The organism is Streptomyces sp. NPDC001204 (genome assembly GCF_053598035.1).
In genome coordinates, this window is sequence record NZ_JBSFJL010000017.1 from 110475 (window position 1) to 166314 (window position 55840).

General features: G+C 71.9%; 56 protein-coding genes and 1 riboswitch (2 of these 57 only partly in view). Of the genes, 21 read left to right on the forward strand and 35 right to left on the reverse strand.

What is annotated here, in order from left to right:
* A protein-coding gene (gene tuf, locus ACWC91_RS23300; RefSeq protein WP_225079116.1) for an elongation factor Tu crosses the window boundary here: on the reverse strand, positions 1 to 1023 show its 5' portion. Its footprint begins 147 nt before the window's first position; the window shows 1023 of its 1170 coding nt (coding positions 1-1023); its start codon is at positions 1021 to 1023; its stop codon lies beyond the left edge, outside the window.
* A gap of 373 nt (positions 1024 to 1396) precedes the next feature.
* On the opposite strand from tuf, the gene ACWC91_RS23305 reads away from it, so the two are divergent.
* Positions 1397 to 2197 carry a TVP38/TMEM64 family protein gene (locus ACWC91_RS23305; RefSeq protein WP_376504448.1) on the forward strand — a complete coding sequence of 267 codons (801 nt, stop codon included), beginning with the start codon at positions 1397 to 1399 and terminating at the stop codon, positions 2195 to 2197.
* A 133-nt stretch (positions 2198 to 2330) separates the two neighbouring features.
* Entirely contained in the window at positions 2331 to 2510 is a 180-nt protein-coding gene (locus ACWC91_RS23310; RefSeq protein ID WP_225079118.1) for a hypothetical protein, read from the forward strand.
* Between the two features lie 67 nt (positions 2511 to 2577).
* Here the strand turns inward: ACWC91_RS23310 and ACWC91_RS23315 are convergent, their stop codons facing one another.
* On the reverse strand, positions 2578 to 3318 hold the full coding sequence (locus ACWC91_RS23315; RefSeq protein WP_450643691.1) for a glucose 1-dehydrogenase: 741 nt from the start codon (positions 3316 to 3318) through the stop codon (positions 2578 to 2580).
* A gap of 162 nt (positions 3319 to 3480) precedes the next feature.
* Between ACWC91_RS23315 and lnt the strand changes: the two genes are divergently transcribed.
* Positions 3481 to 5055: an apolipoprotein N-acyltransferase gene (gene lnt, locus ACWC91_RS23320; RefSeq protein WP_450643690.1), complete on the forward strand. Its 1575-nt coding sequence runs from the start codon at positions 3481 to 3483 to the stop codon at positions 5053 to 5055.
* Here lnt and ACWC91_RS23325 read toward each other — a convergent pair.
* Both ACWC91_RS23325 and ACWC91_RS23330 read right to left on the reverse strand, forming a co-directional pair.
* Complete coding sequence (locus ACWC91_RS23325; protein ID WP_225079121.1) at positions 4973 to 5884, reverse strand: Gfo/Idh/MocA family protein; 912 nt, start codon at positions 5882 to 5884, stop codon at positions 4973 to 4975. The genes lnt and ACWC91_RS23325 overlap by 83 nt on opposite strands.
* Positions 5885 to 5894: 10 nt before the next feature.
* On the reverse strand, positions 5895 to 7079 hold the full coding sequence (locus ACWC91_RS23330; RefSeq protein WP_450643689.1) for an FAD-dependent monooxygenase: 1185 nt from the start codon (positions 7077 to 7079) through the stop codon (positions 5895 to 5897).
* 108 nt (positions 7080 to 7187) lie between these two features.
* Here ACWC91_RS23330 and ACWC91_RS23335 point away from each other — a divergent pair, with 108 nt between their 5' ends.
* From ACWC91_RS23335 to ACWC91_RS23345, 3 genes are all read left to right on the forward strand, one after another.
* Complete coding sequence (locus ACWC91_RS23335; RefSeq protein ID WP_225079123.1) at positions 7188 to 7796, forward strand: TetR/AcrR family transcriptional regulator; 609 nt, start codon at positions 7188 to 7190, stop codon at positions 7794 to 7796.
* Between the two features lie 28 nt (positions 7797 to 7824).
* Positions 7825 to 8340 (forward strand): DinB family protein, encoded by a 516-nt coding sequence (locus ACWC91_RS23340; RefSeq protein ID WP_225079124.1) that lies wholly within the window; start codon positions 7825 to 7827, stop codon positions 8338 to 8340.
* A gap of 132 nt (positions 8341 to 8472) precedes the next feature.
* Positions 8473 to 8955, forward strand: coding sequence for a hypothetical protein (locus ACWC91_RS23345; protein WP_225079125.1), 483 nt, complete (start codon positions 8473 to 8475; stop codon positions 8953 to 8955).
* Between the two features lie 372 nt (positions 8956 to 9327).
* Here the strand turns inward: ACWC91_RS23345 and ACWC91_RS23350 are convergent, their stop codons facing one another.
* The 7 genes from ACWC91_RS23350 to ACWC91_RS23380 form a co-directional block, all read right to left on the reverse strand.
* Positions 9328 to 9846 carry a hypothetical protein gene (locus ACWC91_RS23350; RefSeq protein WP_450643688.1) on the reverse strand — a complete coding sequence of 173 codons (519 nt, stop codon included), beginning with the start codon at positions 9844 to 9846 and terminating at the stop codon, positions 9328 to 9330.
* A gap of 80 nt (positions 9847 to 9926) precedes the next feature.
* On the reverse strand, positions 9927 to 10610 hold the full coding sequence (gene ung / locus ACWC91_RS23355) for a uracil-DNA glycosylase (protein ID WP_141363044.1): 684 nt from the start codon (positions 10608 to 10610) through the stop codon (positions 9927 to 9929).
* Positions 10611 to 10703: 93 nt separating this feature from the next.
* Positions 10704 to 12281, reverse strand: coding sequence for an ABC transporter substrate-binding protein (locus tag ACWC91_RS23360; RefSeq protein WP_450643687.1), 1578 nt, complete (start codon positions 12279 to 12281; stop codon positions 10704 to 10706).
* A 241-nt stretch (positions 12282 to 12522) separates the two neighbouring features.
* Positions 12523 to 13275 carry an SDR family oxidoreductase gene (locus ACWC91_RS23365; RefSeq protein WP_450643686.1) on the reverse strand — a complete coding sequence of 251 codons (753 nt, stop codon included), beginning with the start codon at positions 13273 to 13275 and terminating at the stop codon, positions 12523 to 12525.
* A gap of 11 nt (positions 13276 to 13286) precedes the next feature.
* Complete coding sequence (fabG, locus tag ACWC91_RS23370) at positions 13287 to 14048, reverse strand: 3-oxoacyl-ACP reductase FabG (RefSeq protein WP_225079129.1); 762 nt, start codon at positions 14046 to 14048, stop codon at positions 13287 to 13289.
* 125 nt (positions 14049 to 14173) lie between these two features.
* A complete protein-coding gene (locus ACWC91_RS23375) occupies positions 14174 to 14623 on the reverse strand; it encodes a DUF3037 domain-containing protein (protein WP_225079130.1) in 450 nt (149 codons plus the stop codon).
* Positions 14620 to 15384 (reverse strand): HipA family kinase, encoded by a 765-nt coding sequence (locus ACWC91_RS23380; RefSeq protein ID WP_225079131.1) that lies wholly within the window; start codon positions 15382 to 15384, stop codon positions 14620 to 14622. The genes ACWC91_RS23375 and ACWC91_RS23380 overlap by 4 nt, the downstream gene beginning before the upstream one ends.
* A gap of 181 nt (positions 15385 to 15565) precedes the next feature.
* On the opposite strand from ACWC91_RS23380, the gene ACWC91_RS23385 reads away from it, so the two are divergent.
* Together ACWC91_RS23385 and ACWC91_RS23390 are read left to right on the forward strand one after the other, a co-directional pair.
* Positions 15566 to 16051, forward strand: coding sequence for a Rieske (2Fe-2S) protein (locus ACWC91_RS23385; protein WP_225079132.1), 486 nt, complete (start codon positions 15566 to 15568; stop codon positions 16049 to 16051).
* An 83-nt stretch (positions 16052 to 16134) separates the two neighbouring features.
* A complete protein-coding gene (locus ACWC91_RS23390; RefSeq protein ID WP_225079170.1) occupies positions 16135 to 16602 on the forward strand; it encodes a pyridoxamine 5'-phosphate oxidase family protein in 468 nt (155 codons plus the stop codon).
* Positions 16603 to 16618: 16 nt separating this feature from the next.
* Here ACWC91_RS23390 and ACWC91_RS23395 read toward each other — a convergent pair whose 3' ends face one another.
* A complete protein-coding gene (locus ACWC91_RS23395; RefSeq protein WP_225079133.1) occupies positions 16619 to 17521 on the reverse strand; it encodes a LysR family transcriptional regulator in 903 nt (300 codons plus the stop codon).
* A gap of 74 nt (positions 17522 to 17595) precedes the next feature.
* Between ACWC91_RS23395 and ACWC91_RS23400 the strand changes: the two genes are divergently transcribed.
* Positions 17596 to 18636: a DMT family transporter gene (locus ACWC91_RS23400; protein ID WP_225079134.1), complete on the forward strand. Its 1041-nt coding sequence runs from the start codon at positions 17596 to 17598 to the stop codon at positions 18634 to 18636.
* A gap of 214 nt (positions 18637 to 18850) precedes the next feature.
* On the opposite strand, the gene ACWC91_RS23405 is transcribed toward ACWC91_RS23400, so the two are convergent.
* On the reverse strand, positions 18851 to 20182 hold the full coding sequence (locus tag ACWC91_RS23405) for an aminotransferase class I/II-fold pyridoxal phosphate-dependent enzyme (protein ID WP_225079135.1): 1332 nt from the start codon (positions 20180 to 20182) through the stop codon (positions 18851 to 18853).
* Positions 20183 to 20217: 35 nt separating this feature from the next.
* Between ACWC91_RS23405 and ACWC91_RS23410 the strand changes: the two genes are divergently transcribed.
* On the forward strand, positions 20218 to 20901 hold the full coding sequence (locus ACWC91_RS23410; RefSeq protein ID WP_376504434.1) for a pyridoxamine 5'-phosphate oxidase family protein: 684 nt from the start codon (positions 20218 to 20220) through the stop codon (positions 20899 to 20901).
* Between the two features lie 144 nt (positions 20902 to 21045).
* Here ACWC91_RS23410 and ACWC91_RS23415 read toward each other — a convergent pair whose 3' ends face one another.
* The 4 genes from ACWC91_RS23415 to ACWC91_RS23430 form a co-directional block, all read right to left on the reverse strand.
* Positions 21046 to 21996, reverse strand: coding sequence for a DMT family transporter (locus ACWC91_RS23415; protein ID WP_225079137.1), 951 nt, complete (start codon positions 21994 to 21996; stop codon positions 21046 to 21048).
* Between the two features lie 181 nt (positions 21997 to 22177).
* Positions 22178 to 23182: an EamA family transporter gene (locus ACWC91_RS23420; protein WP_225079138.1), complete on the reverse strand. Its 1005-nt coding sequence runs from the start codon at positions 23180 to 23182 to the stop codon at positions 22178 to 22180.
* Between the two features lie 139 nt (positions 23183 to 23321).
* Positions 23322 to 23885: a Clp protease N-terminal domain-containing protein gene (locus ACWC91_RS23425; RefSeq protein ID WP_450642589.1), complete on the reverse strand. Its 564-nt coding sequence runs from the start codon at positions 23883 to 23885 to the stop codon at positions 23322 to 23324.
* Positions 23886 to 24096: 211 nt separating this feature from the next.
* The gene (locus tag ACWC91_RS23430) at positions 24097 to 24711 is read right to left on the reverse strand and encodes a PadR family transcriptional regulator (protein WP_225079140.1); all 615 of its coding nucleotides are present in this window, start codon (positions 24709 to 24711) and stop codon (positions 24097 to 24099) included.
* Between the two features lie 162 nt (positions 24712 to 24873).
* Here ACWC91_RS23430 and ACWC91_RS23435 point away from each other — a divergent pair, with 162 nt between their 5' ends.
* The gene (locus tag ACWC91_RS23435; RefSeq protein ID WP_225079141.1) at positions 24874 to 25683 is read left to right on the forward strand and encodes a PhzF family phenazine biosynthesis protein; all 810 of its coding nucleotides are present in this window, start codon (positions 24874 to 24876) and stop codon (positions 25681 to 25683) included.
* Positions 25684 to 25741: 58 nt separating this feature from the next.
* Here ACWC91_RS23435 and ACWC91_RS23440 read toward each other — a convergent pair whose 3' ends face one another.
* On the reverse strand, positions 25742 to 26539 hold the full coding sequence (locus ACWC91_RS23440; protein ID WP_225079171.1) for a CPBP family intramembrane glutamic endopeptidase: 798 nt from the start codon (positions 26537 to 26539) through the stop codon (positions 25742 to 25744).
* Positions 26540 to 26970: 431 nt separating this feature from the next.
* Complete coding sequence (locus ACWC91_RS23445; protein ID WP_450642587.1) at positions 26971 to 28488, reverse strand: glutamate--cysteine ligase; 1518 nt, start codon at positions 28486 to 28488, stop codon at positions 26971 to 26973.
* Between the two features lie 556 nt (positions 28489 to 29044).
* On the opposite strand from ACWC91_RS23445, the gene ACWC91_RS23450 reads away from it, so the two are divergent.
* A complete protein-coding gene (locus tag ACWC91_RS23450) occupies positions 29045 to 29629 on the forward strand; it encodes a hypothetical protein (protein WP_376504428.1) in 585 nt (194 codons plus the stop codon).
* Positions 29630 to 30028: 399 nt separating this feature from the next.
* Positions 30029 to 30235, forward strand: a complete 207-nt coding sequence (locus tag ACWC91_RS23455) for a DUF5999 family protein (protein WP_281155090.1) — start codon at positions 30029 to 30031, stop codon at positions 30233 to 30235.
* Positions 30236 to 30523: 288 nt separating this feature from the next.
* Here the strand turns inward: ACWC91_RS23455 and ACWC91_RS23460 are convergent, their stop codons facing one another.
* The 5 genes from ACWC91_RS23460 to kdpF all read right to left on the reverse strand — a co-directional run bounded on the left by ACWC91_RS23460 (position 30524) and on the right by kdpF (position 36762).
* A complete protein-coding gene (locus ACWC91_RS23460) occupies positions 30524 to 32074 on the reverse strand; it encodes a glycoside hydrolase family 43 protein (RefSeq protein ID WP_450642593.1) in 1551 nt (516 codons plus the stop codon).
* A gap of 129 nt (positions 32075 to 32203) precedes the next feature.
* On the reverse strand, positions 32204 to 32836 hold the full coding sequence (gene kdpC, locus ACWC91_RS23465) for a potassium-transporting ATPase subunit KdpC (protein WP_450642585.1): 633 nt from the start codon (positions 32834 to 32836) through the stop codon (positions 32204 to 32206).
* Between the two features lie 4 nt (positions 32837 to 32840).
* A complete protein-coding gene (kdpB, locus tag ACWC91_RS23470; protein ID WP_225079146.1) occupies positions 32841 to 34964 on the reverse strand; it encodes a potassium-transporting ATPase subunit KdpB in 2124 nt (707 codons plus the stop codon).
* The gene (gene kdpA, locus ACWC91_RS23475) at positions 34964 to 36664 is read right to left on the reverse strand and encodes a potassium-transporting ATPase subunit KdpA (protein ID WP_450642584.1); all 1701 of its coding nucleotides are present in this window, start codon (positions 36662 to 36664) and stop codon (positions 34964 to 34966) included. The genes kdpB and kdpA overlap by 1 nt, the downstream gene beginning before the upstream one ends.
* Positions 36665 to 36672: 8 nt before the next feature.
* Positions 36673 to 36762, reverse strand: a complete 90-nt coding sequence (kdpF, locus tag ACWC91_RS23480; protein WP_099939674.1) for a K(+)-transporting ATPase subunit F — start codon at positions 36760 to 36762, stop codon at positions 36673 to 36675.
* Positions 36763 to 37079: 317 nt separating this feature from the next.
* On the opposite strand from kdpF, the gene ACWC91_RS23485 reads away from it, so the two are divergent.
* The 3 genes from ACWC91_RS23485 to ACWC91_RS23495 all read left to right on the forward strand — a co-directional run bounded on the left by ACWC91_RS23485 (position 37080) and on the right by ACWC91_RS23495 (position 40289).
* Positions 37080 to 37637: a hypothetical protein gene (locus ACWC91_RS23485; RefSeq protein WP_225079148.1), complete on the forward strand. Its 558-nt coding sequence runs from the start codon at positions 37080 to 37082 to the stop codon at positions 37635 to 37637.
* Between the two features lie 240 nt (positions 37638 to 37877).
* Complete coding sequence (locus ACWC91_RS23490; RefSeq protein WP_281155091.1) at positions 37878 to 39827, forward strand: APC family permease; 1950 nt, start codon at positions 37878 to 37880, stop codon at positions 39825 to 39827.
* A 66-nt stretch (positions 39828 to 39893) separates the two neighbouring features.
* Positions 39894 to 40289 carry a TOBE domain-containing protein gene (locus ACWC91_RS23495; protein ID WP_141362976.1) on the forward strand — a complete coding sequence of 132 codons (396 nt, stop codon included), beginning with the start codon at positions 39894 to 39896 and terminating at the stop codon, positions 40287 to 40289.
* 10 nt (positions 40290 to 40299) lie between these two features.
* On the opposite strand, the gene ACWC91_RS23500 is transcribed toward ACWC91_RS23495, so the two are convergent.
* Positions 40300 to 40761, reverse strand: a complete 462-nt coding sequence (locus ACWC91_RS23500; RefSeq protein ID WP_450642583.1) for a molybdopterin-dependent oxidoreductase — start codon at positions 40759 to 40761, stop codon at positions 40300 to 40302.
* Between the two features lie 198 nt (positions 40762 to 40959).
* On the opposite strand from ACWC91_RS23500, the gene modA reads away from it, so the two are divergent.
* Genes modA through ACWC91_RS23520 form a run of 4 tightly spaced genes read left to right on the forward strand, consistent with a single transcriptional unit; the run spans position 40960 to position 44244 of the window.
* Positions 40960 to 41784: a molybdate ABC transporter substrate-binding protein gene (modA, locus tag ACWC91_RS23505; protein ID WP_225079151.1), complete on the forward strand. Its 825-nt coding sequence runs from the start codon at positions 40960 to 40962 to the stop codon at positions 41782 to 41784.
* A complete protein-coding gene (modB, locus tag ACWC91_RS23510; RefSeq protein WP_374114053.1) occupies positions 41781 to 42623 on the forward strand; it encodes a molybdate ABC transporter permease subunit in 843 nt (280 codons plus the stop codon). The genes modA and modB overlap by 4 nt, the downstream gene beginning before the upstream one ends.
* 49 nt (positions 42624 to 42672) lie before the next feature.
* The gene (locus ACWC91_RS23515) at positions 42673 to 43764 is read left to right on the forward strand and encodes an ABC transporter ATP-binding protein (protein WP_450642581.1); all 1092 of its coding nucleotides are present in this window, start codon (positions 42673 to 42675) and stop codon (positions 43762 to 43764) included.
* A 60-nt stretch (positions 43765 to 43824) separates the two neighbouring features.
* Entirely contained in the window at positions 43825 to 44244 is a 420-nt protein-coding gene (locus tag ACWC91_RS23520) for a TOBE domain-containing protein (protein ID WP_401781125.1), read from the forward strand.
* Positions 44245 to 44345: 101 nt separating this feature from the next.
* On the opposite strand, the gene gcvP is transcribed toward ACWC91_RS23520, so the two are convergent.
* Positions 44346 to 47231 carry an aminomethyl-transferring glycine dehydrogenase gene (gene gcvP, locus ACWC91_RS23525; protein ID WP_225079154.1) on the reverse strand — a complete coding sequence of 962 codons (2886 nt, stop codon included), beginning with the start codon at positions 47229 to 47231 and terminating at the stop codon, positions 44346 to 44348.
* 177 nt (positions 47232 to 47408) lie between these two features.
* Positions 47409 to 47503, reverse strand: a riboswitch (glycine riboswitch).
* Positions 47504 to 47617: 114 nt separating this feature from the next.
* Here gcvP and ACWC91_RS23530 point away from each other — a divergent pair.
* Positions 47618 to 48001, forward strand: a complete 384-nt coding sequence (locus ACWC91_RS23530; RefSeq protein WP_225079155.1) for a PRC-barrel domain-containing protein — start codon at positions 47618 to 47620, stop codon at positions 47999 to 48001.
* Here the strand turns inward: ACWC91_RS23530 and ACWC91_RS23535 are convergent.
* The 9 genes from ACWC91_RS23535 to ACWC91_RS23575 all read right to left on the reverse strand — a co-directional run.
* Positions 47911 to 49359, reverse strand: a complete 1449-nt coding sequence (locus ACWC91_RS23535) for a DNA polymerase IV (RefSeq protein ID WP_450642579.1) — start codon at positions 49357 to 49359, stop codon at positions 47911 to 47913. The genes ACWC91_RS23530 and ACWC91_RS23535 overlap by 91 nt on opposite strands.
* Positions 49360 to 49510: 151 nt before the next feature.
* The gene (locus ACWC91_RS23540; RefSeq protein WP_225079157.1) at positions 49511 to 50194 is read right to left on the reverse strand and encodes a MerR family transcriptional regulator; all 684 of its coding nucleotides are present in this window, start codon (positions 50192 to 50194) and stop codon (positions 49511 to 49513) included.
* A 191-nt stretch (positions 50195 to 50385) separates the two neighbouring features.
* The gene (locus ACWC91_RS23545; RefSeq protein ID WP_037684412.1) at positions 50386 to 50859 is read right to left on the reverse strand and encodes a bifunctional nuclease family protein; all 474 of its coding nucleotides are present in this window, start codon (positions 50857 to 50859) and stop codon (positions 50386 to 50388) included.
* Positions 50860 to 50941: 82 nt separating this feature from the next.
* Positions 50942 to 51679: a transcriptional regulator FtsR gene (ftsR, locus tag ACWC91_RS23550; RefSeq protein WP_281155093.1), complete on the reverse strand. Its 738-nt coding sequence runs from the start codon at positions 51677 to 51679 to the stop codon at positions 50942 to 50944.
* A gap of 17 nt (positions 51680 to 51696) precedes the next feature.
* Complete coding sequence (locus ACWC91_RS23555) at positions 51697 to 52557, reverse strand: FHA domain-containing protein (protein ID WP_225079159.1); 861 nt, start codon at positions 52555 to 52557, stop codon at positions 51697 to 51699.
* A gap of 130 nt (positions 52558 to 52687) precedes the next feature.
* Complete coding sequence (locus tag ACWC91_RS23560) at positions 52688 to 53557, reverse strand: DUF881 domain-containing protein (protein ID WP_225079160.1); 870 nt, start codon at positions 53555 to 53557, stop codon at positions 52688 to 52690.
* Positions 53558 to 53562: 5 nt separating this feature from the next.
* Positions 53563 to 53895, reverse strand: a complete 333-nt coding sequence (locus tag ACWC91_RS23565; RefSeq protein ID WP_003988855.1) for a small basic family protein — start codon at positions 53893 to 53895, stop codon at positions 53563 to 53565.
* Positions 53892 to 54788: a DUF881 domain-containing protein gene (locus ACWC91_RS23570; RefSeq protein ID WP_225079161.1), complete on the reverse strand. Its 897-nt coding sequence runs from the start codon at positions 54786 to 54788 to the stop codon at positions 53892 to 53894. Before ACWC91_RS23570 ends, ACWC91_RS23565 begins: the two co-directional genes overlap by 4 nt.
* A gap of 144 nt (positions 54789 to 54932) precedes the next feature.
* Positions 54933 to 55840 carry the 3' end of a sugar phosphate nucleotidyltransferase gene (locus ACWC91_RS23575; protein ID WP_450642577.1) on the reverse strand. The gene runs 1588 nt beyond the window's last position, so only the last 908 of its 2496 coding nucleotides appear in the window; the start codon falls outside the window, past its right edge; the stop codon is at positions 54933 to 54935.

Here is a 55840-nt window from a genome sequence, read left to right on the forward strand (position 1 = left end):
CAGGTCGACGTCGCCCACCACGTCCGCCGTGCGGATGTAGAACTGCGGCCGGTAGCCGGTGGACACCGGTGTCGTACGGCCGCCCTCGCGCGCGGACAGCACGTACACCCGCGCGGTGAAGCGCCGGCGCGGGACCACGCTGCCCGGCGCCGCGACGACGTGGCCGCGGCGGACCCCGTCACGCGGCACCCCGCGCAGCAGCAGCGCCACGTTGTCCCCGGCCTGTGCCTCCTCCATGGGCTTGCCGAAGGTCTCCAGGCCGGTGACCACCGTTTCCAGGCCGGCACCCGGTACCTCGACCCGGTCGCCGACGCGGACCGTGCCGCGCTCGACCGCGCCCGTCACCACGGTTCCGCGGCCGGTGATGGTGAGCACGTTCTCCACCGGCAGCAGGAACGGCGCGTCCAGGTACCGCTCGGGCATCGGCACGTAGGTGTCCACCGCGTCGAGCAGCGCCTCGATCGACGCCGTCCAGCGCGGGTCGCCCTCCAGGGCGCGGAGCCCGGAGACCCGTACGACGGGTACCGCGTCGCCGCCGAAGCCGTGCTCGGTGAGCAGGTCGCGGACCTCCAGTTCGACGAGGTCGATGAGCTCCTCGTCGCCGGCGTCGGCCTTGTTGAGGGCGACGACGATGTGGTTCACGCCCACCTGCCGGGCGAGCAGCACGTGTTCGGCGGTCTGCGGCATGATCCCGTCGAGCGCGGAGACGACGAGGATCGCGCCGTCGAGCTGCGCGGCCCCGGTGACCATGTTCTTGACGTAGTCGGCGTGGCCCGGCATGTCCACGTGCGCGTAGTGCCGGGTGTCGGTCTCGTACTCGACGTGCGCGATGTTGATGGTGATGCCGCGCGCGGCCTCCTCCGGGGCCCGGTCGATGCGGTCGAACGGGACGAAGGTGCCGGAGCCGCGCTCGGCCAGCACCTTCGTGATGGCGGCGGTCAACGTGGTCTTGCCGTGGTCGACATGGCCCATCGTGCCGATGTTCAGGTGCGGTTTGGTGCGTACGTACGCCGTCTTGGGCATGGCTGTACCTCGAAGCCTGGTAGATGCTGCGGGACCCCACGGGATGGCCGACCCTCCCCCTGAGGGGTCCGCCGGACGATCCGGGGAGGGTCAGCTTCGGGCGCCGTCGACTGCGGCGACGAGGATCAGGACGGCAGCCTCCGGGGCATCCGCTACCGCGGATGCTGCGAGGACGAAGGCGTGCCGGAACATGGGACCGATCATTCACGACACCCGGCCGCCCGTCGAACGGTTTTAGTGCGGCGAACGGTTCCCGGGACAGGAGGGCCTGGGGCTCGGGGACTTGGCCGGGACGCCGAGGGCGTGCGCACTCGGCGCACTCGTGAACCGGGCCAGAGGGCGATCACTCGCATCCGTCCGCTAATGTCACCGAATGCTCGATGCCACCACCCGCTCTGGGGGCACCGCCACGGCCTCTCCCCGGGCCGCCGCCACCGAGCCGGCCGCCGCCGTCCCCACGGCCCCGCCGGCCCCGGTCGTTCCGTCCGCCCCGCCGGCCGGTCTCACCGCCCGCTGGGCGCGTGTGCTGCTGTCGCCCTGGGCGCGGCTCTCCCTCCTGCTCGCCCTGCTCGCGGCGGCCGGAGTGTCCGTGCTGCTCTTCGAGCCGCAGAGACTGCTGGCACACGGCTGGCCGCCGCAACTCGGCGGAGCCGTCGCGACGGTGGTGTTCGCCGCGGCGTACGGCCTGTGCACGGTGGCGTTCGTGCCGCGGCCGCTGCTGAACCTGGCCGCGGGCGCGCTGTTCGGCTCGCAACTGGGACTGGCGGCGGCGCTGGCCGGCACGGTGCTGGGCGCCGGGGCGGCCTTCGGCCTCGGCCGCGTGCTGGGCCAGGACGCGCTGCGCCCGCTGCTGCGCGGCCGGCTGCTGAAGGCGGCGGACGGACAGCTCAGCCGGCACGGCTTCCGTTCGATGATGGCGGCCCGGCTCTTCCCTGGAGTCCCGTTCTGGGCCGCCAACTACTGCGCCGCCGTCTCCCGCATGGGCTGGACGGCGTTCCTCCTCGCCACGGCCCTCGGCTCGATCCCCAACACCGCCGCCTACGCCGTCGCCGGCGCCCGCGCCTCCGCACCGACCTCTCCGGCCTTTCTCCTGGCGATGGCCTGCATCGCGGTACCGGCCGTGCTCGGCACGGCGGTCGCCTGGCGCAAGCGCCACCACCTGCGGAAGCACTGACGGCACCGCACGCGTACGCGTACTCGACGATCCGGTCGGTACGGCGGCCAGGACGGTCGCGGGTGACCGAGTCCATACGGCCGCTGTAGCCGTCCGGTAGCGCAGTGTCAGTCCTTGCCCCTAGGCTGTGGCCATGTTCCGCGATTCAGTGGCCCCTGGTTCCGTGCGGTCCGCCGCCGAGCTGAACGAGCAGATCCGGTCGCTGTGGCTGCGCTCAGGCGGGTCCCTGTCGGCCCAGGAGCGCGAGGAGTACGAACTGCTGGTGGTCGAGTGGGCCGCCGCGATGAGGGACGAGCTCATCGCGGCCGCCTGACGTCCCCGGTCCACGGGCGGTCGCCGCTCCGGCCCGGGCCTGCCCCTTCCGGCGACCCGGTTCACGCTCAGCGGCCGCCCGACACCCGCAGCACCGCTCCCGTCGTGTAGGAGGCGTCCGGTGACATCAGCCATGCGACGGCCGCGGCGACCTCCTCCGCCCGGCCGGCCCGGCCCAGCGGGATGTTTCCGGCCGCCCGCCGTGCGCGGTCCGGGTCGCCCATCGCCGCGTGCATCCCGGTGTCGATCATGCCGGGTGCGACCGCGTTGACGCGGATGCCGTCCGGGCCGAGTTCCTTGGCCAGGCCCAGGGTGAGGGCGTCCACGGCGGCCTTCGTCGCGGCGTAGTGGACGAACTCCCCGGGGCTGCCGAGTGTGGAGGCCGCGGACGACACGTTCACGATCACGCCGTTCTTCCGGGGCGCCATCAGCTGGGCCGCGCGGCGCGAACACAGCAGGGTGCCCAGGAGGTTGACGTCCACGACGCGGCGCAGATCGGCGGTGTCGGTGTCGGCGAGCCGGCCCAGCGGTCCGCTCACCCCGGCGTTGTTCACCAGTCCGGTGACGGGCCCGAGCCGTTCCTCCGCCACGGCGAAGAGCCGTTCGACGTCCGCCTCCACGGAGGTGTCCATCCGCACGGTCACCCCGCGCGCTCCGGCCTCGAGCACCTCGTCGGCCACCGCCTCGGCGGCCGCGGTGTCGTCGACGTACCCCACGACCACGTCGTGCCCGTCGGCCGCCAGCCGCCGGCAGATCGCGGCCCCGATGCCCCGGCCACCGCCGGTGACGACTGTCACGAGACGTTTCATTCGGACCTCCGCAGCACCGAGCGACCACACCCCATGTGATCATCCTAGGACCCCGGCCGCCCGCGCGCGGCGACAGGAGTTCCGGGTCCCTGCAAGGCCCTCTGGGCGGGATCTTCCGGGGCGCGCACACTGGAGCCATCCGCGGGGGTAGGAGGTCACCGTATGAAGACGTTCGGCCGGTGGCTCACCTCCCCGTGGCGGCGTTCGGTGCTCGCCGCGCTCGCGGGTGCCCTGTTCGTGTTCGCTTTTCCCGCCCCGTCGCTGTGGTGGTTCGCCTACGTCGCCCTGGTCCCGTGGATCCTGCTGGTCCGCTGCGCTCCGACCCGGAGGCGGGCGGCGTACGACGGCTGGTCCGGCGGGCTGGGGTTCATGCTGGCCGTCTTCCACTGGCTGCTGCCGAACCTGCACGTGTTCACCGTCGTGCTCGCCGCGCTCATGGGCCTGCTGTGGGCGCCCTGGGGCCTGCTGGTACGGCGGTTCCTGGCGGGGACGCCCTCGCCGGGGCGGGCGGCGGCCGCGCTGGTCGTGCTGCCGTCGGCGTGGCTGGCGATCGAGCTCGTCCGGTCCTGGCAGGGGCTGGGCGGACCGTGGGGCATGCTGGGCTCCAGCCAGTGGCAGGTGGCCCCGGCGCTGCGGCTGGCCTCCGTGGGCGGGGTGTGGCTGCTGAGCTTCCTGGTGGTGGCCGTCAATGTCGCCGTCGCGCTGCTCGTCGCGGTCCGCGCGTCCCGGGTGCCCGCGGTGGCCGGGCTGGTGGCCACGGCCGCGGCGACCTCCGCGGTGTGGATGTGGGCGCCGCGCCCGGACGTCGACGGCCACGTCCGGATCGCCGTCGTGCAGCCGGGTGTCGTGGCCGGCACCGAGAGCGGGCAGCGGCGGTTCGACCTGGAGGAACAGCTGACCCGTCACCTGGTGGGGCAGCACCCCGACCTCGTCGTCTGGGGCGAGAGCAGCGTCGGCTTCGACCTGAGCCACCGGCCGGACCTGGCGCGGCGGATCGCGGCGCTGTCCCGCGCGACCGGCGCCGACGTGCTGGTCAACGTGGACGCCCGGCGCTCCGACCAGCCCGGCATATACAAGAGCTCGGTCCTCGTCGGCCCGAACGGCCCGAACGGCGAGCGCTACGACAAGATGCGGCTCGTCCCGTTCGGCGAGTACGTCCCGGCCCGCTCTGTGCTCGGCTGGGCGACCTCCGTCGGCCGGGCCGCGGGTGAGGACCGCAGGCGGGGCACCGAGCAGGTGGTGATGGACGCCGGCCACGGCCTGCGCGTCGGCCCGATGATCTGCTTCGAGACCGCGTTCCCCGACATGAGCCGGCATCTCGCGCAGGACGGGGCGCGGGTACTGCTCGCGCAGTCCTCGACGTCGACCTTCCAGCAGAGCTGGGCCCCCGAGCAGCACGCCTCGCTGGCCGCGCTGCGTGCCGCCGAGACCGGGCGGCCGATGGTGCACGCCACGCTGACGGGCGTGTCCGCCGTGTACGGCCCGGGCGGGCAGCGCGTCGGCTCCTGGCTGGGCACGGACACGAGCACCGCGCGCGTGTACGACGTACCGACCGCGCACGGCGTCACCCTGTACGTCCGCCTCGGCGACTGGCCCGCGCACGGCGCGCTGCTGGTGCTGGCCGTGCTGGGCGCGGCGGAGGGACTGCGGGCGTTCAGGCGGCGCCGGAGCGCTCCAGAACCGTCCGTACCACCCGTTCGCACAGTTCGTGGGTCTCCAGCGCGTCACGGGCGCTGAGCACCTTCCCGGCGCGTACGGCGTCGAGGAAGGACAGCACGGCCTGCTCGATGCCTCGCTGCCGGGCGACGGGCACCCAGTCGCCGCGCCGGCGCACGGACGGCTGGCCCTTGTGGTCGACGGTCTCGGCGAGGTTGACCACCTGCCGCTTGGTGTCCTGCCCGGAGACCTCGAGGACCTCCTCCGTCGAACCGCTGAGCCGGTTCATCACGCCGAGCGCGGTGAATCCGTCCCCGGCGAGCTGCAGCACGACGTGGTGCAGCAGGCCGTCACGCACGCGCGCGCGTACGGTGACGTCGTCGACCTCGCCCGGCACCAGGAACCGCAGGGTGTCCACGACGTGGATGAAGTCGTCGAGGATCATCGTGCGCGGCACCTCGGGCAGTCCGATGCGGTTCTTCTGCATCAGGATCAGCTCGCGGGGGTGGTCGGCGCACTGCACGTAGCCGGGTGCGTGGCGCCGGTTGAAGCCGACCATGAGCGAGACGTTCCGCTCCTCGGCGAGCCCGACCAGGCGCGCGGAGTCGGCGAGTTCGTAGGCGAGCGGCTTGTCGACGTACGTCGGCACGCCCGCCTCCAGGAGCCGGGTGACGATCTGCGGGTGGACGTCGGTGGGAGCGTGCACGAAGGCGGCGTCGAGGTCCTGGGAGAGCAGGGAGTCCAGGTCGGCGTGGCGCCGCTCCGCGGGCAGGTGCAGGCTGTCGGCGACCCGCTGGAGCGTCTCGGGCGTCCGGGTCTGCAGGTGCAGGTCGACTCCGGGTTGGGTGCCGAGCACCGGCAGGTATGCCTTCTGCGCGATGTCGCCTAGTCCGATGCAGCCGACCTTCACGTGGGCTCCTTCACCGCTCTGCCGTGCCTGACTGCACGGCAGCATACGGGGGCTGCGGGGGACGCCAGTCGGCGATGCCGTCGAATCCGCGCAGGAGCAGGTCCGGGCCGACCCTGGACAGCGCGGCGATCACGTTGTCGCGCAGGACGATCCCGGCACGGTTGCGCATCATGTCGAGCCGCGCGGCCCTGACGGCCTGGCGGGCGATCATGGTCGTGCGGGGCAGCCGGGCGGCGGTGTGGGCGGCGAGGTCGTCGGCGTGGTGGGCGAGGACGACGGCGTCCTCGATCGCCTGGTTGCCGCCCTGCCCGAGGTTCGGCGGCATGGCGTGGGCGGCGTCGCCGATGAGCACGGTCCGGCCGCGGTGGTGGGCGGGCAGCGGCTGGGCGATGTGGTGGACGTCGTGGCGCAGCACGTCCTCGGGACGGGCGGCGGCGATGACGGCGGGGATCGGGTCGTGCCAGTGGCCGAAGCGGCGCAGGAGTTCGGCCTTCTCGTCCTCGGCCGCGCGCTGTCCGGGAGGCGTGACGGCGGCGGCGTACGCGTAGACCCTGCCGTCCTTGAGCGGGTGCGTGCCCCACAGGCGTCCCCTGCCCCAGGTCTCGTGGGAAGCGAACTCGGCGCCGGGTACGGGGATCACGAGCCGCCAGGTGGTGAATCCGGCGTAGACGGCCCCGGGATGGGCCGGGAACAGCGTGCGGCGCACGGCGGAGTGCACACCGTCGGCGGCCACCACCAGGTCGGCCTCCAGTTCACCGTCGGGGGTGCTTACGCGGGCCGGGCGGTGGTCGTCCCCGGGGTCGGCGAGGCGCGCGTCGGCGGCCGTGCGGACGGTGCCGGGCGGGAGGAGGGTGGCCAGGCTCTCGATCAGGGTGGCGCGGTGCAGCAGGACGAGGGGGCCGCCGAACCGCTCGGCCGCCGCGGCGGCGTCCGTCCTGGTGATCCAGCGGCCGGACGGGCCGCGCAGTCCGCCCTCGCCCTGCCAGGCGGCGAGATCGCGGATCCGGTCGCCGATGCCGAGGACGTCCAGGGCGCGCACGGCGTTCGGGGCGAGCGAGATGGCGGCGCCGACGGGCTCCAGGGAGGGGGCCCGCTCCAGCACCGTGACCTGCCGGCCGCCGAGGTGCAGTGCCGCGGCCGCGGTGAGTCCTGCGATGCCGCCGCCGATGACGACGGCGCGTGGCTGCTGGGGCATGGCTCCTCCTGCACAGTGAGACTACATCTGTAGTGAATCGGCGGCTCGACAATACTACGGATGTAGTGCGCTGCACTACGGGTGTAGTCGCCGGGTAGGTTGATCTCCATGTCCGCACGTCCCGAGAGCGCTCAGCGCGCCGATCTCGTCGCCGACACCGCGCTCGCCCTGCTCGCCGAGCGCGGGATGCGCGGTCTGACGCACCGGGCGGTCGACGAGAGGGCCGGATTGCCTCAGGGCTCGACGTCGAACCTCGCCCGCACCCGGCAGGCCCTGCTGGAACTGGCGGTGCGGCGGCTGGCCGAGCGGGAGGCGCGGGTGCTGGCGCTGCACGAGATGCCGGACCCGCGGACCGGGGGGCTCGACTCGCTGGTGGAGGGACTGGCGCTGGCCACCCACCGCGCGCTGACCCGCAACCGGGCCCTGACGCTCGCCCGCTACGAGCTGGCCCTGGAGGCCACCCGCCGCCCGGAACTGCGGTCCTACTTCGACGCGGCGGGAGCGCGCTTCCGTGACCAACTCGGCGCGCTGGTCACGGCGATGGGCTCGACCGCCCCGGAGCGGCACGTGCTGTCGCTGGTCGCCTGGGCGGACGGGCTCATGTACTCCTGCGTGGCGGGATCGTTCCATGCCCGGGTTCCGGAACTGGACGAGTTGCGGGCGGGGTTGCGGGAGCTGCTGGAGGGGATGTTCGGCGCCGGAAAACCCTTGGTGTGACGGGCCGTGTGTGGGCCAGGATCGGGGCATGACGACCGAGCGACGACAAGAGCCCGCCCAGAACGCCTCCGAACGCGCCATGCTGGAAGGCTGGTTGGAGTACCACCGGCAGACGCTGGCGCAGAAGTGCGAGGGCCTGACCGACGAGCAGTTGCGGACCGCGTCCGTGGAGCCGTCCGAGCTGACCCTGATGGGTCTGGTGCGGCACATGGCCGAGGTGGAGAGGCACTGGTTCCGCAACGTGCTCCTGATGGACGACCCCGGACCGATCTACTTCGACGAGCAGGACCCGGACGGCGACTTCCACGTCACCGAGGCGGACACCTGGGCGGAGGCGTACGCCACCTGGCAGTCCGAGATCGAGACCGCCCGCCGCAACGCCGCGGGCCTCGGTCTGGACGAGCTGTCGCAGCGCAAGAGCAACCGCACCGACGAGCCGTTCAACCTGCGGTGGATCTACACCCACATGATCGAGGAGTACGCCCGGCACAACGGGCACGCCGACCTGCTCCGCGAGCGGATCGACGGAACGACCGGAGACTGAAGCCCGCACCCGTCACCGGCGTCAGCGGCGGGCGCGGTGAGACACCCCTTACGGGGCCCAGGATCACCCGTCCGTGGCATCCTCCGCCCGGCCGCGGTCCGATCACGGCCCGGACCCAGCAGAGTTGCACGCGTGCATCGTACGACGACCACCGCAACGCTCCTGGTCTCCGCGGCCGTCTCGGCCCTCTCCGGCTGTGTCACGGTCGAGCGGCCGCCCGCGCCCGGCCCGGCGGCGGCCACCACCCCGCTATCGGTCCCGCGCCCGGACGGCAGCGCCGGGCACCCGGCCGTGCAGGCCCCCGCCCGCGAGGCCCTGGAGCACATCGGCGACCCGCGCCACTCCGCCGCCCCTGCCGAACCGGCCCGGGCGCCGTCCGCGGAAGCCCCGCCCGGCAAGCGGCAGCCGCCGGCACCGGCGCACTCCCCCAGCCCGGCCCCGGCACAAGCGGCCCCCCGGCACCCACGGCCCGCGTCCCCGCCGCGCGCACAGCTCCCCGGCCCCAAGCACGCCCTGCCACCGAACGCGGACCTCTGCGCCCTCGGCAGGCAGTACGGCGGCTGGAAACCGGACAGCCCGGAGACCAGGATCTGCCGCCAGACGTACAACCACTGAGACACAACGGACCTGCACCATGGACACGGGGCAGGCCCGGCAGCAACCACGCGCGGGCGGACGTACGCCCGGTAAGACGCCCGTCCCCCGTCGATCGACGGCGAATGCAACCCCGCAGCACCACACACGGGCCCCCCGGCACAGCACCACGCGGACAGTGAGCCACCGGCCTCACGGCGGGCACGGCGCAGGCCCCACAACAGCCCGGAAAAACCCCCGCACCGGAGGACGTACACCCGGTAAGACGCCCGTCCCCCGTCGATCGACGGCGAGCGCAGCCCCGCAGCACCACACACAGCGTCCCCGGCGCGGCGGCGTCCCGGCGGATGCGCCGCGCTCGTCTCCCCGGCCGCGGCGGTCCCGTGGCCCGTCCTACGACCGCTGACGCGGCGGGCCGCCCGGCTCCGAGCCGGGCCCGCCCTCCCCCAGTCGCAGTGCGAGGCGCTGGATGGCCGACCGGACGCCGTCGCCGTAGTGGTCGGGACCAAGGGCGTCCGCCGCGGTGCGAGCGTGGTGGAGGTGGTCCCGGGCGGCCGCGCGGTGGTCGAGTTTCGCGTAGTCGGCGGCCAGGTTGAGATGCAGGGACGGGTACAGGGCACGGGCCGCGGGCGCGCCCTCGCGCCCGGCGAGCCGGTCCCCCGTCAGCTCCTCGGCCGCCGAGAGCGCCCTGAGGTCCCAGGCCAGCTCGTCCGCGGGGTCGTCCTGGGTGTCGGCCATGTAGTGGGCCAGCGTGCAGCGGTGCAAGGGATCGCCGTCCTCGCCGATCTCCGCCCACAGGGCCAGTAAGCGGCCCCGGGCCTCCTCGCGGTCCCCGGCGTGATGCAGCAGGACGCTCTGCCCGATCCGCGTCAGCACGGCGTCCGACGACGCCTGCTCCTGTCGCTCCACCACCGCACGCCTCCAGGCCTGTCCCGACCGACGCCTACGACGCTAACCGCGACAACCGCCGATCGGGCGCCCCCGCGCCCACGTCACCCCAGGTTCGGGATCCGCCAGTCGATCGGCTCGTGCCCCTGCCGCGCCACCGCCTCGTTGATCTGCGTGAACGGACGGGAGCCGAAGAACTTCTTCGCCGACAGCGGCGACGGGTGCGCGCCCTTGATCACCACGTGCCGGGTCTCGTCGATCAGCGGGAGCTTCTTCTGCGCGTAGTTGCCCCACAGGACGAAGACCGCGGGGTCGGGCCGGCCGGCGACCGAGCGGATCACCGCGTCGGTGAACCGCTCCCAGCCGCGTCCCTTGTGGGAGTTGGCCTCGCCACCGCGCACCGTGAGCACCGCGTTCAGCAGGAGCACGCCCTGCCGGGCCCACGGCATCAGGTAGCCGTTGTCCGGCACCGGCGTGCCCAGCTCCTCGTGCATCTCCTTGTAGATGTTGCGCAGCGACGGCGGGACCTTCACCCCGGGGCGGACCGAGAAGCACAGGCCGTGGCCCTGGCCCTCGCCGTGGTAGGGGTCCTGACCGAGGATCAGGACCTTCACCTTGTCGTACGGCGTGGCGTCCAGCGCGGCGAAGACCTCCTCACGCGGCGGATGGACGGGGCCCTTCGCCCGCTCCTCCTCGACGAACTCGGTCAGCTCCTTGAAGTAGGGCTGCTGCAGTTCGTCGCCCAGAACCCCGCGCCAGGACTCGGGCAGCATGGCGGTGTCGGTCACGTCAACGTCCTCACGATGTGCGGTCACTTCCAGGTCTCAGAACCTACAGGCGACCACTGACAACGGGCTCACGCCCCGAGGAACGCCCCCTGCCTACCAGCTGGTCTTCCGGGACAGCTCCCACATCATCATGATCGTCGACGGGTCGAGCGCCCGCTCACCGCCGGAGATGTCGTCGCTGGCGCCCACGTACACCTTGCCCTGCCACAGCGGCAGCAGCCGCGCGTCGTCCACCAGGATCTGCTGCGCCCGCTCGAACTGCTTGACCACGTTCGCGCGGTCGGCCTCGCGGCGCGACAAGGGCAGCAGCTCCCCGGTGATCTGCGGCTCCGGATAGGGCGTGCCGAGGGCGTTCTGCTCGCCCACGAACGGGGCGATGAAGTTGTCGGCGTCGGGGAAGTCCGGGAACCAGCCACGCCCGAAGACCGGGTACTCGCCCTTCTGGTAGCCGACGACGTACGTCTTCCAGGGCCGGCTCTTCAGGGTGATCGTGAACAGGCCGGAGTCGTCGAGCTGCTGCTTGAGCTCCTCGAACTCCTTGGCCGTCTCCGAGCCGTAGCGGTCGGTGGTGTACCAGAAGGTGAGCGGCACCTTCTCGGTGATGCCCGCGTCGGTGAGGATCTTGCGGGCCTTGGCGACGCTGGGGTCGCCGAACTCGTCGAAGAACCCTGTGGTGTGGCCGGTGAGGCCCTTGGGGACCATGGAGTACAGCGGGTCGACCGTGTCCTCGTAGACGTGGTGCGCGATGGCGGCGCGGTCGACGATCTGCGCGACGGCCTTGCGCACGGCAGGCTTGGCGGACCACGGGTCCTTCGGGTTGAACACCAGGTAGCTGATGTCGGTGCCGGCGCCCTCGACGAGCTGGAGGCCCTTGGCGTCCCGGCGCTGGAGGGAGATGATGTCGTCGGCGCCCAGGCCTCGGTAGGTGACGTCGATCTGCTTGTCCCGCAGCGCCTTGACCATGGCGGCCGAGTCCTGGAAGTAGCGTATGGTCACCGCGTCGTTCTTCCGGTCGGCGAACCCCTTGTAGTGGTCGTTCCCGACCAGCTCCGCCTTCTCCCCCTCCTCGTACGCCTTCAGGGAGTACGGTCCGGACCCGACGACCTTGTTGTCCTTGCGCAGCGAGCGCTCGGGGTAGTCGTCGGGATCCACGATCGACATGGCCGGCGTGGCGAGCACGAACGGGAAGGTGGTGTCGGGCTTGTTCAGTTTGAAGACCACGCCCCGGTCACCGGCCACCTGCACCTGGTCCAGGCTGCCGAGCAGCCCGGCCGGGCCACCGGCCACGTTGATGGTCCTGATCCGGTCGATCGAGTACTTGACGGCACGCGCGTCCAGCACGTCCCCGTCGGCGAACTTCATGTCCGGGCGCAGCTCGCAGCGGTAGGTCTGGTAGCTGTTGTCGGTGAACTTGCAGCTCTCCGCGGCGTCCGGCTGGGGCGTGGTCGCGCCGTTCGGGTAGGCCAGCAGGGTCTGGTAGATGTTCCGGAAGAGCTCCCAGGAACCGTCCCAGGAAGCAGCCGGGTCCAGGGTGCTGGGGGCGCTCGTGGTCCCGACGAAGATCGGTCCCTTGCCATCCGAGCCGCCGTTGGAAAAGACGCCGCAGCCGGCCACCAGGGATAGGGCCGCGGTCGCCACCGCCGGCCGCAGGCATCGGTTCCGGTTGAACACGCGCACGCTCCTCGATCTGCCATACCAAGGGGTCGGCAGACCATACCGCAGAGCCCCGCCCGTTGAACCTGCTTCGGGAGGGGCTCTTGATCAGTTCGGAACATGACGACGTTGTCATCCCGCCGAGCGCGCGGCGGGGGCCTTCGGCACGGGCGCCGATTCCGCTCACGGAACGTCGACGAAGCCGTATGTCGACGAAGGGACGAAGAGACGGTATCGGCGCCCGGGACCCGTCGGCGCGTCAGCCCACCCCGGCGTTGAGGAATATGCCGCCGTCGACGACGAGCGTCTGTCCGGTGACCCAGTCGGACTGCGCGGAGGTGAGGAACTCCGCCGCGCCGCCGATGTCGGAGGGCACGCCGAGCCGGCCCAGCGGGTAGGAGGCGGCCGCCTCCTCCTCCCGGCCCTCGTACAGCGCCTTGGCGAACTTGGTCTTCACCACGGCGGGCGCGATCGCGTTGACCCGCACCCGCGGCGCGAACTCGTGCGCCAGCTGCTGGGTCAGGTTGATCATCGCCGCCTTGCTGACGCCGTAGGCGCCGACGAACGGCGAGGCCGACAGGCCCGCGACCGAGGCGATGTTCACGATCGCGCCGCCGTTGTCCTTCTGCCAGGCGTGCCAGGTGCGCTGGGCGAAGCCGAGCGCGGAGACGACGTTGGTCTCGAAGACCTTGCGCGCCACGTTCAGGTCGAGGTCGGCGATCGGTCCGAACACCGGGTTGGTGCCCGCGTTGTTGACCAGGAAGTCCACGCGGCCGAACGCCTCCATGACGCGCTCGACGGCCTCGGCCCGGTGGGCCTCGTCGTGGGCCTTGCCCGCGACCGCGACGACCCGGTCGGAGCCGAGCTTCTCCACGGCCTCCTTCAGGGCCTCCTCGTTGCGGCCGGTGATGCACACCCGGTCGCCCCGGGCGACCAGCGCCTCGGCGATGCCGTATCCGATGCCGCGGCTCGCTCCGGTGACGAGGGCGACCTTGCTGGAAAGTTCAGTCATGTCCGTGATCCCTAGTCGAGCGGCCCGCCGGCGACGTACAGCACCTGGCCGGAGACGAAGCCGGCCGCGTCACCGGTGAAGAAGGCGATGGCATTGGCGATGTCCTCGGGTTCGCCGACACGCTGCACCGGGATCTGGGTGGCGGCCACGGCCTTGAAGTCCTCGAAGCCCATGCCGACGCGTTCCGCGGTGGCCTTGGTCATCTCGGTGGCGATGAAGCCCGGGGCGACGGAGTTGGCGGTGATGCCGAACTTGCCGAGTTCCTTGGCGAGGGTCTTGGTGAAGCCCTGCAGACCGGCCTTGGCGGCCGAGTAGTTGGCCTGGCCGCGGTTGCCGAGCGCCGAGGACGAGGAGAGGTTGACGATCCGGCCGAAGCCGGCGTCCACCATGTGCTTCTGGCAGGCACGGCTCATCAGGAAGGAGCCGCGCAGGTGGACGTTCATGACGGTGTCCCAGTCCGAGACGCTCATCTTGAACAGCAGGTTGTCGCGGAGCACCCCCGCGTTGTTGACCAGGATGGTGGGCGCGCCGAGTTCCTCGACGACACGCGCGACCGCCGCCTCGACCTGTGCCTCGTCCGAGACGTCGGCGCCGACCGCGATGGCCTTGCCGCCGGCCGCGGTGATCTTCTCCACGGTGTCCTTGCAGGCGGACTCGTCGAGGTCGATCACGGCGACCGCGCGCCCCTCGGCGGCCAGTCGTACGGCGGTGGCGGCGCCGATGCCGCGCGCGGCACCGGTGACGACGGCGACCCGCTGCTCAGTGGTGGACATTGCTGCTTCTCCTCGCCCTTGAGAGAACCTGATCTACGGTGAGCGACCGCTTAGTACCTTTGGTGGATGCGACGCTAGAAGCCATGGCACCCGGTGTCAACGGCGCACCGGGCGCATGTGATCCATTACCTCACCAGGAGGTCCAGCAACCGCTCCGCCTCCGCGGCCGGGTCGGTGGTCAGTCCGGTGTGCACCGGACCGGGCTGGACGACGGTGGAGCGGGGCGCGACCAGCCAGCGGAAGCGCCGCCCGGCGTCGTCGCCCGCGGCCTGCCCGGCGGCCGCTCCCCCGGCGCACACGCTCTCCATCGCGGCGAGCGCGGCGCGGACGCCCGCGACGTCCGCGTCCGGGTCCAGGGCGAGCAGCCTGGACTCGTCCAGGTGGGTGCGCGCACCGACGTACGCCCGCGCGCGGCTGTACACGAGCACGCCCGCGTTGATGCACTCGCCGCGCTCGACGCGCGGGACGACGCGCAGCAGGGCGTACTCGAAGACGTCGCGGTCGTCCGTCCGGCCGGCCCGGACGATGTGGCGGTCGCCCGCCCGTCCGCCTCCGGCGAGGTGACGCTCGCTCACTGGGCCTCCTCGATGCCGTGGATGCGCTCGTGGATCACGGCGGCCCGTGCGAGCAGCGGTCGTGCGTAGGCCCGTCGCAGTTCGTCGGGTGTGTCGAAACCGGGCTCGCCGGTCAGCCAGGCGTCGGGGATCTCGGCGGTCACCTCGGCGAGCAGGTCCTCGGTGACCAGGGGCGCCAGCCGCCGCGCGGCGGCGGCGACGTCCGGACCGAACGGCGCGAGGGCGTGGTCCGAGGCGTCGTACGGCCGCCCTGCCGAGGCCTGCGCGCCGGGCCAGTTGTGGTGCCAGATCATCGTGGCGCCGTGGTCGATGAGCCACAGATCGCCGCGCCATCTGAGCAGGTTGGGGTTGCGCCAGGAGCGGTCGACGTTGTTCACCAGCGCGTCGAACCAGACGATCCGGCCCGCCTCCTCGGCGTCCACCGGGAAGGCGAGCGGATCGAAGCCGAGCGCTCCGGAGAGGAAGTCCATGCCGAGGTTGGTGCCACCGCTGGACCTGAGCAGTTCCTGCACCTGCTCGTCGGGTTCGCCGAGTCCCAGCACCGGATCGAGGTCGACCGTGACCAGCCCGGGCACCCGCAGTCCCAGCCGGCGGGCGAGTTCCCCGCAGACCACCTCGGCGACGAGCGTCTTGCGGCCCTGCCCGGCGCCGGTGAACTTCAGGACGTACGTCCCGAAGTCGTCGGCCTCGACGAGCCCCGGCAGTGAGCCGCCCTCGCGCAGCGGAGTGATGTAGCGAGTCGCGATGACTTCCTTGAGCACCGCCCCACTTTACCGGTGCGGTACCGGGCGTCCCACGGCCGGCCGGTTCGCCCGCCGGCCGGGGTCCGGGCCCGATCTGAACACCGTATGCCCGCCGCCCGTACCCCTGGACGGACCAGGAAGCCCTGCGTGGAACCCGCGCGGAACCAGCGTGAAACCTGTACCGGAAGGGGACGTCGGCATGACCAGCGAATCGCTTCACCCCCAGGGGGCACCGGCCCGCCGCACGGTGGTGGCGGCGGTGGGCGCGGCGGGGCTCGCCGCCGCGCTGACCGCGTGCGGATCGGAGGACAACTCCGGCTCCGGTGCGTCCGCCACCCGGAACGGGTCCGGGACGACCGGCGGTTCGGGCGGTGACGGCGCCGCGGCGGGCTCCGGCGGCACCGTGCTCGCAAAGACCTCCGACATCCCCGAGGGCGGCGGCAAGGTCTTCGGCACCCAGGGCGTGGTCGTCACGCAGCCGGCGAAGGGCGAGTTCAAGGCCTTCTCCTCCACCTGCACCCACCAGGGCTGCGCGGTGAACCGGATAGCCGACGGCGTGATCGTCTGCCCGTGCCACCAGAGCGAGTTCTCCGCCGCCGACGGCAGCGTCAAGAAGGGCCCGGCCCTGAAGCCGCTGCCCGCCAAGGACATCTCGGTCGCGGACGGGGAGATCAGGCTCGCCTGACACCCGCGGAGGGTGGGGCGGGTCGTGGCGGGGGCCGTCGGAAGGTGCCCCCGCGCATGGGAGAAGAGAAGAGAGAGGGCCGCATGACCGTCACCCAGCGCCGGGGCCGGAAGATCATGATGACTCCGGGCGAGCTGGACGAGTTCCTGACCACTCAGCGCACCTGCCGGGTCGCCACCGTGTCGCCCGGCGGCGCTCCGCACGTGAGCGCCCTGTGGTTCGTCTGGGACGGCACCTCGCTGTGGCTCTACTCCGTGGTACGCAGCAGGCGCTGGGCCGATCTGCGCCGCGACCCGCGGGTGGCCGTGGTCGTCGACACGGGCGAGGAGTACGAACAACTGCGGGGCGCGGAGCTGTCCGGAACGGCGGAGTTCGTGGGCGAGGCACCGCGCACCGGCGAGCTGTGCGCCGAACTCGACCTGCCCGAGACGCTGTTCGCCCGCAAGAACTTCGGCCTGGAGGAGATGCCGCACGACGGCCGGCACGCGTGGCTGCGGCTGACCCCGGAGAAGATCGTCTCCTGGGACTTCCGCAAGCTGGGCTCGGTGTAGGCCCGCCTGCGGCGGCTCAGACGATCCGCGCGCCCGCCGTCCGCAGGGCGTCGACGGCCGCGCGGATGGAGGGCCGGCGGTCGGCGTCGGCGCGCCAGACGGCGTAGACGTGCCGCCGGACCACCTGCCGCACCGGGACGGTCCGCACCCCGGCGGGCAGCGGCCCGCGCCCGAGCCGTGGAGCCACGCACACGCCGAGGCCCGCGGCGACCAGGGCGAGCTGGGTGGCGTGCTCCTCGGCACGGTGGGCGATGCGCGGTTCGACGCCCTTGGAGCGCAGGGTGTCCAGCAGCCACTCGTCGCAGAACTGGGCCTCGCCCCAGGTGACCCAGTCGTCGTCCGCGAAGTCCTCCAGGTCGGCCTCGGTGCGGTCGGCGTGGGGGTGCGCGGCGGGCACTGCCACGTCGGCGGGGTCGTCGAGGATCGCGGCCCGGCTGAGCCCGTCCGGCACGGGCAGCGGCTTGTTGTACCAGTCGAGGACGACGGACAGGTCCACGTCGCCGCGCAGCACGGCGCGCACGGCCGCGGCCGGCTCCATCTCCGCGGTGTGGACCCGAAGGCTCGGATGCCGGTCACGCAGATGACACAGGGCGGCCGGGAACAGCCCGCGCGCGGCGGTGGGGAACGCGCCGAGCCGCAGCTCGCCGACCACCTGTCCGCGCTGCGCCTCCAGATCGGCCTGGGCGAGCTCGACCTGGGACAGGATGCGCGTCGCGTGCTCGGCGAGCAGCCGTCCGGCGTCCGTGAGCCGCACTCCCCGGCCGTTCTTGGCGAGGAGCTGCTGGCCCACCTCCCGCTCCAGCTTGGCCATCTGCTGGGAGACGGCGGACGTCGTCACGTGCAGACCCTCCGCGGCGCCGCTGACCGAGCCGTGCCGGGCGAGGGCGTCCAGCGTGCGCAGGCGCTCCAGATTCAACATGTAAGCGATGCTACGAGATACCGCACGCGAATTCTCGATTGTGCTACGAGGTCGTGGGCGTGCATCGTACGACCATGAGCAGCACCTCGCCCACCTCCCCGCAGTCCCCGTCCGGCCCGGCCAGACCGGCCCGCCGTCCCGTGCACTGGCGGATCCGTTTCGCCTTCCTGTCGCTGGTCTGGGGCTTCAGCTTCCTGTTCATGAAGGTGGGCACGGACGGCTTCGCCCCGTTCCAGGTGACGCTCGGGCGGCTGGTGTTCGGCACGGCGGTGCTCGCGGTGGCGATGGCGGTGAAGCGGGAGCGGCTGCCGCGCGGTGCGCGGACCTGGGGGCACCTGGCGGTCGCGGCATTCTTCCTCAACGCGCTGCCTTTCTCGCTCTTCGCCTACTCGGAGCTGACGATCCCCTCCACCCTCGCGGGGATCTGCAACGCGACCTCGCCGCTGTGGGGCATGGTCCTGTCCCTCGTCGCCCTCTCCGAGGACCGCCCGACCCGGCTCCGGGTCGCGGGCCTCGGGCTGGGCTTCCTCGGTGTGCTGACAGTGCTCGGCGCCTGGCAGGGCTTCCACGGGCTGGACGCCGGCGGCACGGCGATGGCGCTGCTGGCCTCGCTGAGCTACCCGGTCGGCTGGATCTACGTACGGCGCACCCTCGCGGGTTCCAGCGAGTCCCACCTGTCGCTGACCGGCGGTCAGTTGCTGCTGGCCACGGTTCAGCTTGCCGTCGTCACACCACTGTTCACCAGCGCTCCGGACCATCTGCCCGTCATGCCGCTGCTCGCGATCGCCGCCCTGGGCGCGCTGGGCACGGGCTTCGCGATGCTCGTCCAGTACGGCCTGGTCGCGGAGGTCGGCCCGACCACGGCCCAGATGGTCACGTACTTCGTCCCGGTGATCGCCACCGCGGCCGGTGTCGCCGTGCTGGGCGAGACCCTCACCTGGTCGACCCCGGTCGGCGCGGTGATCGTCCTGGCGGGCGCGGCGCTGACCCAGGCCCGTCCGAAGAGCCGCGTCACGTCCGCCGGACCCGGCACGCCCCGGCCGGACCAGGAGCCCGCCTCCGCTTCGAAGACGCCCGAGCCGCCGTCCCGCCCGGAGCCGGCCACGACGGCGTAGGCCCCCTCGGGTCCGCCCTGGTGCTGTGACCGGAAAGGTTCGCCGGGAAGCTCGCGGCGTCCGGTGGTGGGGGTACCTCTCACGCCGTTCAGGCCGTGGGGGAGCATCGCAAGGCGGAGCATCGCCCGCGTACCGGATGTACTCGGGTGACGCGACAACGCGGCGAGGTGCCGTGCCGGGCGTCGCGAGCCGGTGAACCTCTCCGGTCACAGCATTAGACGTAACTCCGCGCGGGCGCCGGACGCAGGGCCGTCGCCACCGCCTCCGCGAGCCGCTCGGCCTCCTCGTCCCGCAGAGTGGAGACGGTGATCCGGATGCCGGGCGGAGCGGCGAGCCGGAAGCGGGCGCCGGGGGCGACGGCCCAGCCGGCGTGCAGCAGGCCCGCGACGACGCCGGTCTCGTCCGGCACGGGCACCCATACGTTCATCCCGCTGCGCCCGTGGGCCGCGATGCCGCGGTCGGCCAGCGCACCGGTCAGCAGGTCGCGCCGCCGCCGGTAGGACGCGGCCACCGCACTCGGGTCGAGGGCCCCGTCCGACCACAGCCGTACCACGGCGCGCTGGAGCAGGCGGCTCACCCACCCGGGCCCGAGGCGCTGCCGGCCGTGCACCCGGTCGACCGTGGTCTCGTCCCCGGTGAGCACGGCGAGCCGCAGGTCGGGGCCGTACGCCTTGGCGACCGAACGCAGAAAGGCCCAGTGCCGGGTGGCGCCGGCGAGCGGGTGCGGGGGCAGGTCCACGATGCCGTGGCCGTGGTCGTCCTCGATCAGCAGCGTCTCCGGATGTTCCCGGAGGACCGCCCGCAGGGCACGCGCACGCGTGGCGCTGACCGCGGCGCCGGTCGGGTTCTGCGCGCGGGCCGTGACGATCAGTGCGCGGGCGCCGTCCGTGAGGGCGCGGCGCACGTCGTCGGCGCGCGGTCCCTCGTCGTCGACCCCCACCGGCGCCGTGCGCAGTCCGAGGGCGGGGACGAGGTCCAGGGTGCGGCCCCACCCGGGGTCTTCGACGGCGACGGTGTCGCCGGGCCTGAGGTGGGCGGCGAGGACGCGCTCCACCCCGTCGAGCGAACCGGAGAGGACGGCGAGCGGACCGTCCGGGACCCCGTCGGCGTCCAGCGCGGAGCGGGCGATCCGGGCCAGCTCCGGCTCCACGGCCACGTCCCCGTAGAGCACCGGCTCACGGTCGGACAGCGCGGCGGCCGCCGCGAACGCGGGTGCCAGCGGCGGCAGCAGCGCCGGATCCGGGTTGCCGCTCGACACGTCGCGCACCCCCTCGGGCACGTCCACGCGGACAAGGTCCCGCCCGGTCGTGGCGGGCGCTGACCGCACCCGGCTGCCGCGGCGCCCGGCGGTCTCGATGACCCCACGCTCGCGCAGGGTCCGGTACGCGGCCGCGACGGTATTGGGGTTCACCCCGAGTTCGGCCGCCAACTCCCGCATGGGCGGCAGGGGTTGACCCGGTTCCAGGTCTCCGGAGCCCACCGCGCGCTCGATGCTCGCGGCGATCTCGGCTGCGCGCCGGCCTTCGATCCGATACTCTCCTAGCACAAAGCAGATTATGCACTAATACAATGGAGGACGCAATGCAGGAGACCCAGCCGCCGGCGTCGCCACCCGCCGCCTACACCTCGACCGAGCGCACCGTTCCCACCCGCTCCGCCGACCGGGCGTCGTACGACAGGGAACTGGTGCACGCGATACTCGACGAGGGCTACGTCTGCCACCTCGGCTTCGTCCGCGACGGCGCGCCCGTGGTGCTGCCGACGCTGTACGCCCGGGTCGGCGAGCGGCTCTATGTGCACGGTTCGACGGGTTCGCGCCCGCTGCGGATGGCCGGCAAGGCCGACCCCGGGCTGCCGGTCTGCCTGACGGTCACCCATGTCGACGGCCTGGTCCTGGCCCGCTCCGCCTTCCACCACTCGATCAACTACCGCTCGGTGGTGGTGCACGGCACCGCCCACCAGATCACCGACCGCGAGGAGAAGCGCCTGGCGCTGGACGCGCTGGTCGACCACGTGGTGCCGGGCCGGTCGGCCGACTCCCGCCCCGCCAACACCAAGGAACTGGCCGCGACCGCCGTGCTCCGCCTGGAGCTGGACGAGGTCTCCGCCAAGCTGCGCGTCGGCGGCGTGAACGACGAGCCCGAGGACCTCTCCCTGCCGCACTGGGCCGGCGTGGTCCCGGTCCGCAGGGAGTACGGCACCCCGCTCGCCGACCCCGACCTGGCCCCCGGCACCGACCTTCCCGGCTATCTCACGGTGCTGTGATCCGATCCAGCCGTGTGGCGCGACCCGCGGGGACTCCGAGTGGCAACGGTGGCTGTCCGTCCAGGACTTCGGCCGGCCGTCACCCCCGGCGTCGCCCCGGCGGGCCGCCCCGGTGACGGGCCCCCGGTCCGGGCCCGTCCGGTGTCACGCCGGCGCCGGTTCCTTCGCCGTCGTTCGCGCTCCGCGCGCCTCCGTCAGGGCGAGGCCGGCGACTGAGCCGAGCATCAGCGCGGTGCCGGCGAGGGTCGCCGCCGTCAGGCGTTCGCCGAGCAGGGCGATGGCCAGCACGGCCGCGCTGACCGGCTCCAGCAGCATGATCACCGAGACCGTGGCCGACCGGACGACGGCCGCGCCCGCGAAGTAGAGCGCGTAGGCCAGGGCCGTCGGGACCGAGGCGATGTACACCAGCAGCCACAGCACCCGTACGGGGTCGTCGGTGTGCGGCACCAGCCCTTCCCGCAGCGCGAACGGCAGCAGGCAGAGGCTGGTGACCGCGAACGCCCCGAGGGTCGACCCGGAGTGGTCGGCTCCGCCGTCGCGGCCCCACCAGCGGGTGAGCAGCGTCATCACGCAGTAGCCCGCCGCCGAGAGCAGGGCGAGCAGCACGCCCCACGGCCGTACGGCGGCGCCGCCGCTGCCCAGCACCAGCACCCCGAGACCGGCCAGCGCCCCGGCGACGGCGGTCAGGCCGGCCCGGCCGAGCCGTTCGCCCATCGTGAGGCGGGCGCCGAGCGCGATGAGCACGGGCCCGGCGCCGAGGGTCACGACGGTCGCCACGGCCAGCCCGGTGGCCGCGACCGCGGCGAAGTAGGCCGTCTGGAACACGGCGAGGCCGACACCGGTGGCAACGGCCCGCAGCAGCCCGCGGCCGAGCGGCGCGGGCACGGCCGGCCGCACGCGCGGGCGCAGCAGGCGGGCGGCGAGCAGCAGGACGAAGCCGATGGCACAGCGCCAGAAGGACAGGGCGACCGGCCCGATGTCGCTGGTCCGGTAGACCAGCGAGGCGGCCGCGCCGGCGGTCCCCCAGGCGGCACCGGCGATGATCAGGTAGAGCAGGCCACGCCCGACGGGCAAGCCGGAAGAAGCATGGGACATGAGTCGTCTCCGCAGAGGTGCAGAAGTTCGGGAGGCAGGACCCCGTCGGTCGGGATCGTGCGGACTTCCTCTGCGGGCAGCACCGTTCGGCCCGGCTCATCGCCGGGCGCGCTCACCGGAGGGCCCGCCTCAGGCGGCCGGAGGCGGAAGAACGAGTGCGTCCGAATGCATGATCGACACTCTAGGCCGCCGTTCCCCGGGCCGACAACTCCCTTTCCGCCCCGCCGCTCGCCACCGGCTCCGCCGAGCCCTTCGACGGCGTGGAGGACTGCGCGATGAACGCGCCGAGCAGGACGACCGCGCCACCGACGACCTGCGGCGCCGAGAGCCGCTCGCCGAGCAGCACCCAGGCCAGCACGGTCGCGATGACCGCCTCCAGGCAGGCCACCACCCCGGCGACCTGCGGCGAGAGCCGCCGCACGGAGAGCACCCCGGTGACGTACGCGAGGACCGTGGCGACCAGCACGACCCACAGCAGCAGGGCGACGGCCGGGACCGACGTGCCGTTCATGTCCGCGCTGTGCGCGAGCACCGACCAGTCCATGCTCCAGGGGCGTGCGACGACGGTCAGGACGGCGGAGCCGATCAGCAGTCCGTAGGCGATGACGCCGAGCGGGTTCGGAGCCGCGTCGCCCGCGTCGCCGCCCTGGTCGGACAGCACGAAGTAGCCGACCTGGCAGCAGGCGGCGCCGAGGGCGAGCAGCAGTCCGAGGACGTCGAAGGTCAGGCCGGACCACACCTCGACGACACAGGCGAGTCCGCCCGCCGCGAGAACCACGCCGAAGGCGGCGGCCCTGGTGACCGGCCGCCGCTGCACGAACCGGACCCAGCCGAGCACCAAGGCGGGCGCCAGGTACTCGATGAGCAGGGCGACCCCGACGGGGATCCTGGAGAGCGCGGCGAAGTAGCAGGCCTGGACACCGGCGACGGCGAGCAGTCCGAACCCGGCGAGCAGGGCGGGGCGGCTGCGCAGCAGCGCGCGGTGGCGTACGGCGAGCGGCAGCATGACCAGGGCCGCGCCGGTGGCGCGCAGCCACACCACGTGCAGCGGGTCGAGACCCGCCTCGATCAGCGGCTTGGCCGCGACACCGGAACCACCGAAGGCGACCGCGGACAGGAGCGCGAGACCGAGCCCGACACCTTTGCCGGGACGGCCCTGACTGATCTGAGACGTACGCACCGGCACATGATGACAGGCGATGACATGAGCGTCACCTTCGATGGCACCTGTCTCATCGCCTGGACGGGGCCATCACCGGGCACACCGAACAAAAGCCCCGGAACGCCCCGCCGGCACGCCCACCCCGGGCGACCCTCCCGCCCTCTCAGTGGGTGGGCCCGCCGTCCGCGGCGTACTCCCCCGGAGAGTCCTTGGCATCGTTGTCGAGCCGCGCGGCAAGCTCTCCCGCGTCGATCCCGGCGCCGCTGAGCACCTCCACGGCGCGCGCCTGCGGGTCCACGACGATCGCCGCGAGCAGGTCGAGGCCGCGCGCCAGGTCGTCGCCGCGCCGGGCGGCGCGCTCGCAGGCGTACTCCAGGGCGGCGAAGGCCACGGGCGAGAGGCCGTCGGCCTCCGTCACCACGGGCAGGGCGCCGGAGTCCTCGACGGTGCTCTGCCAGCGCAGGCCGTATCCGATGCTGCGCTGCACGAGGTAGCCGAGCAGCCGGGCGATCTGCGGCCCGCCGTCGAACACGGCACGCACCTCGGGGTCGGACTCCAGAAGCGTGTGCAGCAGGTGGGCGGTGTCGATCTGCCGGTCCCTGTCCCGGACGGCCCTTCTCCGGGCACCGGCGACCGCCGCCGCCAGCTCGGCACTGAGCCGGGCGTCGTCGTCCGGACGGAGGGCGTCCTGCCCGGAGGGCGGCTGCCGGGGAACACGGGATCGCACATCGTCCAGCTCACCAGCCTCTCCGGCTCCGGTCATCCCCGGCGGGAAGCATTTCGGCGTCCCACGGGAAGTGGACCCGGGCGGACGGAATCTCCTCCTTACGGATGAGATCGGGACGCATCCGCACAGCGCCTCCCCGGGGAGCGCACAGGCGCGCGAGTCGCCTGCGGCTCCCCGGGCACGACGGGCTTCCGGGTCCCGGGGCCGTCCGTCAGTCCTCGTCGGCGAGGATCAGGTACAGCTTCTTGCGGGCCTCGTTGATGACGCCGAGCGCCTTCTCGCGCTGCTCCTTGCTGCCGGTCTTCCACACCTGGCCGAAGGCCTCCATCAGGCCGAAGCCGGCCTGCCGGATCTCGCCGAGGGCCTCCCAGTCGACTCCGCGCGAGGCCTCTTCCCAGGGCGCGTCCGGCCCCTCGTCGGCGGCGGTGCGGCCCGCCTCGGTGAGCGAGAACAGCTTCTTGCCGCCTTCGCTCTCGCTGACGATCAGGCCCTCGTCCTCCAGCAGCTGGAGGGTGGGATAGACCGAGCCGGGGCTGGGCTTCCACGCGCCGCCGCTGCGCTCGGCGATCTCCTGGATCATCTCGTAGCCGTGCATGGGACGGTCCTTCAGCAGGGCCAGGATCGAGGCTCGTACATCACCGCGCCGGGCCCGGCCGCGCGGTCCCCCGCGCCCTCGCCCACCCCAGTGCCCCGGGCCGAAGCCGGGGCCGAAACCCGGTCCGCCCGGACCGAAGGGCCCGAAGGCCGCCCGGCGCTCCTCGAAACCGCCGCGGCCGCGCCGGGGACCGTCCTGCCGGTGCCCGCGCTCGAATCCATGGGTACGCATCGCAACCACTCCATTCCATCGTCGACCTGTCACGATGCTTCAACGATATATCGGAATAGCTCGCTTGGCCATCCCCTCCGAACTGCGACTTCTTGTGTCCCAAGGCCGCCGGCCCCGGATTGGCCTTGGTTCGCCGCTCGCCGGAACCCGTACCGTCTGGGCATGCGGATTCGAATCGTCGACGCCTTCACCGACCGCCCGTTCGCCGGCAACCCCGCGGGGGTGCTGCTGCTGGACGCCTTCCCCGAGGACGACTGGCTCCAGAAGGTGGCGCTGGAGGTCAACCACGCCGAGACGGCGTTCGCCCACCGGCTGCCCGAGGGCGGCGAGGCCGACTGGGCACTGCGCTGGTTCACGCCCGCCACCGAGGTCGCGATGTGCGGTCACGCCACCCTCGCCACCGCCCACGTCCTGCGCACGACGGGCGCCCACGACGGACCGGTGCGCTTCGCCACCCGCAGCGGTGTGCTCATCGCGAGCCCGGCCGGCGACGGCACGATCACCCTGGACTTCCCGACCGCCCCGCTCACCGCGGTGGACGTCCCCGACGGAGTCGCCCGGGCCCTCGGTGCCGAGCCCCGCACCGCCTACGACACCGGGGCGAACGTCGGCGACCTGGTCGTGGAGCTCGCCGACGAGAAGACCGTCCGCGGCCTCGCCCCCGACCACAAGGCCCTCGCCGCCTACTCCACGCGCGGCATCATCGCCACCGCCCGCGCCGAGGATCCCTCCCGCGGCTACGACTTCGTCTCCCGGTGCTTCTTCCCCAACGTCGGCATCGACGAGGACCCGGTCACCGGCAGCGCCCACACGGCCCTGGCCCCCTACTGGTCCGAACGCCTCGGCCGCCCCGACCTCACCGGGCTCCAGGCCTCAGCCCGCTCGGGCCTCGTGCGCACCGGCCTGCGCGGCGACCGCACCCTGCTCACCGGTCACGCGGTCACCGTCATCGAGGGCGACCTGCTCGTCTAGGAACACCGAGGGGGCGTACGACAGTGTCGTACGCCCCCTCGCGAGTTCCCCGTGCCACTCACGCCGTCGGCAGCCAGCCCACCTTCCCGGCCAGCAGGGCGTAGCCCACGAACGCGCCGATGTCGAGCAGGGAGTGCGCCACGACGAGCGGGCCGACCCGGCCCCACCGCCGGTACAGCCAGACGAAGACCACGCCCATCACCATGTTGCCGACGAAGCCGCCGACGCCCTGATAGAGGTGGTACGAGCCGCGCAGTACGGAACTGGCCACCAGGGCGGACCCCGGGGTCCAGCCCAACTGCCCGAGCCGGCGCAGCAGATAGCCGACGACGATGACCTCTTCGAGGACGGCGTTCTGCAGCGCGGACAGGATCAGCACCGGGAACTTCCACCACACGGCGGGCAGCGCCTCGGGCACCACGGTGAGGTTGAAGCCGAACGCGCGGGCGGCCAGGTAGAAGGCGATGCCGGTGCTGCCGATCACCGCCGCGATCAGCGCCCCGCGGCCGAGGTCCGGCCAGGGGCGGGTGCGGTCGAAGCCGAGCGTGCGCAGGCTCCGCCCCTCGCGCAGCAGGAAGTGGGCGACGAGGGCCACGGGGATCAGGGCCGTGGCGATCCCGAACAACTGCCAGGCGAGGTCGAGCCAGGGGCGGCCCGGAGCGGCGGAGGCGTTGAGCGTGGTGGCCTGGTCCTTGAGCCCACCGGGTTTGGTGACCGACCCGACAAAGCTGATCAGCGCGGACACCCCGCTCGCCCCGAGCGAGAGCCCGAGGACGAGCAGTGTCTCGTCGCGGAGGATCCGCCGCGACAGCCGCTCCTGCGGTTGTGAGTCGCCCACCGGCTGTGACTCCGCCAGCACACCTGCCTCCAGTTCGGTCGTCCCGCCACGGGGGCGTGCCGGGCCGCCGCACAGGTACGGCCGGATCCCGGCACGGGTGCGCACGCGCGGCGCCACCGTCGTGGGACGTCACAGCTTGCCCGATCCCTCTCCCGCGGGCACGAGTGCCCCCCGTCCACGGCGAGGCGGCACGGCCGGCCGGGCGCGTCCGCGGGTCGGGCGCCGGGAATCGCAGTCGTCGCCGGGCAGGTCCCAGTGCTGCGGCCGGAAAGGTGTGCCGGGAAGCTCGCGGCGTCCGGTGCTGGGGGTACCTCCCACGCCGTTCAGGCCGTGGGGGAGCACCGCAAGGCGGAGCATTACCCGCGTACCGGATGTACTCGGGTGACGCGACGACGCGGCGAGGTGCCGTGCCGGGCGTCGCGAGCCGGTGAACTTCTCCGGTCGCAGCACTAGCCGGCCGGGACCGGTTCCGGCAGGCCGATCGGCCAGGTGTGGACCGGCTCGCCGAACTTCGTCAGCTCACGGTAGCGCCGGGTCGTTGCGGCCAGGGCGGCTTCCCGGCCCATCCCCTGCTCCAGTGCCCGGTGGAAGGTGGAGGCCTGCCACTCCGCGCCGTTGGTCCGGCGCCGGCACCGTTCCTCGATGACGCCCAGGTACAGGTCACGGTCGGCGCGCTCCACGCCCCAGGCGCTCAGTCCGGCCTCCGCGAGCGGCAGCAGTTCGTCACGGACAAGAGTGACGGCGTCGACCTCGGCCGTGCCCGAGTGGCGTCCGCGCCGGGGCCAGGTGAACCGGGCGTCGATGCCGTGCCGGCAGGCGGCGTCGAAGTTGGCGGCCGCGGCCTCGAAGGGAAGCCGGGTCCACACCGGCCGGGGCTCCTCGGCCAGGGCGCGCACGAGGCCGTAGTAGAAGGCCGCGTTGGCGATCACGTCGGTGACAGTGGGTCCGGCGGGCAGCACCCGGTTCTCCACGCGCAGGTGCGGCACGCCGTCCGCGACGTCGTAGACCGGGCGGTTCCAGCGGTAGACGGTGCCGTTGTGCAGGACCAGTTCGGCCAGTTTGGGCACGCCGCCCGCCTCCAGCACGTCGAGGGGGTCCTCGCCGTCGCAGATCGGCAGCAGGGCCGGGAAGTAGCGCAGGTTCTCCTCGAAGAGGTCGTACGCCGAGAAGATCCACCGTTCGCCGAACCAGGTGCGCGGCCGCACTCCCTGGGCCTGGAGTTCGGGTGGGCGGGTGTCGGTGGACTGCTGGAACAGCGGCGGCCGCGACTCCCGCCACAGCTCGCGCCCGAAGAGGAAGGGCGAGTTGGCGCCGACGGCTATCTGCGCGGCACAGGCGGCCTCCGCCGCGTTCCACACGTCCGCGAAACGGCCCGGGGTGACCTGGAGGTGCAGTTGCACGGAGGTGCAGGCGGCCTCGGGCGCGATGGACTTCGAGGTGCAGGTGAGATGCTCCACGCCGTCGATGTCGAGGGTGAAGTCCTCTCCGCGGGCCGCCACGATCTGATCGTTCAGCAGCACGTAGCGGTCGACGTCGGAGAGATTGGAGGACACCAGGTCGTCGCGGCCCAGGGTGGGCAGAATGCCGATCATCGCTATTCCGGCGTCCACCTCACCGGCTTTTCGGTCGGCATATGCCAGTGACGTCCGCAGCTCCTCGGCGAGCTGGTCGAATACCCGGCCGCCCAAGCGGTGTGGGGCAATGTTGACTTCCAGATTGAACATGGCGAGTTCTGTTTGGAAGTCACGGCTCGCGATGCGCTCGAGAACTTGCGCATTCAGCATTTTCGGCATGCCGTCGGGGCCGACCAGATTCAATTCGATCTCCAGCCCCATGAGGTTCTTCGGCCGGTCGAACCGTTTCTCGTCCAGCAACCGCTCCAGCCCCGTCAGGCACCGCCGCAGCTTGTCGCGGTAGCGGTTGCGGTCCGACAGGTCCAACTGGCCGGCGACGACCTTCTCCCCCATCGCAGCGTCCCTCCTCGCAAGGCGGACCGAAGATCCGGCCGCCGGGGTCCCGGTCAGGTGGGATGATGCCCCGCCAACGCGATCGATAACGTCCCGCTCCCGCCCCGCACCGACTACTCTGGTCATGTGTGACCGGAGGCACATTCACGGGGCATGCGGCAGCCAGCAGTTTCGGGTACCCCACGAAACTCGTGAAAAACGCCGACAAGATCAGGCCGACCGCCGTGCGGGCACAACCCGAGGTCATCGCGATACGGCCGACACGGAGCAGGGATGATTCCCGATTGACTCCGGCCGAATAGTCTCTTGCCGTTCACATCGAGAACAGTTAGGCGAAACACCACCTGAACATTTGTCGTATAAACTCTGCTCCACAGCAGAAGTTGGCGCCCACAGCCCTGAACCCTGTCAGGAGCCCGTGAGGCAGGCCGCGCCCCCGCACCCCTCGCTCACCAGAGCCCGGCCCCTGCCTCCTCCTGCCCTGAGAGCTGACAACGCCGTCCGCACCCAGCCCGCCCTCGCGCCACCGTGCCTGTCGAATGAGAGGCGACCCACCATGCCGCTGCATGTACCCCCGGCTCCCGCGCCCGCACTGCGCTCCGTCCTCACGGCACTCGGTTCCCCCACCGCGGTCCGCGAGGCCGGGTCCCCCGCACTGCGCTCCGCCCAGGAGCCCGCGACCCCCGAGCTTCCACTGCCGGTGCACGTCCTGGACCGGATCACCCCCGAGGGGATCTCCGCGACCAGGCTGGCCGGATGGCGCTTCCTGATCCGCTCCGGCGACCACGCGGTAGCAGCGGCCGAGACCATACTGACCCCCGACGGCTGGACCTTCTCGCACTTCTTCGAGGGCCCCTACGTCGCCTCCACCGAGCGCGCGTTGCGCCAGGCCGAGGCCCTGAGCCAGCCGTACCAGCCGCGTCTGCTGTCCATACCCAGCCTGTACATGCTCACGCTGTGGCTGCACGGCGACCTCTCCGACGACGGCGCCACCGGGCACCCCGCCGCCACCGACCTGCTCGTGCCGCTCGCGCCGGCCCCGCCCGGTATCGCGGCCCATCTTTCGCACCAGGTCGCCGACCTGCTCCCCGTCCTCACCCACCGCGTGACCCCGATCCGGCTCATGGGCTCCCCCGCCTGACCGCCCGCCCGCCGACCGGCGCCGTACCCTGCTGCTGGAACCCCCGGCGGCGGGGTACGACGCCGTTCGGCCGCCGAAGACGCTCGTACGTGGCGAAATCCGCTCGCGAAATCCGCTCGCACGGCCCGCGTTCGAGACGGGGGTCCCATCGGACTAGCCCCATCCGGCCAGTGCGAACCATCCGAAGAGGCGGTGCTCTCGGGATGAACCGCTCGTGCGTGTGACGCGTCTCCAACCGGTGAGAAGCGGTGCTGCGAAATCCCTGCGGAATCAGGCCCGTGGGGGAACACTGGCTTTGGACCGACTCGACAACGGGGGGCGGCCATGGAGAACACCATCAGCCGCGGGACACGTACGACAGCCGACAGCGACCACACGACTGAGCGAAAGATCCCATCAATGTGCCAGCACCAGCCACCGTGCCCGTCAGCCGACTCCGCCGACCGGGAATCCGCCCGTCTCGTGGCGCACCACCCGGAGCAGGGCTGGAGCCTGCTGTGCAACGGCGTCCTGTTCTTCGAGGACACCGGTGAGCTCCTGCCGGACGGCCAGATCATCGCCCCGCACCGCCCGCTGGGCGCCGACCGGGTGGTGACCGCCGCCTGAGCACCACCGGGCGGCTTCGGCGAACCGCCCGCGGATCACCAGGGGCCGGCGCGCACACCCGCGCGTACCGGCCCCGACGCATGTCCGGGCCGGCCACTCCCGGTGACCGGCCGGTGACACGGTCGCCGTCCCGTGAGCCGCCCGTCACTGTGCACGCCGGGTGCCTCCCGTCACCGGCGGTGCACGGATGTCCACGACCCGGGTGAGCCGTCGGACGGCACCGGGTGCTCCGAGATCCGCTGCCGCAGCGGCCCGTGCCGGACCGGTCCTCGGTCGCCCCGCTGCCGGTCAGCCGCCGACGGGTCGGCGCGGATGCCCCGGCCGGTAGTCGAACCAGTCGAAGGCCGCGCTGCCCTCGGTGACGTACATGCCGATTACTCGCCCGGTGAAGCCGGCCGCGACCTGGGTGGACAGATAGCGCCCGTCGAGTTCGGCCAGCGTCAGCGTGCCCTCCGGGCCCTCGGCCGAGAAGGCGATGACGTCCGGGCCGGCCGCGCGGACCCCGGTCGCCGCCTGCGCTCCGGTGGCCGGCCGGTCCGGATCCGTGGCCGTGGGCGGGGGCACGTCGTCCGTGCGGATGTCCACGACCAGGGTGAGCGGTCCGGGCGGCACCGGGTACTCCGCGATCCGCTGCCGCAGCGGCCCGATCCGGGCGACCACGCCCACCACTCCCCCGCCGATCTCCACGTCGTAGTGGTGCGCCTCGTCCAGCCGGACGGAGAGGCCTGCCCGGCCCGAGACCGCCTCGACGCGCGCGGCCACCCGGCAGTCGGGGTGCTGCTGCCTTCGTCCTACGAAGGTGTGGCCGGGCCGGTCGAGGCTGTCGCCGGTCGCGTGCAGCGTCAGCCGACCGGGGTGTTCGCTCAGTGACCAGGAGCCCTCCGGCCTGCTGCGCGGGGAGATCCAGACCGGCGCCAGGGACGGCGCGTCGAAGTCGTCCCGCGCGGGCTCCGGCGGCAGGGGGTGCCAGGCCGCGGGCGCCGGATGCCGCTCGCGCACCGGGCCGACCCGCGGCCACCCGTCCACCCACTCCACCGGGGTCAGGAAGGTCTCCCTGCCGAGCACGTGGAACTCCGGGAACCAGCCGCGGGGGCGGGTGCCGAGCAGCACCATCCACCAGGTGCCGTCGGCCGCACGCACCAGGTCGGCGTGGCCCGTGCACTGGACGGGCAGGTCGGTGCCGCGGTGGGAGAGGACCGGGTTGTCCGGCGCGGGTTCCCAGGGGCCGCGCGGGGAGCGGGCGCGGGCGATCGACACACCGTGGCCGTGCCCGGTGCCGCCCTCGGCCAGCATGAGGTACCACCAGGCGCCGATCCGGTACAGGTGCGGCGCCTCCGGGTGCTGGAGCCCCGTCCCCGACCAGGCCGGCAGCGGCCCTTCCAGGACCTTGCCGGTCGCCGGGTCGATCCGGGCCACCCGCACCCCGGCGACGGCGCACCAGCAGGAGCCGTCGTCGTCCCAGGCGAGGTCGGGGTCGATCCCGGGCAGGTCGATCCAGACCGGGTCCGACCACGGACCCCGCGCATCCTCGGCGCTGACCAGGAAGGTGCCCCCGGCCGCGACGTTGGTGGTGATCACGTAGAAGCGGCCGTCGTGGTGGCGGATCGTCGGGGCGTAGATGCCGGCGGAGGCGGGGAGGTCGTCCGGCAGCTCCAACTGCCCCGGCCGGTCCAGCACGTTGCCGATCTGCCGCCAGTGCACCAGGTCGCGGCTGTGGAACAGCGGGACCCCGGGGAAGTACTCGAAGCTGGAGCACACCAGGTAGTGGTCCTCGCCCACCCGGCACACGCTGGGATCGGGGTGGAAGCCTCCGATCACGGGGTTCTCGTACGTCCGCACGGCGGCCGGTCCCTTCACTTCCCGTCACCCCTCCCTGAGTCCCCGAAACTTTCGCCGCTGACGGCGAACCTTCCGGAGCCGCACTGTAGGTGCGGCACCGGAAGGCGACAAGGGGGCGCGGGCGGGCCGTCAGCGGCCCGTCGTCAGTTCCCTGAGCGCGACGTTGAGCTGGAGGACGTTCACCCGCGGCTCGCCGATGAAGCCGAGAGTGCGGCTCTCGGTGTGCTCCCGTACCAGGTGCTCGACCCGCGCCACGGACAGGTGGTTGCGCTCCGCCACCCGGTGCGCCTGGAGCAGCGCGTAGGCCGGGGAGATGTCCGGATCCAGACCCGAACCCGAGGAGGTCACGGCGTCGGCCGGAACCTGGGAGGGCTGCACCTGGTAGTCGGACGTGGAGTTCACCCTGACCACCTCGGCCCGTGCCTGCTCGATGGCCTTGACCAGCTTGGGGTTGTCGGCGGCGAGGTTGGTGGCGCCGGAGAGGATCAGCTTGTACCGGGTGTTCAGGGTGTTCGTGCCCAGCCCGGCGGCCGGGCGCGGCTGGAAGTAGTCGAGGCCGTAGTGCTGTTGCCCGATCAGGGAGGAGCCCACGACCCTGCCGCTCTCCCTGACCTCCGAGCCGTTCGCCCGGTGCCCGAGGAAGGCCTGGGCCACGCCCGTGACGACGAGCGGGTAGACGACGCCGGTGAGCAGCGTCAGCGCGAGCAGCGCCCGCAGGCCCGCCGCCAGCAGACGGCCGGTGTTCACAAGGGTCTGGTTCATGTCGTCAGCCGATCCCGGGAATCAGGGAGATGATCAGGTCGATGAGCTTGATCCCGACGAAGGGCGCGATGAGCCCGCCGAGGCCGTAGACGGCGAGGTTGCGGCGGAGCATCCGGTCCGCGCTCGTCGGCCGGTAGCGCACCCCCCGCAGGGCGAGCGGCACCAGCGCGATGATGACCAGCGCGTTGAAGACGACCGCGGACAGGATCGCCGAGTCCGGCGAGGACAGCCGCATGATGTTCAGCTTGTCCAGGCCCGGGTAGACCGCGGCGAACAGGGCCGGGATGATCGCGAAGTACTTCGCCACGTCGTTGGCGATGGAGAACGTCGTGAGCGCGCCACGGGTGATCAGGAGCTGCTTGCCGATCTCGACGATCTCGATCAGCTTGGTCGGGTCGGAGTCGAGGTCGACCATGTTGCCGGCCTCCTTGGCGGCCGACGTACCGGTGTTCATCGCCACGCCGACGTCGGCCTGGGCCAGCGCGGGCGCGTCGTTGGTGCCGTCACCGGTCATCGCGACCAGCTTGCCGCCGCTCTGCTCCCGCCTGATCAGCGCCATCTTGTCCTCGGGCGTGGCCTCGGCGAGGAAGTCGTCGACACCGGCCTCGTCCGCGATCGCCCGGGCGGTCAGCGGATTGTCGCCCGTGATCATGACGGTTTTGATGCCCATCCGGCGCAGTTCGGCGAAGCGTTCCCGCATACCGTCCTTGACCACGTCCTTGAGGTGGACGACGCCCAGGACCCGGGCGCCGTCCTGGTCGTGCACGGCGACCAGCAGCGGTGTGCCGCCTGCCGCGGAAATCTCCTTCGAGAGGCGGTCGGCGTCCTCGGCGATCCGCCCGTCCTGCTCCTCGACCCAGGCGATGACGGACCCGGTCGCGCCCTTGCGGATCCTGCGGCCGTCCACGTCCACGCCGGACATCCGGGTCTGGGCGGTGAACGCGACCCACTCGGCTCCGGCGAGTTCGCCCTGGTGCCGCTCGCGCAGCCCGTACTTCTCCTTGGCCAGCACCACCACGGAGCGGCCCTCGGGCGTCTCGTCGGCCAGCGAGGAGAGCTGGGCGGCGTCCGCCAGTTCGGCGGCGGTGGTACCGCGCACCGGTACGAACTCCGCGGCTCTGCGGTTGCCGAGGGTGATCGTGCCGGTCTTGTCCAGGAGCAGCGTCGACACGTCGCCGGCGGCCTCCACCGCCCGTCCCGACATCGCCAGCACATTGCGCTGGACCAGCCGGTCCATGCCGGCGATGCCGATGGCCGACAGCAGCGCGCCGATCGTCGTCGGGATCAGGCAGACCAGCAGCGCGACCAGCACCACCATGGTCAGGTGCGTGCCCGCGTAGTCGGCGAACGGCGGCAGTGTGGCGCAGGCGAGGAGGAAGACGATCGTCAGTGAGGCGAGCAGGATGTTCAGCGCGATCTCGTTGGGCGTCTTCTGCCGGGCGGCGCCCTCGACGAGGCCGATCATCCGGTCGATGAAGGTCTCGCCGGGCTTGGTGGTGATCTTGATGACGATACGGTCGGACAGCACCCTGGTGCCGCCGGTCACCGCGGACCGGTCGCCACCGGACTCGCGGATCACCGGCGCCGACTCCCCGGTGATGGCCGACTCGTCGACCGAGGCGACGCCCTCGACGACGTCCCCGTCGCCGGGGATGACGTCGCCCGCCTCGCACACGACGAGGTCGCCGACGTGCAGTTCGGTGCCGGGGACCTCGGTCCCGTCCAACCGGTGCGCCACGGTGTCGGTCTTGGCCCGCCGCAGGGTCTCCGCCTGCGCCTTGCCGCGGCCCTCGGCGACCGCCTCGGCGAGGTTGGCGAAGAGGACGGTCAGCCACAGCCAGGCGCTGATCGCCCAGCCGAACCAGTCACCCGGCCTGGTGAGGGAGAAAGCGGTGGTCAGCAGCGAGCCGATCCACACCACGAACATCACCGGTGACTTGACCATGACCCGCGGATCGAGCTTGCGGACGGCGTCGGGCAGCGACTTGACCAACTGCCGGGCGTCGAAGAGACCGGCACCGACCCGGCTCCGGCCGGACGGGTGCCCGGTGGGCACGTCGCTGTGAGGTGCCCGGGTCCTGGTGACTGCGGACATGGAGTCCTCGTGGTTCTGTGCGGAGGTGGTCATCACGCCAGCCCCTCGGCGAGCGGGCCCAGTGCGAGGGCCGGGAAGTACGTCAGACCGACGACGATCAGGACGGCGCCCACCAACATGCCGGTGAACAGCGGCTTCTCGGTGCGCAGGGTGCCCGCGGTGACCGGCACCGGCTGCTGCGCGGCCAGGGAGCCGGCCAGGGCGAGGACGAACACCATGGGCAGGAAGCGGCCGAGCAGCATGGCGAGCCCGGTCGTGGTGTTGAACCAGTCGGTGTTGGCGTTCAGTCCGGCGAAGGCCGAGCCGTTGTTGTTCGCAGCCGAGGTGTAGGCGTAGAGCACTTCGGAGAATCCGTGCGCGCCCGGGTTGAGCGCCGAGTGCGGCGGGGCCGGCAGGGCCATCGAGAAGGCGCTGAACACCAGCACCAGCGCCGGGGTGATCAGGATGTAGACGGCGGCCAGCTTGATCTCCCGGGAGCCGATCTTCCTGCCCAGGTACTCGGGTGTGCGCCCGACCATGAGACCGGCGATGAAGACCGCGATGACGGCCATGATCAGGATGCCGTACAGGCCGGAGCCGACTCCGCCGGGCGCGATCTCGCCGAGCATCATGCCGAGCATCGCGATCCCGCCGCCGAACCCGGTGAGCGAGGAGTGCGCGGCGTCGACGGCGCCGGTCGAGGTGAGCGTGGTCGACGCCGCGAAGATCGAGGAGGCGCCGATGCCGAACCTGACCTCCTTGCCCTCCATCGCGCCGCCCGCGATCCGCAGCGCGCCCTCGTGGTGGGCGAACTCGGTCCACATCATCAGGGAGACGAAGGCGAGCCAGATGGTGGCCATCGCCGCGAGGATCGCGTAGCCCTGCCGGACCGAGCCGACCATGAGTCCGAACGTCCGGGTCAGCGCGAAGGGGATCACCAGGATCAGGAAGATCTCGAAGAGGTTGGAGAACGGGGTCGGGTTCTCGAAGGGGTGGGCGCTGTTGGCGTTGAAGTAGCCGCCGCCGTTGGTGCCCAGTTCCTTGATGGCCTCCTGGGAGGCCACCGCGCCGCCGTTCCACTGCTGCGGGCCGCCGAGGAACTGGCCGACCTCGTGGATCCCGGAAAAGTTCTGGATCACACCGCAGGCCACCAGCACGACGGCGGCGACCGCGGCCAGCGGGAGGAGGATGCGCACGGTGCCGCGCACCAGATCGGCCCAGAAGTTGCCCAGTTCGCCGGTGCGGATGGGTGTCCCCCCTGCTCGGGCGGAGCCGAGAGCTCGGGGGTGGGCGAAGCCGCGTATCAGGGCCACGGCCACCGCCATGCCGACGGCGGCGGAGGCGAAGTTCTGCACGGCGAGACCGGCGGTCTGCACCACGTGCCCCATGGTCTGCTCGCCGGAGTACGACTGCCAGTTGGTGTTGGTGACGAAGGACGCGGCGGTGTTGAAGGCCTGGGCGGGGCCGACGGACCGGAAGCCGAGCGAGAGCGGCAGCACGCCCTGGATCCGCTGGAGCAGGTACAGGAAGAGGACACCGGCGAGGGAGAAGGCGAGCACGGCGCGCATGTACGCGGGCCAGCGCATCTCCGCGTCCGGATCGGCGCCGACGGCCCGGTAGATCCATCTCTCGACCCGCAAGTGGCGCTGCGAGCGGTAGACGCCGGCCATGTAGGTGCCGAGCGGTGCGTAGGCGAGCGCCAGTGCGGCCATGAGAGCGAGCAGCTGGAGGACTCCGGCGAGTACGGGACTCATGACGCTGCTCAGAACCTCTCCGGGAAGATCAGGGCGAGGACGAGATAGCCCAGCAGGACGACGGCCACGACCAGGCCGACGACGTTCTCGGCGGTCACAGCTTCGTCACCCCCCTGACGGCGAGGGCCACGAGCGCGAACACCGCGAGCGTGATGACGACGAAGGCCACATCGGCCATCGCGAGCTCCTGGAATGAGAGACGAAAGGACATCGACGATTCGAGGAAACGACCTCCTCTGCTCGATTCCGACCACCGTTGACGGCTCCCATACGGCGGCACACCCACCCTTGACGGACCCCTGACGACGCGCCACCCGGCCGCGTCGGCGGAGTGGTGTCAAGAACCGGCCCGGGCGCGTCAGGGGCGTGTCAAGGGCAGGTGCCGAAGCCCTCGGGGGGCTCTAACGTCGAGCACATGGGACACCGCGACGACGAGCGAGCCGGCACCCATCCGGTGCCGCGGGAACCCGGCCGTAAGGCCCGCACCCATCCGTGGGCGCGGGAACTGCGCACCTCGGTCGGCTGCTCCGTGGCGCTGCTCGCCCTGCTGCTCCTGATCGACTGGGGCACCGGCAGCCTCACCTGGTGGCGCGGGGTGCTCTGGTTCACGCTCTCCGTGCTGCTCTTCGTGGTGCTGTGCCCGCCCCGCGTCCGCGCCGGCCGGGGCTGGATCGCCTCTCGGTCGCTGCTGCGCAGCCGCCTGGTCCGTACCGATCTGCTGGTGTCGGTGCGCGCGGTCGACGGTGTCTGCCGGCGGCTGGTGCTGCTGGACTCCCTCGGCGGGCGGGTGGAGCTGGATCCCGAGGTCCTGGTGGACCATCCCGACGTCTGGTACCGCCTCGACGAGGACGCCCGGCACTGTGTGGCGGCGGGCAGGCTCCAGTGCGGGACGGACGAGCTGCGTGACATCTCCGAGCAGGTGGACCGGGAGACCGCTCTGGCGGTGTTCCGGGTCTCGGGACTGGAGTCATGACGCTGGGTGTCCACCCCGGGCTCAGCCACCGGGTCTCCCCCGGACGGCCGAAGGCGCTGTGAAAGCCGCGTGTCCGCTGGTCATGAAGTGACGTCTGGGTCGTCATAGCCGCTTTTGCCAGAAGATTGACGTCTGCTCACCCGGGTACTCGTGAGCCCCTGCGTTACTCTCCGCATACGTTGGTGACCCGTCCGCGTGACGGCCCGGTCCGCACGCGAGCCACACCTCAGGAGCAGGGGCATGGCGACCACCGAGCACCCTCCCAGTCGTCTGCGCGCCTGGATGCTGGAGGGCCTGTCCGACATGGGCAAGGGCATTCAGCAGGCCCCGCACGCCCTGCCGGAGCCCCCGCACAAGGGACAGCGGTGGTGGAGGGTGATGTGCCTGACCGGCGTGGACTACTTCTCGACGCTCGGATACCAGCCGGGCATCGCGGCGCTCGCGGCCGGACTGCTGTCGCCGATCGCCACCCTCGTGCTGGTGCTCGTCACCCTCGCGGGTGCCCTGCCGGTGTACCGCAGGGTGGCGGCGGAGAGCCCGCACGGCGCGGGCTCGATCGCGATGCTGGAGCGGCTGCTGTCGTTCTGGCAGGGCAAGCTGTTCGTGCTGACCCTGCTCGGCTTCGCCGCCACCGACTTCCTGATCACCATGACGCTGTCCGCCGCGGACGCCTCGACCCACCTGGTGGAGAACCCGCATCTGACGGCCGCGCTGCACAGCCACCAGATGCTGATCACGCTCCTGCTCATCGCGCTGCTCGGCGCGGTCTTCCTCAAGGGCTTCGTGGAGGCGATCGGCGTCGCCTTCGCCCTGGTCGGGGTCTATCTCGCGCTGAACGCCGTCGTGGTGGTCGTCGGTCTGGGGCACGTCCTGACCGCCGGTCATGTGGTCACCGACTGGACCGGCGCGCTGACCGCCCAGCACGGCAACGTCTTCCTCATGGTCGGCGTGGCCCTGCTCGTCTTCCCCAAGCTGGCGCTCGGCCTGTCCGGCTTCGAGACCGGTGTCGCCGTCATGCCGCACGTGCGGGGCAACCCGGACGACACCGAGGAACGGCCCACCGGCCGGATCCGGGACACCAGGAAGCTGCTCACCACGGCCGCGCTGATCATGAGCTGCTTCCTGATCGCCACCAGCTTCATCACCACGCTGCTGATCCCGGCGCCGGAGTTCAGGGCCGGCGGCCAGGCCAACGGCCGTGCCCTGGCCTATCTGGCGCACGAGTACCTCGGCAACACCTTCGGCACGGTCTACGACGTCTCGACCATCCTGATCCTGTGGTTCGCGGGCGCCTCCGCGATGGCCGGGCTGCTCAACCTGATGCCGAGGTACCTGCCCCGCTACGGAATGGCCCCGCACTGGGCGCGGGCGGTCCGCCCGATGGTCATCGTCTTCACTCTGATCGGCTTCCTGGTCACCTGGATCTTCGACGCCAACGTCGACAAGCAGGGCGGCGCGTACGCCACGGGCGTGCTCGTGCTGATCAGCTCCGCGGCGATCGCGGTGACCATCGCCGCCCGCAGGGCCGGCCAGCGCAAATGGACCATCGCGTTCGGGGTCATCTCGGCCGTGTTCCTCTACACGACCGTCGTCAATGTCATCGAGCGTCCCGACGGTGTGAAGATCGGCGCCTGCTTCATCGCGGGGATCATCCTGGTCTCGCTGCTGTCGCGGCTCGCGCGTTCCTTCGAGCTGCGGGTGACGAGCGTGACGCTGGACGGCATGGCGGAACGCTTCGTCAGAGACATCGCCAGCCGCAAGATCCGGTTCATCGCCAAGGAGCCCGAACGGCAGGACAAGTCCGAGTACCGCGACAAGATCGAGCAGATCCGCAGCGACAGCGACATCCCGCCCACGGAGGACTTCGTCTTCGTCGAGGTGACGGTCACCGACCCCTCGGAGTTCGAGGCCGGCCTGACCGTGCACGGCGAGGTCAGGCACGACCGCTACCGCGTGCTGGCCCTGGAGTCCGCGTCCGTCCCGAACGCCCTGGCCGCGCTCCTCCTCCACGTCCGGGAGATGACCGGCCGCACCCCGCACATCTACTTCGAGTGGACCGAGGGCAACCCGTTCGCCAACTTCCTGCGCTTCTTCCTCTTCGGCCAGGGCGAGGTCGCGCCGGTCACACGCGAGGTGCTGCGCGAGGCGGAGCCGGACCGCACCAAGCGGCCGCGGGTGCACACCGGCTGAGCCGTGCCCGCGAACGGCCCACCCCCAGGTCGGCCCCGCGCCGCCCGCGGCCCTATCGTGACCGGCATGCAGTCCTACACGATCGGGCAGGCGGCCCGGCTGCTGGGCGTCAGCCCGGACACCGCGCGCCGCTGGGCGGACGCGGGCCGGATGGCCACCCACCGCGACGACAGCGGACGCCGGCTCATCGACGGCCGGGACCTCGCCGCGTTCTCGGTCGAGCTGGCCCGGACCGGCGGCGGCGAGGAGGGCCCCTCGTACACGTCGGCCCGCAACGCCTTCGCCGGCATCGTGACCGCCATCAAACTCGGCGACGTCGCCGCCCAGGTCGAGATCCAGGCCGGACCGCACCGCCTGGTCTCCCTGCTGACCCGGGAGGCCGTGGAGGAACTGGGCCTGGAGGTCGGCATGGAGGCCACCGCCCGCGTGAAGTCGACGAACGTGCACATCGACCGCACGTAGCCGAACGCACTCACCCCCGGGCACGCGCGCGATAGCCGCCGTCCACGCGTATCGCCCGGACACCGCTGACGTACCGCGCGCCGCAGCGGTCCTGCGGCAGGACCAGCTGGGGGCCGGCGCCGTCGAGCCGGGCGCCGTCGATGGTCACCGCGAGCAGGACCGGAGCGTCGGCGAAGTCGGGATCGATCTCGGCCCACGACAGCAGCGCGTGATGCCCGTCGGCGGCCGTGACCGCGATCAGGAAGCGCAGCCGGTCCTTGCGCCGGGCCGGGTCGAAACCGGGCCCCGCCGCGGAGAGCACGTCGTACAGGCGCGGTCCGGTGAACCGGTGGTGCTGCACTCCGCTGGTGGCGCAGTCGAAGGCGACTCCCACCCCGTGCTGCGGCCACCCGAGCAGATCCCGCACGGTCAGCCGGGCCGGGCGGGCGAGGTCGCCGGTCAGGTCGAGCTCCGCGAGCGTCACGGGCACCACCTCCTGAGTGTCCGTACCCGAACGACCGCCTCGTACAAACGCACATGCAAGCCGTGCGTCACGCTTCGCCAGCTCATGCGATGCAACAGGGCCCTTACACCTGGCAATTGCGGCAGTATGATCGCGGCACGACCATATGAGCGGTCGTGGCAGGGCGCGACAGCTTCTTCCGTGCAGAGCCAGAGGAGTAGAACCGTGATGACCCGTTCCACGCGACGGACCAGGATGCTGAAGTCGGGAGTTGCGGGGGCCGCGGCGTTGCTGGCTCTCAGCGCCTGTTCCTCCTCGTCCTCCGACGGTTCGTCCTCGGCCGGGTCCGGCACCTCGGCGTCCGCCGCGCCGAAGCTGTCCGGCACCGTGACCGTCTTCGCCGCCGCCTCGCTGAAGGAGAGCTTCACCACGCTCGGCAAGCAGTTCGAGCAGCAGCACCCGGGCACCAAGGTCACCTTCAACTTCGGCGGCAGCGACAGCCTCGCCGCGAGCATCACCTCCGGTGCCCCCGCCGACGTGTTCGCCGCCGCCAGCGCCAAGACCATGGCGATCGTGACGGACAAGAAGGACGCGGCCGGCACCCCGGTCACCTTCGTCCGCAACCAGCTCGAGATCGCGACCGCGCCGGGCAACCCGGACAAGATCTCCTCGCTGAAGGACCTCACCAGGTCCGGCCTGAAGGTCGTCCTGTGCGACAAGACCGTGCCCTGCGGCGCCGCCGCCCAGAAGGTGCTGGACGCGAGCCGGCTCAAGCTGACCCCGGTCTCCTACGAGCAGGACGTCAAGAGCGCCCTGACCAAGGTCGAGCTGAAGGAGGCCGACGCGGCCCTCGTCTACAAGACCGACGTGAAGGCCGCCGCCGGCAGGGTCCAGGGCGTGGAGTTCCCCGAGTCGGCCGAGGCCGTCAACGACTACCCGATCACCCTGCTCAAGAACGCGCCCAACGCCACCGCGGCCAAGGCGTTCGTCGAGCTGGTGACGTCGGCGGAGGGCCAGGAGGTCCTGACCGGGGCCGGGTTCCTGAAGCCGTGACCGAGATCGACGAGGCCCGCGCCGTGACCCGGAAGAACGGGTCGCGGCGCGGCCGCGCGCTCGGCGGGGCGCCGCTGCCCCTGCTGGTGCCCGCCCTGGTCGGCCTGGCGTTCCTGCTGCTGCCGCTGATCGCGCTGCTGATCCGGGCCCCCTGGCGCAGCCTGCCGGACCAGCTGACCAGCGCCGAGGTGTGGCAGGCACTCCAGTTGTCCCTGGTCAGCGCCACCGCCGCCACCGCCGTCAGCCTGGTGCTCGGTGTCCCGCTGGCCTGGCTGCTGGCCCGTACCGACTTCCCCGGACGTGGATTCGTCCGGGCGCTGGTGACGCTGCCGCTCGTGCTGCCCCCGGTCGTGGGCGGTGTGGCCCTGCTGCTGGCCTTGGGGCGCAACGGTGTCGTCGGGCAGTGGCTGGACTCCTGGTTCGGAATCACACTGCCGTTCACCACGGCCGGAGTCGTGGTCGCGGAGGCGTTCGTGGCCATGCCGTTCCTCGTGATCAGCGTCGAGGGCACGCTGCGGGCCGCCGACCCGCGCTACGAGGAGGCGGCCACCACGCTGGGCGCCTCCCGTTTCACCGCGTTCCGCCGGGTCACCCTGCCGCTGATCGCGCCGGGCATCGCCGCGGGCGCCGTGCTCGCCTGGGCGCGGGCGCTCGGCGAGTTCGGCGCGACGATCACCTTCGCCGGCAACTTCCCCGGCCGTACGCAGACCATGCCGCTGGCCGTCTACCTGGCCCTGCAGAACGACCCGGCGGCGGCGATCGCCCTGAGCCTGGTGCTGCTCGCGGTGTCGATCGCCGTACTGGCGGGTCTGCGGGACCGTTGGATGACGGCCTCCTGATGAATCCGCCGCCGATCCCGACCCGCCCCGTATCCAGGACGTTCATCTCATGACCGACATCGAACGGACCACCGCCGGCGTGCGTGCCGAGGGCGCGCCCGGGGAGGGCCTGGACGCCCGCCTCGTCGTCGACCGCGACGGCTTCCGCCTCGACGTCCCGCTCACCGCCGCCCCCGGCGACGTGGTGGCGCTGCTCGGCCCGAACGGCGCCGGGAAGACGACGGCTCTGCGCGCGCTGGCGGGCCTGGTCCCGCTCGCCGGCGGCCATCTGCGCCTGGACGGCGCCGCGCTGGACCGCACACCGCCCGAGGCACGCCCGGTCGGCGTGGTCTTCCAGGACTACCTGCTGTTCCCGCACCTGTCGGCCCTGGACAACGTGGCGTTCGGGCCGCGCTGCCGGGGCGCGTCGAAGGCCGAGGCCCGGGCGCAGGCAGCGCGGTGGCTGGACCGGATGGGGCTGGCCGACCACACGGGGGCCAAGCCCCGCCGTCTCTCCGGCGGCCAGGCGCAGCGCGTGGCGCTGGCCCGCGCCCTGGCCACCGGGCCCCGGCTGCTGCTGCTCGACGAACCGCTCGCCGCGCTCGACGCCCGTACCCGGTTGGAGGTCCGCGCCCAGCTGCGCCGGCACCTCGCCGAGTTCGAGGCCGTCGCCGTCCTGGTCACCCACGACCCGCTGGACGCGATGGTGCTGGCCGACCGGCTCGTCGTCGTCGAGCACGGCCGTGTCGTCCAGGAGGGCACCCCGTCGGAGATCGCCCGCCGTCCGCGCACCGACTACGTCGCACAGCTCGTGGGCCTGAACCTCTACCGCGGGGAGGCCGAGGGCCACACCGTCCGCCTCGCGACCGGTCCCGCCGTCACCACCACCGAGGACCTGACGGGAGCGGTCTTCGTGGCCTTCCCGCCGAGTGCGGTCACCCTCCACCGGGACCGCCCCTCGAGCTCCAGCGCGCGCAACCTGTGGCGCTGCGAGGTCGCCGGCCTGGAGACCCACGGCGACCAGATCCGCGCCGACCTGACCGGCGAACTCGCCCTCACCGCGGACCTGACCACGGTCGCGGCCGCCGAGCTGGACCTGCACCCGGGCGCGGCGGTCTGGGCGAGCGTCAAGGCGACGCAGACCCACGCCTACCCGGCCTGAGGCACCGGCCGCCCTACGGTGGGTGATCACCACATCCGCCACCCACCGCGAGGCACGCCCATGAGCCTGAGCATGCGCAACCAGTTGCCCGGCACGGTCACCACCGTCACCCCCGGCGAGGCCATGGCCCTCGTTCACGTGCGACTGGACGGAGGCGGACAGCTCACGTCCGCGATCACCAGGGACGCCGTCGAGGACCTGCGCCTGACCGAGGGCAGCGCCGTACGCGCCCTGGTGAAGTCGACGGAGGTGTCCCTGGCCACCGGGCCGGTCGAGGGCCTGTCGATCCGCAACCGGCTGCCGGGCACCGTCACCGGGATCGCCCTCGGCGCGGCCATGGCGTCCGTCCGGGTCGAGGTGGAGGGCGGCGAGCTGACCGCCGCGATCACCAGGGACGCCGCCACGGAACTCGGCCTGGCGGCGGGCACACACGTCACCGCCCTGATCAAGTCGACCGAGGTCGCCCTGGCCACCGTGTGACACGGCTGGGGGTCTTTCGTTCGGATCACCCGGGCATGATCCGAACGCAAGAAAACCCAGGGCTCCCGCCCGGGTCGGACGGGAGCCCGTGAGCCGCTCGATCAGTCCTCGTACGCGTCCAGCGGCGGGCAGGAGCAGACGAGGTTGCGGTCGCCGAAGGCCTGGTCGATGCGGCGCACCGGCGGCCAGTACTTGTCGGCCACCGAGACCCCGGCCGGGAAGACGGCCTCCTCACGGGTGTAGCCGTGCTGCCACTCCCCGCCGAGCGCGGCGGCGGTGTGCGGGGCGCCGTGCAGCGGGTTGTCGTCCGCGGGCCACTGGCCGGAACCGACCTTCTCGATCTCGGCGCGGATCGCGATCATCGCATCGCAGAACCGGTCCAGCTCGGCCAGGTCCTCGGACTCGGTCGGCTCGATCATCAGCGTGCCGGCCACCGGGAACGACATCGTCGGCGCGTGGAAGCCGTAGTCGATCAGCCGCTTGGCCACGTCGTCCACGGTCACCCCGGTCGCCTTGGTCAGCGGGCGCAGGTCGATGATGCACTCGTGGGCGACCAGGCCGCCGGGACCGGTGTAGAGCACCGGGTAGTGCGGCTCGAGGCGCTTGGCGACGTAGTTGGCGCTGAGCACGGCGACCTGCGTGGCCCGCTTGAGGCCCTCGCCGCCCATCAGGCGGACGTAGGCCCAGGAGATCGGCAGGATGCCGGCCGAGCCCCACGGCGCGGCCGAGATCGGACCGACTCCGGTCTCCGGGCCGGCGTCGGGCTGGAGCGGGTGGTTGGGCAGGTACGGCGCCAGGTGGGCGCGCACGCCGACCGGGCCGACGCCGGGACCGCCGCCGCCGTGCGGGATGCAGAACGTCTTGTGCAGGTTCAGGTGGGAGACGTCGCCGCCGAAGTGACCCGGCTTGGCGAGGCCCACCAGGGCGTTGAGGTTGGCGCCGTCGACGTACACCTGGCCGCCGGCCTCGTGGACCTGCGCGCAGATGTCGGCGACGTGCTCCTCGAACACGCCGTGCGTGGACGGGTAGGTGATCATCAGCACGGCCAGCTGCTCGCGGTACTGCTCGATCTTCGCCCGCAGGTCCTCGACGTCGACCTCGCCGTCCTCGGCGGTCTTGACGACGACGACCTTCATTCCGGCCATCACGGCGCTGGCGGCGTTGGTGCCGTGCGCGGAGGACGGGATGAGGCAGATGGTGCGCTGCTCGTCGCCGTTGGCACGGTGGTAGCCGCGCACGGCGAGCAGACCGGCCAGCTCGCCCTGGGAACCGGCGTTCGGCTGAAGGGAGACCTTGTCGTAGCCGGTGACCTCGGCGAGACGTTCCTCCAGCTCGCGGATGAGGGTGAGGTAGCCCTGCGCCTGCTCGGCGGGAACGAAGGGGTGCAGCTGCCCGAACTCCGGCCAGGTGACCGGCTCCATCTCGGTCGTCGCGTTGAGCTTCATGGTGCACGAGCCCAGCGGGATCATGCCGCGGTCGAGGGCGTAGTCGCGGTCGGCCAGCCGGCGCAGGTAACGCAGCATCGCGGTCTCGGACCGGTACTGGTGGAAGACGGGGTGGGTGAGGTAGGCGTCGTCGCGCAGCAGCGCCCCGGGCAGCGCGTCCTCGGCGGCCGCGTCCAGCGCCTCGATGTCGCCCCCGACGCCGAAGGCGGCCCACACGGCGCGCAGCCGGTCCCGGGTGGTGGTCTCGTCGCAGGCGAGCGAGACGTGGTCGGCGTCGACCAGGCGCAGGTTCACGCCGCCCTCGCGGGCCGCGGCGACGACCTCGGCGGCACGCCCCTCCGCCTTGACGGTCAGCGTGTCGAAGTACGCGCCGTGCACGATCTCGAAGCCGCCGGCCTCGAGGCCCTCGGCGAGGACCGTGGCATAGCGGTGGGTGCGCAGAGCGATGTCCCGCAGGCCCTCGGGGCCGTGGTAGACCGCGTACATGCCGGCCATGACGGCGAGCAGCACCTGGGCGGTGCAGATGTTGCTGGTGGCCTTCTCGCGGCGGATGTGCTGCTCACGGGTCTGCAGGGCGAGGCGGTAGGCCTTGTTGCCGTCGGCGTCGACGGAGACACCGACCAGGCGGCCGGGCAGGCTGCGCGCGAACTTCTCGTGCACCGCCATGTAGCCGGCGTGCGGGCCGCCGAAGCCCATCGGCACGCCGAAGCGCTGGGTGGTGCCGACGGCGATGTCCGCGCCCAGCTCGCCGGGCGACTTCAGCAGGGTGAGCGCGAGCAGGTCGGCGGCGACGGTGACCAGGGCGCCCAGCTCGTGCGCCTGGTCGATGACGGGCTTGAGGTCGCGCACGGCGCCGGAGGTGCCCGGGTACTGGAGGAGCACACCGTTGATCTCGCGCTCGGCGATCTCGGCGGGGATGCCCGCGCCGAGGTCGGCGACGACGACCTCGACGCCGGTCGGCTCGGCGCGGGTCTCGATGACGGCGATGGTCTGCGGCAGCGCGTCCGCGTCGACCAGGAACAGGCCCTTCTTGTTCTTGCCCATGCGCCGGGACAGCGCCATGGCCTCGGCGGCGGCGGTGCCCTCGTCGAGCAGCGACGCGCCGGAGGTCGGCAGACCGGTCAGTTCGGCGACCACGGTCTGGAAGTTCAGCAGCGCCTCCAGCCGGCCCTGGGAGATCTCCGGCTGGTAGGGGGTGTAGGCGGTGTACCAGGCCGGGTTCTCCATGACGTTGCGCAGGATGACCGGCGGGGTGAAGGTCCCGTAGTAGCCGAGTCCGATCATCGAGCCGAGGACCTGGTTGCGGTCGGCCAGGGAGCGCAGCTCGGCCAGCACCTCGGCCTCGGTGCGGGCGCCGGGCAGGTCGAGCGCGTCGGCGTTCTTGATCACATCGGGCACCGCGGCGGCGGTGAGCTCGTCGAGCGAGCCGTAGCCGACCTGCGCGAGCATCTTGGCCCGCGCCTCCTGGTCGGGCCCGATGTGGCGCTGTTCGAAGGGGATGCCCTGTTCGAGCTCGGAGAGCGGAATGCGCTGGGCGGTCATTGCGGAGGCCTCCTGGTCTGACACGACCTTCGAGGGACACCACGGCACAGGTGCCCCGACGGCCTCCCCCTCTGTCATCTCAACCTGAGAGTTTCACCGGGCCGCCCGAGGGGCTCCCGGTTTTCACCGTCGGTGAGAGCGGAAGCCGTCGACACCCGCTCTGCTTTCCAGAGTGACCTCGTCCGTGCGGTACGTGGGCCTGAGAGATTCCGGGGAGGATTTGCTCCTTCGGCGCCCCCGGTGGTACCGGAGGGCTCTCCCGCACGGGGTCAGCAGCCGGTGCCAGCCTACCAGCGGGGCAGCCGCACGGGTCTTCGAGTGGCCGCCTTGCTGAATGTGCTCTTTTGTAGTGGTTACGGATGAGTTGCGACCACGTGGAGGGACCAGTGCAGACGGAGATCGATCCGCGCAACCTGATCGGCCGCAAGGCGTTCGACCGCAGCGGCCACAAGATCGGCACGGTGGACGAGGTCTACCTCGACGACGCGACCGGTGTGCCGGAGTGGGCGGCCATACGCACCGGCTTGTTCTCCCGGGACGCCTTCGTCCCCCTGGAACCCAGCGAACTGGTCGAAGGCGCCCTGCACGTCCCCTTCGACCGCGCACTGATCAAGGAGGCCCCCGACTTCGGCGTGGGCCGCCATCTGTCCCCCGAGCAGGAACTGCAGCTCTACCACCACTACGGCCTCGACGTGGCCCCTCCACCGACCGTTCCGGACCACCACTTCGGCAAGCTGGCAGGCTCCGGCTCGGGTCCGGACGAAGGCTGAGCCTGAGGAACCGGCGGGACGGGAGGAACCAGAGGAACCAGAGGGAGGGGTTCGGCCGGTTCCAGGTCCGGGTCGTCCATGAGGAGGGTGCGAACCCGGCCCGGCGCGGAGTCAGGAGTCTCGAAGCGCACGGTGACGCGGCCGAGGCCGCTGCCCTGTACCCATCCGTGGCCGTACTCGGCGTGCCGTACGTCGTGGCCCGCCGGCCACCGCCGCTCGGTGGGTGCCGGCTGCCGCTCGGCGGGTTCCTCCGGCCGCTCCTCGGCCGGGCTCTGCGCCTGCGCGCCCGCGGCCTGCGCGAACAGGTCCTCCTGGGTGTAGTCGGCGAGCCCGGACACGCCCACGCCGAGCAGCCGTACGCCGCCCGTGGTGTCCACGGAGTCCAGCAGCCGGGCGGCCGCCTCCCGTATCACCGCGGAGTCGTCGGTGGGCCCGCGCAGGGTCTCGGAGCGGGTCAGGGTGGAGAAGTCGTAGCGGCGCACCTTCAGCACGATGGTGCGCCCCGAAAGACCGGCCCCGCGCAGCCTCCCCACGCACCGGTCGGCGAGCCGCTGCACCTCCAGAGCCACCCGGAGGCGGTCGTGGATGTCCACGTCGTAGGTGTCCTCGACGGACACCGACTTCGTCTCGCGCTCGGCGACGACGGGACGGTCGTCCTGGGCCAGCGCCATCGCGTACAGCGCGTGCCCGTGCGCCTTGCCGAGCAGCCGTACGAGCTCGTCCTCGCCGGCCTCGGCGATCTCCTCGACGGTGTGGATCCCGGCCCGCCGCAGATGGTCGCCCGTGGCCGGGCCCACGCCCGGCAGGGTCCGCACGGACAGCGGACCGAGCAGGGCCCGCTCGGTGCCGGGCTCGATGAGCACCAGGCCGTCGGGCTTGGCCTGCTCGGAGCCGATCTTGGCGAGCATCTTGGAGGCGGCGAGCCCCACGGACCCCGTGAGCCCCGTGACGGCCCGGATATCGGCACGCAGCCTCGCCCCCGCCAGCCGGGCTGATTCCGCGTCCCTGGCGGCTCCCCCGGCCTCCAGGTCCACGAACGCCTCGTCCAGGCTCAGCGGCTCCACCAGCGGCGACAGCGCCCGCAGCAGGCCCATCACCCGCTCGCTGATGGAGCGGTAGAAGGAGAAGCGCGGCACGAGGTACGCGGCGTTCGGCGCCAGCCGCCGCGCCTGGGCCATCGGCATCGCGGAGTGGACGCCGAAGACGCGCGCCTCGTACGACGCCGTGGCCACCACGCCGCGCGGTCCCAGCCCGCCCACGACCACGGCCTTCCCGCGCAGGCTCGGCTTGGACGCCTGCTCCGCGGAGGCGAAGAAGGCATCCATGTCGAGATGGAGGATCGTGGGTGCGGTTCTCACATCTACGATGCTGCACCACGCCACTGACAACGCACCGGTTCCGGCGGCACCCGTACGGCCTCTCGAAGCCGGTCCGGGGGCCGAGCGGGCTGATCGGGCCCATGGGGGCCAGGTCAGTGGCCGCAACGACCGGAGCCGGCCGAGGGGGCGCTCAGACGGCCCGGTTGCGCCGCCGGGCGAGTTCGTCGCCCGGATTGTGCCCCACGAGCGTCTCCCCGGTGTCGATGCGCTCACCGTGCAGCTGCGACAGCGCGCTCTCCACATCGCGCCACACCACGCCGACGGCGATGCCGAAGATTCCCTGGCCCCCCTGGAGCAGTGCGTGCACCTCGTCGGGCGACGTGCACTCGTACACCGTGGCACCGTCGCTCATCAGCGTCATCCGCTCCAGGTCACGCAGACCGCACTCGCGCAGGTGCTGGACGGCGCTACGGATGTTCTGCAGCGACACGCCGGTGTCGAGGAACCTCTTGACGATCTTCAGGACGACGACGTCCCGGAAGCTGTAGAGACGTTGAGTGCCGGACCCGTGGGCGGGACGCACGCTCGGCTCGACCAGCCCGGTGCGCGCCCAGTAGTCCAGTTGCCGGTAGGTGATGCCGGCGGCCGCGCAGGCCGTCGGACCGCGGTAGCCGATCTGCTCGGTAGCCATGGCCGCCGCCCCTCCGCTGCTCGGCACCGCCGTCGGTCGCTGCGGAGCACGACCGGCCACGCCCCCTCCAGGGGGATACCCCCCGCTCGGTCGGAGCCGAGAGCTCGGGGGAGGGTACGGACCGCTTCCCCCGGCATTGCGTCCGGGGGCACCCCCAGCCGTACCGTCGCCGCTGCTTCTCACGCCGACCTCCGTCCTTGACCTGCCTCCTCGACGGTAGGCAGTCACCAGGGGTGCGTCAACGATCGCCACACTCGGCACGCCGAGTGATAATCACCCTAAGAGTGGTTTCGCGTACCCCATCGCCGGGAAAGGCTATCCGAATGCCTCGGGGGGAGGCCGCGGGACGGTCTCCCTTGGCTCCTACGGGCGCTTCACTGGCTGCTGGTGCCGAAGTCCTCCGGCGAGATCTGGTCGAGGAACTCGCGGAACTTCTCCACCTCGTCCTCCTGCTCGTCCGGGATCGCGATGCCCGCGTCGTCGAGCACCGTGTCGCTGCCGAAGATCGGCGTCCCGGTACGCAGGGCCAGCGCTATGGCGTCGGACGGCCGGGCGCTCACCTCGACACCGCTGGCGAACACCAGCTCGGCGTAGAAGACGCCTTCACGCAGGTCCGTGATGCGCACTTCCGTGAGTTCCTGGCCGACCGCTTCCAGCACGTCCTTGAACAGGTCGTGGGTCAGCGGCCGCGCAGGGGCCATGCCCTGTTGGGCGAAGGCGATCGCCGTCGCCTCCCCTGGCCCGATCCAGATGGGGAGGTAACGGTCGCCTCCCACTTCACGCAGGAGCACGATCGGCTGGTTGGAGGGCATCTCGACCCGGACACCTACGACATCGAGCTCGTTCACACAGCAACCCTAGGCGGTGCCCCGACCGTTTGGGTAGTCGGGCCGGTCATGGGAGGAGGATCCGGCCGCCTCCCCGGCCCGCTCACGGCAGCCGCACCCCCAGCGCGGCCTGGACCAGCACCGTGTGCAGCCGCACCGTGAGTTCCGCGAGCTCCTTGGCGCGGGCCTCCGCATGTGCCCTGGTCTGCGGGTTGCGGTGCCGCTTGAGCGGCGCCACCACCTGGTCGACGAGCCCGGCCTCGCGGTCGGCCGCCGCCTTCATCACCCGCAGGTGCCGGGGCTCGATCCCGAAACGCCCCAGCTCGGAGACGAGCGAGGCCACGGTCACCGACTCGGTGCCGTAGGCCCCGTCCGCCAACGGAGTGAGCAGCCCGTACGACTCCCACTCCCGCAGCTCCCCCTCCTCGATGCCGGCGGCGGCGAGCAGCTCGGCCCGCCCGATCCGGGCCCCCGTGGGCGCCTCGGCCGGCGTCGGCACGGCCGCGCCGTCACGCTGCCGGCCGACCGCCGGCAGGTGGACCGCCTCGCCGCGCTCCATGGCGTCCAGGTACTCGCGGATCACCTTCAACGGCAGGTAGTGGTCCCGCTGCATCCGCAGGACCAGGGCCAGCCGCTCGACGTCGTCGGTGCTGAACTTGCGGTACCCCGAGGGGGTGCGCCGCGGCTCGACGAGCCCCTCCGACTCCAGGAAACGGATCTTGGAGACGGTGACCTCGGGGAACTCGTCGCGCAGCACGTTCAGCACCGTGCCGATGCTCTTCAGCCCACTGTCCGTGGCGGCGGCGCCGTGCCCGGCGCCGCCGCTCGGTGATTGGCGCATGGACCTTCCCTGACAGGTCAGACGCCCTGTCGGCTCGAGTGGAAGACCAGCCGGTACTTGCCGATCTGCACCTCGTCACCGTTGGACAGAGCGACCTGGTCGATCGGCTCCCGGTTGACGTACGTGCCGTTCAGACTGCCGACGTCGGCCACCGTGAACGAGCCGTCCGGGCTGCGGCGGAACTCCACATGGCGACGCGAGACCGTCACGTCGTCCAGGAAGATGTCGCTCTGCGGATGACGCCCCGCCGTGGTCAGCTCGCCGTCCAGGAGGAAGCGGCTGCCGGAGTTCGGGCCTCGGCGCACCACCAGCAGGGCCGAGCCCAGCGGCAGCGCGTCGACGGCCGCCTGCGCCTCCGGAGAGAGCATCGGCGTCTGACCGGTGGCCTCGGCGTCGTAGGCCTCGAGACCGGAGATCGAGATCGTCGAGGTCGTCTCCGACGACCGCTCCGGCGTCGCACCGGGCCGCAGCGGCGCACCGCAGTTGGAGCAGAAGCGGCTGTTCTGCGCGTTGCGGTTACCGCACCTCGTACACACCAGGACCGACATGGACGGATCCTCCTGCCGCGGCTGCCCCGCGGGGGCATCGGACGCGTACGGGCCGGCGGCGAACCCTCCAGCCGTACCTGAGGTCGACGGTTGCCCGAAACCTATGCCGCCCGACTGGGCAGGGTCAACCGACGACGCGTCCTGACCGGCCACCTGGTCCCTGAACAGCGGACGCTGGCCCTCGGCGTCAGGCTGTGCGCGATGACGGGCGGTCGCGTTCTCGCCGCCCTCTCGCGCGCTCTTGCCGAACAACTTCGCAAACAACTTCACGGGCGATTCCCCTTGACCGAAACAGACCCGCCCGTGGGGCAGGACGAACCCTGACTGCATACACCGGTCGACCCGGACATCTTCACAACGTCCATATCCACCAGACAGTTTCCACCACGCACCACCCAATCGATGCGCCGACCCCCCGCAACCTCATGCCCCTGCCGGACGAACGCCATGCACCGCCGGTTCACCGCGAGGACGACCGAGCGTAGTCAGGCCTCTTCGCCGCCCGCAAGGCGTCCACGACGATCTTGTCCGAACGGTCGATGGTCACGGTGGCCTGCTCCTTCTCCAGGGTCTGCACCACGCCTCCAGGAATGTTGAGCGCCGGTTCGAGGTCCTGCGGCTTGCCGATGACCTTGAAACGATACGGGGCGTTGATCTTGTTCCCGTCGACGTCCACGCTCTTGCCGGAGTCGGTGACATAAGTGTTCGCGACCACACGTACACCGTTCACCTCGATCGCCTCCGCACCGGCCGCGCGCAGCTCCTGTATCGCGTCGAGCAGCATGTCCGCCCGGACCGTCCCCTTCGTGTCCTCGACCGTCACCGTGATGCCGGGTCCCTGCGCGGCCACCGTGCCCGCGAGGATGCCGAGTTGCTGCTCCTTCTCGGCCGTCTGCCTGCGGGCCTCCTCGGCCTGGTCCGAGCTGTTCTCCAGCTCCTGGCGCTGCTTCTCCAGACCCTGCTTCTCGTCTTCAAGACGCTGAGTACGGTCGTCCAGTTCATCGAGGATGCGGACGAGATCCTCCTGCCGCGCGCCGCGCAGCGCGTTGTCGCCGCTGCTGTTCGAGGCGACCTGGACAGCGAGTCCGAAGCCGAGGCCGAACAGCAGCAGGGCAACGACGAGTTGGGCCCGGGTGAAGCGCGGCGGCCACAGCCCCTGGGCCAGCCGCTGGCGGCCGGTCAGCGCGGGCTCGGAACTCTCCTCGGCGCCGGGACCCTCACCGGCGGCCGCCTGCGCGGGCACCTCCTCGGGCAACTCCTGGCGCAGCCGCTGCTGCTCGGGCCGGGTGTCCTGCTGCCCGTTCCCGGGCTGCTCGTCCTGGTGGCTCATGATTCTCACGCCCGGAACACGTGCCGTCGGATCGCCGCGGCGTTGGAGAAGATGCGGATACCGAGGACGACCACGACACCCGTGGACAGCTGGGCGCCCACGCCCAACTTGTCGCCCAGGAAGACGATCAGCGCGGCCACGACCACGTTGGACAGGAACGACACGACGAAGACCTTGTCGTCGAAGATGCCGTCCAGCATGGCCCGCAGGCCGCCGAAGACGGCGTCCAGCGCCGCGACGACGGCGATCGGCAGATAAGGCTCGACGACCGCCGGAACCTCCGGCCGGACCAACAGGCCGGCCACCACTCCCACGACGAGGCCCAGTACGGCGATCACGATGTGCCCTTCTCAGTGCTCGGCTGTGCTGTACGTACGATCACACTCGGTGCGGCGGCCAGCCGGAGGTCGCTCTCCACGGAGATGCTGCTCCGGATGCCGTAGTTGTCCTTCAGGGCCTGGAGGTACAGCCCGTCGGGGCTGTCCTGGAACCGGGCGCTCAGCCGTTTCCCCTCGCCCACGGCGAGCACCGTGTACGGCGGCACCAGCGGCTTGTTGTCGACCAGTATCGCGTCACCCGCGGCCCTGATCGCCGACAGGGCCGTCAGCCGCTGCCCGTTGATGGAGACTGCTTCGGCACCCGACTGCCACAGCCCGTTCACCACCCGCTGCATGTCCCGGTCCCGGACCCGGCCGGTGTCGGAGAAACCCGACGTCCCTCGCGGATTGCCGCCGCCGCTCGTGCCGGCCTCCTTGGCGTCGTCCACCACGAGCCTCATACCGGGGCCGTACACCTCGCTGGCGCCCGCCAGCATGCTCACCAGGTCGGCCTGCGGGTTGCCGCCGGTGTGCCGCAGCGCCTCGCGCTGCCGCGCGTTCACGTCGTCCCTCAGCTTGTCGACGGCGCCCTCGAGCTCGTCGGCCGCCGCGGTCTCCTTGTCGATGCGGTCGATCAGCTCCTGGCGCTCCTTGGCGACGACCGGGGCCGCCACACGGGCCTGTGCCGCTCCCACGGTCACCACGAGACCGGCCAGCACCAGCCCGCCCGCCAGACCGAGCTTCGCCCGGACGGTTTTCGGCATGCCGCTCTCGCCCGCGGCCTTCTTCCGAGCGGCGGACTCGGCGTAACCGTCGTCGAGGCTGTGGTCCATGACGTTGGTGATCAACGACATGGAGGCGTCCGGTCGGGAGGGCCGCGCGGGGTTGCTCCGAATGGGGGGTTGCTGCGGCATGCCGCACATCGTCGCACGACGTGGCCGTGACCTCCGAATGGCCCCACCGGCGTGCCGGACAGGCCCCCTTGGGGGACACTTGTCCGGCACGCGTGCGTGCTGTCCGTTTTACCGGCCGGCGCCCTGTTCCACGGCCCTGGCGTCCTACCGGCCGGCGCTGTCCACGACCGCCGCCCACTCGTCCAGCAGCGTCTGGGCGGAGGCGTCGTCGGGCCCCTCGGCCCACAGATGCGTGACCGCTTCGGCGGGGTCGGGCAGGACCATCACCCAGCGGCCGTCGGTCTCCACCACCCGCACACCGTCCGTGGTGTCCACGAAGCGGTCTCCGGCCGCCTCGACGACCCGGCGCATCACCAGGCCCTTGACGGCCCACGGCGTCGCCAGATCGCGCTTCAGGACGTGCGCCCGCGGGATCCGGGCGTCGATCTGGCTCAGGGTGAGCTGGGTGCGCGCGACCAGCCCGATGAGCCGCACGAAGGCCGCCGTGCCGTCGTAGACACTGCTGAACTCCGGGACGATGAACCCGCCCTTGCCGTCGCCGCCGAAGGTCGTCCCCTCCTCGCCGCCGACCCGTGTGAGGTCGTCGGGCGAGGTCGTCGTCCACTCCACCTGGGTGCCGTGGTAGGCGGCCACCTGCTCGGCGATCCGAGTGGTCGTGACGGGCAGCGCCACCCGGCCGCTGCGCCGCTCGGCCGCGATGAGGTCGAGCATCACCAGCAGCGCCCGGTCGTCCTCGATGATGCGGCCCCTCTCGTCGACGAGCGACAGCCGCTCGCCCACCGGGTCGAACCGCACTCCGAACGCGGCCCCGGAGGACGCCACGATCTCGCCGAGCCGCACCAGACCCGAGCGCCGCATGTCGGCGGTCTCCGTCGGCCGGGCCTCGTTCAGCCCGGGGTTGATCGTCAGCGAGTCCACCCCGAGCTTGCCGAGCAGGCTGGGCAGCACGAGTCCGGCGCTGCCGTTCGACGCGTCCACGACGACCTTGAGCCCCGACTCGGCGATCCCGGTGGTGTCGACGTTGCGCAGCAGCGACCCGGTGTACGAGTCGA

Coding starts and splice junctions, on each gene's coding strand:
- ACWC91_RS23305 (WP_376504448.1), top strand. CDS start 1,397: ATGCTCGATGCCACCACCCGCTCTGGGGGCACCGCCACGGCCTCTCCC.
- ACWC91_RS23365 (WP_450643686.1), bottom strand. CDS start 13,275: ATGACTGAACTTTCCAGCAAGGTCGCCCTCGTCACCGGAGCGAGCCGC.
- ACWC91_RS23485 (WP_225079148.1), top strand. CDS start 37,080: ATGGGACACCGCGACGACGAGCGAGCCGGCACCCATCCGGTGCCGCGG.
- ACWC91_RS23455 (WP_281155090.1), top strand. CDS start 30,029: ATGTGCCAGCACCAGCCACCGTGCCCGTCAGCCGACTCCGCCGACCGG.
- ACWC91_RS23415 (WP_225079137.1), bottom strand. CDS start 21,996: ATGTCCCATGCTTCTTCCGGCTTGCCCGTCGGGCGTGGCCTGCTCTAC.
- gcvP (WP_225079154.1), bottom strand. CDS start 47,231: ATGACCGCCCAGCGCATTCCGCTCTCCGAGCTCGAACAGGGCATCCCC.
- ACWC91_RS23490 (WP_281155091.1), top strand. CDS start 37,878: ATGGCGACCACCGAGCACCCTCCCAGTCGTCTGCGCGCCTGGATGCTG.
- kdpA (WP_450642584.1), bottom strand. CDS start 36,664: ATGAGTCCCGTACTCGCCGGAGTCCTCCAGCTGCTCGCTCTCATGGCC.
- ACWC91_RS23560 (WP_225079160.1), bottom strand. CDS start 53,557: ATGAGCCACCAGGACGAGCAGCCCGGGAACGGGCAGCAGGACACCCGG.
- lnt (WP_450643690.1), top strand. CDS start 3,481: ATGAAGACGTTCGGCCGGTGGCTCACCTCCCCGTGGCGGCGTTCGGTG.
- ACWC91_RS23570 (WP_225079161.1), bottom strand. CDS start 54,788: ATGCCGCAGCAACCCCCCATTCGGAGCAACCCCGCGCGGCCCTCCCGA.
- ACWC91_RS23340 (WP_225079124.1), top strand. CDS start 7,825: ATGACGACCGAGCGACGACAAGAGCCCGCCCAGAACGCCTCCGAACGC.
- ACWC91_RS23310 (WP_225079118.1), top strand. CDS start 2,331: ATGTTCCGCGATTCAGTGGCCCCTGGTTCCGTGCGGTCCGCCGCCGAG.
- ACWC91_RS23315 (WP_450643691.1), bottom strand. CDS start 3,318: ATGAAACGTCTCGTGACAGTCGTCACCGGCGGTGGCCGGGGCATCGGG.
- ACWC91_RS23430 (WP_225079140.1), bottom strand. CDS start 24,711: ATGCGTACCCATGGATTCGAGCGCGGGCACCGGCAGGACGGTCCCCGG.
- ACWC91_RS23400 (WP_225079134.1), top strand. CDS start 17,596: ATGAGCAGCACCTCGCCCACCTCCCCGCAGTCCCCGTCCGGCCCGGCC.
- ACWC91_RS23390 (WP_225079170.1), top strand. CDS start 16,135: ATGACCGTCACCCAGCGCCGGGGCCGGAAGATCATGATGACTCCGGGC.
- ACWC91_RS23515 (WP_450642581.1), top strand. CDS start 42,673: ATGACCGACATCGAACGGACCACCGCCGGCGTGCGTGCCGAGGGCGCG.
- ACWC91_RS23435 (WP_225079141.1), top strand. CDS start 24,874: ATGCGGATTCGAATCGTCGACGCCTTCACCGACCGCCCGTTCGCCGGC.
- ACWC91_RS23335 (WP_225079123.1), top strand. CDS start 7,188: ATGTCCGCACGTCCCGAGAGCGCTCAGCGCGCCGATCTCGTCGCCGAC.
- ACWC91_RS23520 (WP_401781125.1), top strand. CDS start 43,825: ATGAGCCTGAGCATGCGCAACCAGTTGCCCGGCACGGTCACCACCGTC.
- ACWC91_RS23555 (WP_225079159.1), bottom strand. CDS start 52,557: ATGCAGTCAGGGTTCGTCCTGCCCCACGGGCGGGTCTGTTTCGGTCAA.
- fabG (WP_225079129.1), bottom strand. CDS start 14,048: ATGTCCACCACTGAGCAGCGGGTCGCCGTCGTCACCGGTGCCGCGCGC.
- ACWC91_RS23450 (WP_376504428.1), top strand. CDS start 29,045: ATGCCGCTGCATGTACCCCCGGCTCCCGCGCCCGCACTGCGCTCCGTC.
- modA (WP_225079151.1), top strand. CDS start 40,960: ATGACCCGTTCCACGCGACGGACCAGGATGCTGAAGTCGGGAGTTGCG.
- ACWC91_RS23445 (WP_450642587.1), bottom strand. CDS start 28,488: ATGGGGGAGAAGGTCGTCGCCGGCCAGTTGGACCTGTCGGACCGCAAC.
- ftsR (WP_281155093.1), bottom strand. CDS start 51,679: ATGCGCCAATCACCGAGCGGCGGCGCCGGGCACGGCGCCGCCGCCACG.
- ACWC91_RS23395 (WP_225079133.1), bottom strand. CDS start 17,521: ATGTTGAATCTGGAGCGCCTGCGCACGCTGGACGCCCTCGCCCGGCAC.
- kdpB (WP_225079146.1), bottom strand. CDS start 34,964: ATGACCACCTCCGCACAGAACCACGAGGACTCCATGTCCGCAGTCACC.
- kdpC (WP_450642585.1), bottom strand. CDS start 32,836: ATGAACCAGACCCTTGTGAACACCGGCCGTCTGCTGGCGGCGGGCCTG.
- ACWC91_RS23385 (WP_225079132.1), top strand. CDS start 15,566: ATGACCAGCGAATCGCTTCACCCCCAGGGGGCACCGGCCCGCCGCACG.
- ACWC91_RS23410 (WP_376504434.1), top strand. CDS start 20,218: ATGCAGGAGACCCAGCCGCCGGCGTCGCCACCCGCCGCCTACACCTCG.
- ACWC91_RS23330 (WP_450643689.1), bottom strand. CDS start 7,079: ATGCCCCAGCAGCCACGCGCCGTCGTCATCGGCGGCGGCATCGCAGGA.
- ACWC91_RS23495 (WP_141362976.1), top strand. CDS start 39,894: ATGCAGTCCTACACGATCGGGCAGGCGGCCCGGCTGCTGGGCGTCAGC.